This window comes from Streptococcus sp. ELY_90 (assembly GCF_058314475.1).
Genome location: NZ_JBZFUJ010000013.1, coordinates 1 through 57135, shown reverse-complemented (window position 1 = coordinate 57135; position 57135 = coordinate 1). Strand labels below are relative to the sequence as shown.

The 57135-nt window shown below is 36.2% G+C and carries 58 protein-coding genes and 5 pseudogenes; 47 read left to right on the top strand and 16 right to left on the bottom strand.

The genetic code is table 11. The features are described from left to right. Nucleotides 1-540: 540 nt before the first annotated feature. The gene (locus tag AC4HAF_RS08495; RefSeq protein ID WP_491097406.1) at nt 541-882 is read right to left on the bottom strand and encodes a helix-turn-helix domain-containing protein; all 342 of its coding nucleotides are present in this window, start codon (nt 880-882) and stop codon (nt 541-543) included. 159 nt (nt 883-1041) lie between these two features. Here AC4HAF_RS08495 and AC4HAF_RS08490 point away from each other — a divergent pair, with 159 nt between their 5' ends. The 3 genes from AC4HAF_RS08490 to AC4HAF_RS08480 are packed head-to-tail and all read left to right on the top strand — an operon-like array spanning nt 1042 to nt 2578. Then, nucleotides 1042-1419, top strand: a complete 378-nt coding sequence (locus AC4HAF_RS08490; RefSeq protein WP_018374747.1) for a zinc ribbon domain-containing protein — start codon at nt 1042-1044, stop codon at nt 1417-1419. A gap of 12 nt (nt 1420-1431) precedes the next feature. After that, the gene (locus AC4HAF_RS08485) at nt 1432-1947 is read left to right on the top strand and encodes a zinc ribbon domain-containing protein (RefSeq protein WP_018374746.1); all 516 of its coding nucleotides are present in this window, start codon (nt 1432-1434) and stop codon (nt 1945-1947) included. Between the two features lie 4 nt (nt 1948-1951). Further along, nucleotides 1952-2578, top strand: coding sequence for a hypothetical protein (locus AC4HAF_RS08480; protein ID WP_491097405.1), 627 nt, complete (start codon nt 1952-1954; stop codon nt 2576-2578). Between the two features lie 99 nt (nt 2579-2677). Here AC4HAF_RS08480 and AC4HAF_RS08475 read toward each other — a convergent pair whose 3' ends face one another. From AC4HAF_RS08475 to AC4HAF_RS08450, 6 genes are all read right to left on the bottom strand, one after another. After that, entirely contained in the window at nt 2678-2974 is a 297-nt protein-coding gene (locus AC4HAF_RS08475; RefSeq protein WP_491097404.1) for a DUF5960 family protein, read from the bottom strand. After that, nucleotides 2961-3332: a hypothetical protein gene (locus AC4HAF_RS08470; protein ID WP_491092182.1), complete on the bottom strand. Its 372-nt coding sequence runs from the start codon at nt 3330-3332 to the stop codon at nt 2961-2963. The genes AC4HAF_RS08475 and AC4HAF_RS08470 overlap by 14 nt, the downstream gene beginning before the upstream one ends. Beyond that, nucleotides 3329-4744 (bottom strand): Y-family DNA polymerase, encoded by a 1416-nt coding sequence (locus AC4HAF_RS08465; RefSeq protein ID WP_491097403.1) that lies wholly within the window; start codon nt 4742-4744, stop codon nt 3329-3331. Before AC4HAF_RS08465 ends, AC4HAF_RS08470 begins: the two co-directional genes overlap by 4 nt. A gap of 135 nt (nt 4745-4879) precedes the next feature. Beyond that, nucleotides 4880-5572, bottom strand: coding sequence for an XRE family transcriptional regulator (locus AC4HAF_RS08460; RefSeq protein WP_491097407.1), 693 nt, complete (start codon nt 5570-5572; stop codon nt 4880-4882). Between the two features lie 89 nt (nt 5573-5661). Beyond that, complete coding sequence (locus AC4HAF_RS08455) at nt 5662-6474, bottom strand: plasmid recombination protein (RefSeq protein ID WP_027975859.1); 813 nt, start codon at nt 6472-6474, stop codon at nt 5662-5664. A gap of 399 nt (nt 6475-6873) precedes the next feature. Continuing rightward, a complete protein-coding gene (locus tag AC4HAF_RS08450) occupies nt 6874-7200 on the bottom strand; it encodes a helix-turn-helix domain-containing protein (protein ID WP_491097402.1) in 327 nt (108 codons plus the stop codon). A 125-nt stretch (nt 7201-7325) separates the two neighbouring features. Between AC4HAF_RS08450 and AC4HAF_RS08445 the strand changes: the two genes are divergently transcribed. The 3 genes from AC4HAF_RS08445 to AC4HAF_RS08435 are packed head-to-tail and all read left to right on the top strand — an operon-like array spanning nt 7326 to nt 10008. After that, nucleotides 7326-8450, top strand: a complete 1125-nt coding sequence (locus tag AC4HAF_RS08445; RefSeq protein WP_491097401.1) for a M48 family metalloprotease — start codon at nt 7326-7328, stop codon at nt 8448-8450. Between the two features lie 25 nt (nt 8451-8475). Further along, nucleotides 8476-9114, top strand: coding sequence for a zinc ribbon domain-containing protein (locus tag AC4HAF_RS08440; protein WP_491097400.1), 639 nt, complete (start codon nt 8476-8478; stop codon nt 9112-9114). Then, nucleotides 9115-10008 carry a hypothetical protein gene (locus AC4HAF_RS08435; RefSeq protein ID WP_491097399.1) on the top strand — a complete coding sequence of 298 codons (894 nt, stop codon included), beginning with the start codon at nt 9115-9117 and terminating at the stop codon, nt 10006-10008. Nucleotides 10009-11919: 1911 nt separating this feature from the next. On the opposite strand, the pseudogene AC4HAF_RS08430 reads toward AC4HAF_RS08435, so the two are convergent. Further along, nucleotides 11920-12282 (bottom strand): annotated as a pseudogene (locus tag AC4HAF_RS08430) (Fic family protein); the annotation flags it as partial. Here AC4HAF_RS08430 and AC4HAF_RS08425 point away from each other — a divergent pair. The 8 genes from AC4HAF_RS08425 (at nt 12221) to AC4HAF_RS08390 (ending at nt 24054) form a co-directional block, all read left to right on the top strand. Then, nucleotides 12221-12724, top strand: a complete 504-nt coding sequence (locus AC4HAF_RS08425; protein WP_491097398.1) for a hypothetical protein — start codon at nt 12221-12223, stop codon at nt 12722-12724. The pseudogene AC4HAF_RS08430 and the gene AC4HAF_RS08425 sit on opposite strands and share 62 nt — an antisense overlap. A 135-nt stretch (nt 12725-12859) precedes the next feature. Next, nucleotides 12860-13447: a TetR/AcrR family transcriptional regulator gene (locus tag AC4HAF_RS08420; RefSeq protein WP_491097397.1), complete on the top strand. Its 588-nt coding sequence runs from the start codon at nt 12860-12862 to the stop codon at nt 13445-13447. Then, nucleotides 13437-14123 (top strand): thioesterase domain-containing protein, encoded by a 687-nt coding sequence (locus AC4HAF_RS08415; protein ID WP_491097396.1) that lies wholly within the window; start codon nt 13437-13439, stop codon nt 14121-14123. The genes AC4HAF_RS08420 and AC4HAF_RS08415 overlap by 11 nt, the downstream gene beginning before the upstream one ends. 2 nt (nt 14124-14125) lie before the next feature. Next, nucleotides 14126-17155 (top strand): amino acid adenylation domain-containing protein, encoded by a 3030-nt coding sequence (locus AC4HAF_RS08410; protein WP_491097395.1) that lies wholly within the window; start codon nt 14126-14128, stop codon nt 17153-17155. A 16-nt stretch (nt 17156-17171) separates the two neighbouring features. Next, entirely contained in the window at nt 17172-20438 is a 3267-nt protein-coding gene (locus AC4HAF_RS08405) for a beta-ketoacyl synthase N-terminal-like domain-containing protein (RefSeq protein ID WP_491097394.1), read from the top strand. 14 nt (nt 20439-20452) lie between these two features. Beyond that, on the top strand, nt 20453-21154 hold the full coding sequence (locus tag AC4HAF_RS08400; RefSeq protein ID WP_491097393.1) for an ABC transporter ATP-binding protein: 702 nt from the start codon (nt 20453-20455) through the stop codon (nt 21152-21154). Next, complete coding sequence (locus AC4HAF_RS08395) at nt 21155-23416, top strand: ABC transporter permease (protein ID WP_491097392.1); 2262 nt, start codon at nt 21155-21157, stop codon at nt 23414-23416. A gap of 2 nt (nt 23417-23418) precedes the next feature. Then, entirely contained in the window at nt 23419-24054 is a 636-nt protein-coding gene (locus tag AC4HAF_RS08390) for a 4'-phosphopantetheinyl transferase family protein (RefSeq protein WP_491097391.1), read from the top strand. A gap of 383 nt (nt 24055-24437) precedes the next feature. Here AC4HAF_RS08390 and tnpA read toward each other — a convergent pair whose 3' ends face one another. Together tnpA and AC4HAF_RS08380 are read right to left on the bottom strand one after the other, a co-directional pair. Continuing rightward, nucleotides 24438-24902, bottom strand: coding sequence for an IS200/IS605 family transposase (gene tnpA / locus AC4HAF_RS08385; RefSeq protein ID WP_491097390.1), 465 nt, complete (start codon nt 24900-24902; stop codon nt 24438-24440). A 330-nt stretch (nt 24903-25232) separates the two neighbouring features. Further along, a complete protein-coding gene (locus AC4HAF_RS08380) occupies nt 25233-25775 on the bottom strand; it encodes a TetR/AcrR family transcriptional regulator (RefSeq protein WP_491097389.1) in 543 nt (180 codons plus the stop codon). A gap of 152 nt (nt 25776-25927) precedes the next feature. Here AC4HAF_RS08380 and AC4HAF_RS08375 point away from each other — a divergent pair, with 152 nt between their 5' ends. Together AC4HAF_RS08375 and AC4HAF_RS08370 are read left to right on the top strand one after the other, a co-directional pair. Next, nucleotides 25928-27727 carry a DHA2 family efflux MFS transporter permease subunit gene (locus AC4HAF_RS08375; RefSeq protein ID WP_491097388.1) on the top strand — a complete coding sequence of 600 codons (1800 nt, stop codon included), beginning with the start codon at nt 25928-25930 and terminating at the stop codon, nt 27725-27727. Between the two features lie 94 nt (nt 27728-27821). After that, a pseudogene (locus AC4HAF_RS08370) lies at nt 27822-28040 on the top strand (transposase); the annotation flags it as partial. Nucleotides 28041-28164: 124 nt separating this feature from the next. On the opposite strand, the gene AC4HAF_RS08365 reads toward AC4HAF_RS08370, so the two are convergent. The 4 genes from AC4HAF_RS08365 to AC4HAF_RS08350 all read right to left on the bottom strand — a co-directional run bounded on the left by AC4HAF_RS08365 (nt 28165) and on the right by AC4HAF_RS08350 (nt 31239). Then, nucleotides 28165-28776: a Fic/DOC family protein gene (locus tag AC4HAF_RS08365; RefSeq protein ID WP_491097387.1), complete on the bottom strand. Its 612-nt coding sequence runs from the start codon at nt 28774-28776 to the stop codon at nt 28165-28167. Continuing rightward, the gene (locus AC4HAF_RS08360; protein WP_099390891.1) at nt 28769-28957 is read right to left on the bottom strand and encodes a hypothetical protein; all 189 of its coding nucleotides are present in this window, start codon (nt 28955-28957) and stop codon (nt 28769-28771) included. Before AC4HAF_RS08360 ends, AC4HAF_RS08365 begins: the two co-directional genes overlap by 8 nt. 506 nt (nt 28958-29463) lie before the next feature. Continuing rightward, nucleotides 29464-30609 carry a tyrosine-type recombinase/integrase gene (locus tag AC4HAF_RS08355; protein WP_491097386.1) on the bottom strand — a complete coding sequence of 382 codons (1146 nt, stop codon included), beginning with the start codon at nt 30607-30609 and terminating at the stop codon, nt 29464-29466. Nucleotides 30610-30675: 66 nt separating this feature from the next. Then, nucleotides 30676-31239 carry a helix-turn-helix domain-containing protein gene (locus AC4HAF_RS08350; RefSeq protein ID WP_491097385.1) on the bottom strand — a complete coding sequence of 188 codons (564 nt, stop codon included), beginning with the start codon at nt 31237-31239 and terminating at the stop codon, nt 30676-30678. Between the two features lie 160 nt (nt 31240-31399). Here AC4HAF_RS08350 and AC4HAF_RS08345 point away from each other — a divergent pair, with 160 nt between their 5' ends. The 15 genes and pseudogenes from AC4HAF_RS08345 to msrA all read left to right on the top strand — a co-directional run. After that, entirely contained in the window at nt 31400-31678 is a 279-nt protein-coding gene (locus AC4HAF_RS08345) for a hypothetical protein (protein WP_002282923.1), read from the top strand. A 13-nt stretch (nt 31679-31691) separates the two neighbouring features. Continuing rightward, on the top strand, nt 31692-32015 hold the full coding sequence (locus AC4HAF_RS08340) for a replication initiator protein A (protein ID WP_002282922.1): 324 nt from the start codon (nt 31692-31694) through the stop codon (nt 32013-32015). Continuing rightward, complete coding sequence (locus AC4HAF_RS08335) at nt 32005-32670, top strand: thioredoxin domain-containing protein (protein WP_491092171.1); 666 nt, start codon at nt 32005-32007, stop codon at nt 32668-32670. The genes AC4HAF_RS08340 and AC4HAF_RS08335 overlap by 11 nt, the downstream gene beginning before the upstream one ends. Nucleotides 32671-32984: 314 nt before the next feature. Continuing rightward, a complete protein-coding gene (locus AC4HAF_RS08330) occupies nt 32985-33842 on the top strand; it encodes a replication initiation protein (protein WP_491097384.1) in 858 nt (285 codons plus the stop codon). Between the two features lie 305 nt (nt 33843-34147). Continuing rightward, nucleotides 34148-35328 (top strand): annotated as a pseudogene (gene mobV, locus AC4HAF_RS08325) (MobV family relaxase). Between the two features lie 165 nt (nt 35329-35493). After that, nucleotides 35494-35955, top strand: coding sequence for a hypothetical protein (locus AC4HAF_RS08320; protein WP_491092168.1), 462 nt, complete (start codon nt 35494-35496; stop codon nt 35953-35955). A 165-nt stretch (nt 35956-36120) separates the two neighbouring features. Continuing rightward, entirely contained in the window at nt 36121-36219 is a 99-nt protein-coding gene (locus AC4HAF_RS08315; protein ID WP_002282917.1) for a type I toxin-antitoxin system Fst family toxin, read from the top strand. 1086 nt (nt 36220-37305) lie between these two features. Next, nucleotides 37306-37968 carry a hypothetical protein gene (locus AC4HAF_RS08310; protein WP_491097383.1) on the top strand — a complete coding sequence of 221 codons (663 nt, stop codon included), beginning with the start codon at nt 37306-37308 and terminating at the stop codon, nt 37966-37968. A 123-nt stretch (nt 37969-38091) separates the two neighbouring features. After that, the gene (locus tag AC4HAF_RS08305; RefSeq protein WP_491097382.1) at nt 38092-39081 is read left to right on the top strand and encodes a zinc-binding dehydrogenase; all 990 of its coding nucleotides are present in this window, start codon (nt 38092-38094) and stop codon (nt 39079-39081) included. A gap of 237 nt (nt 39082-39318) precedes the next feature. Beyond that, nucleotides 39319-39828: a MarR family winged helix-turn-helix transcriptional regulator gene (locus tag AC4HAF_RS08300; protein ID WP_491097381.1), complete on the top strand. Its 510-nt coding sequence runs from the start codon at nt 39319-39321 to the stop codon at nt 39826-39828. Between the two features lie 6 nt (nt 39829-39834). Continuing rightward, nucleotides 39835-40194, top strand: coding sequence for a class Ib ribonucleoside-diphosphate reductase assembly flavoprotein NrdI (locus AC4HAF_RS08295; RefSeq protein WP_491097380.1), 360 nt, complete (start codon nt 39835-39837; stop codon nt 40192-40194). A 39-nt stretch (nt 40195-40233) separates the two neighbouring features. Continuing rightward, nucleotides 40234-40542: an antibiotic biosynthesis monooxygenase family protein gene (locus AC4HAF_RS08290; protein WP_491097379.1), complete on the top strand. Its 309-nt coding sequence runs from the start codon at nt 40234-40236 to the stop codon at nt 40540-40542. 27 nt (nt 40543-40569) lie between these two features. Further along, the gene (locus tag AC4HAF_RS08285; protein WP_491097378.1) at nt 40570-41919 is read left to right on the top strand and encodes a dihydrolipoyl dehydrogenase family protein; all 1350 of its coding nucleotides are present in this window, start codon (nt 40570-40572) and stop codon (nt 41917-41919) included. A 51-nt stretch (nt 41920-41970) separates the two neighbouring features. Beyond that, the gene (msrB, locus tag AC4HAF_RS08280; protein ID WP_491097377.1) at nt 41971-42408 is read left to right on the top strand and encodes a peptide-methionine (R)-S-oxide reductase MsrB; all 438 of its coding nucleotides are present in this window, start codon (nt 41971-41973) and stop codon (nt 42406-42408) included. 30 nt (nt 42409-42438) lie between these two features. Further along, nucleotides 42439-42933 (top strand): annotated as a pseudogene (msrA, locus tag AC4HAF_RS08275) (peptide-methionine (S)-S-oxide reductase MsrA); the annotation flags it as partial. A gap of 185 nt (nt 42934-43118) precedes the next feature. Here msrA and AC4HAF_RS08270 read toward each other — a convergent pair. Next, nucleotides 43119-43429: pseudogene (locus AC4HAF_RS08270) on the bottom strand (tyrosine-type recombinase/integrase); the annotation flags it as partial. Nucleotides 43430-43836: 407 nt separating this feature from the next. Here AC4HAF_RS08270 and AC4HAF_RS08265 point away from each other — a divergent pair. The 8 genes from AC4HAF_RS08265 to AC4HAF_RS08230 all read left to right on the top strand — a co-directional run bounded on the left by AC4HAF_RS08265 (nt 43837) and on the right by AC4HAF_RS08230 (nt 47898). Then, the gene (locus tag AC4HAF_RS08265) at nt 43837-44505 is read left to right on the top strand and encodes an ArsR/SmtB family transcription factor (RefSeq protein WP_491092160.1); all 669 of its coding nucleotides are present in this window, start codon (nt 43837-43839) and stop codon (nt 44503-44505) included. 305 nt (nt 44506-44810) lie between these two features. Continuing rightward, nucleotides 44811-45125 carry a thioredoxin gene (trxA, locus tag AC4HAF_RS08260; RefSeq protein ID WP_491092159.1) on the top strand — a complete coding sequence of 105 codons (315 nt, stop codon included), beginning with the start codon at nt 44811-44813 and terminating at the stop codon, nt 45123-45125. 8 nt (nt 45126-45133) lie between these two features. Continuing rightward, nucleotides 45134-46054, top strand: a complete 921-nt coding sequence (trxB, locus tag AC4HAF_RS08255) for a thioredoxin-disulfide reductase (RefSeq protein ID WP_491097376.1) — start codon at nt 45134-45136, stop codon at nt 46052-46054. Further along, nucleotides 46051-46320 carry a hypothetical protein gene (locus tag AC4HAF_RS08250; RefSeq protein WP_491097375.1) on the top strand — a complete coding sequence of 90 codons (270 nt, stop codon included), beginning with the start codon at nt 46051-46053 and terminating at the stop codon, nt 46318-46320. The genes trxB and AC4HAF_RS08250 overlap by 4 nt, the downstream gene beginning before the upstream one ends. After that, on the top strand, nt 46321-46500 hold the full coding sequence (locus AC4HAF_RS08245; protein ID WP_491097374.1) for a type Z 30S ribosomal protein S14: 180 nt from the start codon (nt 46321-46323) through the stop codon (nt 46498-46500). Between the two features lie 23 nt (nt 46501-46523). Further along, nucleotides 46524-47174 (top strand): DsbA family oxidoreductase, encoded by a 651-nt coding sequence (locus tag AC4HAF_RS08240; protein WP_491097373.1) that lies wholly within the window; start codon nt 46524-46526, stop codon nt 47172-47174. A 1-nt stretch (nt 47175) separates the two neighbouring features. Beyond that, the gene (locus tag AC4HAF_RS08235; protein WP_491097372.1) at nt 47176-47325 is read left to right on the top strand and encodes a hypothetical protein; all 150 of its coding nucleotides are present in this window, start codon (nt 47176-47178) and stop codon (nt 47323-47325) included. Between the two features lie 9 nt (nt 47326-47334). Beyond that, nucleotides 47335-47898: a TMEM175 family protein gene (locus tag AC4HAF_RS08230; protein WP_491097371.1), complete on the top strand. Its 564-nt coding sequence runs from the start codon at nt 47335-47337 to the stop codon at nt 47896-47898. A 483-nt stretch (nt 47899-48381) separates the two neighbouring features. Here the strand turns inward: AC4HAF_RS08230 and AC4HAF_RS08225 are convergent, their stop codons facing one another. After that, complete coding sequence (locus AC4HAF_RS08225) at nt 48382-49494, bottom strand: oxidoreductase (protein ID WP_491097370.1); 1113 nt, start codon at nt 49492-49494, stop codon at nt 48382-48384. Between the two features lie 122 nt (nt 49495-49616). On the opposite strand from AC4HAF_RS08225, the gene AC4HAF_RS08220 reads away from it, so the two are divergent. The 8 genes from AC4HAF_RS08220 to AC4HAF_RS08185 all read left to right on the top strand — a co-directional run bounded on the left by AC4HAF_RS08220 (nt 49617) and on the right by AC4HAF_RS08185 (nt 56837). Continuing rightward, nucleotides 49617-50147 carry a TetR/AcrR family transcriptional regulator C-terminal domain-containing protein gene (locus AC4HAF_RS08220; RefSeq protein ID WP_491097369.1) on the top strand — a complete coding sequence of 177 codons (531 nt, stop codon included), beginning with the start codon at nt 49617-49619 and terminating at the stop codon, nt 50145-50147. 348 nt (nt 50148-50495) lie between these two features. Continuing rightward, entirely contained in the window at nt 50496-51377 is an 882-nt protein-coding gene (locus AC4HAF_RS08215) for a substrate-binding domain-containing protein (protein WP_491092146.1), read from the top strand. A gap of 10 nt (nt 51378-51387) precedes the next feature. Beyond that, a complete protein-coding gene (gene pstC, locus AC4HAF_RS08210) occupies nt 51388-52233 on the top strand; it encodes a phosphate ABC transporter permease subunit PstC (RefSeq protein ID WP_491097368.1) in 846 nt (281 codons plus the stop codon). A 2-nt stretch (nt 52234-52235) separates the two neighbouring features. Beyond that, the gene (gene pstA, locus AC4HAF_RS08205; RefSeq protein WP_491097367.1) at nt 52236-53120 is read left to right on the top strand and encodes a phosphate ABC transporter permease PstA; all 885 of its coding nucleotides are present in this window, start codon (nt 52236-52238) and stop codon (nt 53118-53120) included. Then, nucleotides 53113-53862, top strand: coding sequence for a phosphate ABC transporter ATP-binding protein PstB (pstB, locus tag AC4HAF_RS08200; protein WP_491097366.1), 750 nt, complete (start codon nt 53113-53115; stop codon nt 53860-53862). Before pstA ends, pstB begins: the two co-directional genes overlap by 8 nt. Beyond that, a complete protein-coding gene (gene phoU, locus AC4HAF_RS08195; protein ID WP_491097365.1) occupies nt 53859-54515 on the top strand; it encodes a phosphate signaling complex protein PhoU in 657 nt (218 codons plus the stop codon). The genes pstB and phoU overlap by 4 nt, the downstream gene beginning before the upstream one ends. Beyond that, complete coding sequence (locus AC4HAF_RS08190) at nt 54512-55189, top strand: winged helix-turn-helix domain-containing protein (protein ID WP_491097364.1); 678 nt, start codon at nt 54512-54514, stop codon at nt 55187-55189. The genes phoU and AC4HAF_RS08190 overlap by 4 nt, the downstream gene beginning before the upstream one ends. Further along, complete coding sequence (locus AC4HAF_RS08185; RefSeq protein WP_491097363.1) at nt 55182-56837, top strand: sensor histidine kinase; 1656 nt, start codon at nt 55182-55184, stop codon at nt 56835-56837. Before AC4HAF_RS08190 ends, AC4HAF_RS08185 begins: the two co-directional genes overlap by 8 nt. Nucleotides 56838-57135 lie beyond the last annotated feature (298 nt).

Genomic DNA, 57135 nt, shown 5'->3' with positions numbered 1-57135 from the left:
ACTTATCCTAACCTTTGAAAAAATGAGGCGTTTCAGAGGCTTTTTAGTGTACTCTCAAACTCATAATGGGAACAAAATATAAATTCATCTAAAACTATTGACTTTTCTTATAGTTTGTCTTTTTAAAATTTTTAATTAATTGAAAATAATGTTCTTGATTGACTTCTTTGAGTTTATAGAGTCAGTCGAGAGGGGGTATATTACTCTCCTCTATGTATTTGTGAATGCTTGAAAATTAATCATTATAAAAATGTTGGTATTTTAGAGCTCTAAGTAAATCATTTTGATACAATTTATGTTAGATTTATTTCCTCGCATAGATAGTATGCCACAAAAAATCTTCAGTCTCGTTCAAAAATTCATTTTTTTTAGAGATAAATAATTTTTCAAGGATTTATCTACTGATATTTGTAAATGTTAAAGATACTTTATAGAACATTTTTCAATATTATCTGAGGATATATTAAAAGGAGTAAGCATTGTTACTTACTCCTTTTATTTTTATTATGAAATGAATATTTGCTAAAATATTTTGAACTGTTATAGATTCTCAATAGAAATAATCTTTTCAAACACTTCTAAGTATTTTTTACGTTTTTCTGGGCTAACTGTCATCATATATTTTTGAAATCTTTCGAACGATGGATCATTAACTTCCTTGTCATCGTCTTTATAGCCTTGGAAGAAGCTTTGCATAGACAGTCCAAACCCATCTATAATTTTTTCTAACGTATTCACTGTTATATTAGAGCGTTCTCCACGTTCAATTTTTGCAATTGAGGAGATATCTAACTGAGCTACCTCAGCTAATTGTTCTTGTGTTAATCCAAATTCTTTCCTTAAGGTTTGAATCCTTTTAGCGACAAATTGATCCAGAGTCATAATCTGCCCTCCCTGTATTTAAGGATATAGATTTTTTGGAACAGTTTACAGATACTAAAAGGTTTAAATAACTATCCTTAAAAGGATAGTTTATGGTATAATATCTATAGTATATTACATAAAGTATACTTAAAATAACATAAGGGTGAGGTAAAGATAATGTTTTGCTCAAAATGCGGTGCTAAAAATAATGCGAATAGTAAATTTTGTATGTCATGTGGGAACACACTTCAAAAAGCCAATACTACAAATAATAGTCAACCAGTAATGAATAACAATGTGCAGCCTACTAACAAACTAGGTCAATCTCCTGATTTTTACACTTATTTGTCAGCTGCTCTGATTGCTTTAACACTATTATTATGGGCAATAAAACCTGGTATCGGAGTTATTTCTGGGTTATTCTCTGTGATTGCAGCATTAATGGGAAGAAAACATACTACAAATCGTTCATTACATACAATGATATTGATTATTGCTTTGGTTCTGACCTTTGCAGTGTTTTTAGGCATGGTAAATAGTTATAATAGTCTCTAGTGGAGGGTTAGAATGTCATTTTTAGACGAACTTACATCAAAACTTACTGATGCTAAAACGATAGCTAGTCAGAAAACTCAAGCATTGACTCAGAATGTAAAAATTCAAAATATAGTTCTAAAAGAAAAACGGAAACGGGATGATTTACTCAAGTCACTAGGTTCCGTATATTATGAGAAATATCGAGATGATATTGATATTGAATTTCAAGAGCTAGTTTCGCAAATTAAACTTTGTGATGAGACGATTCAATCTTATACAGTTGAAAATTCATTAAAAACTGACCAGTGTGCTTCCTGTGGTAAATTTATTGAGAAAGGGTTATCTTTTTGTCCTCATTGTGGACAAAAGCTGAATCAATCAGAAGAAGTAGTACAAGTTTCTAATCAAGAAATGACCTCATCTGCAATTGATACTTTTGAAAGCATCGAAGTAGCTGAAGAAGTAAATCAAGCATTCTGTACCAATTGTGGGGCAACGTTAGCTGATGGTGCTCTATTCTGTGTTGAGTGTGGTAGTAAGGTTTAAAATAATGAAGAAGATATTAGTAATAGGTGCCCTACTATTAGGGTTGCTATTTTTAGTAAAAGTATTTCTATTTGATTCAAACAAAGGACCTGTTGTTGTTCAAGGGATTGTTCAAGATAATTACGATCTTGAGATGACTATTGACCTTATCAATGCGGATACAGGTGATGTTGTAAAAACCTTTAAAATCAATGAGGACAATCATTGGGTTCAAAAAGCTAATGTCCCGGTTGGAAATTATAAAATTGAAGCATCTATTGATGGTCTCTCTCCACGTTCTCTTACTAAAGTTAAAGGAACTTTGATGACAAAAGAAGTTGTGGTAAATCCTGAAGTAAAAGGAAATATCGATAAAACACCTCGTTTTGTTGCTATGGAGGGAAGCAAGGATTATCTTTCAGATTTCTATGGAATGGTAGATTTCCAGCGTTCAGATGGTAGTATGCTAAAAGGTGAAATTTCACGTGAAAAGATGGAACAGCACTATCAAGAATCAATTGCTATGCAAGGCTTTAGCCAAGAACAGGCGCAACAATCTGGGCATCACTCTAAACCTATTTTCTTTTTACTTATTCTCCTAATTTTAGGGGGCGGATGCGGCTATTACTCCTTTAATCGAAAACAGTCGTAATTATTTGTTATTCAATTAATTGTTTAATAATGCGAAATGGGCTAGTACAAAGCGAACTAGCCCATTTCCTATTATTAATCTAAATTGCTGTTAGGTATTTCAGGGGAAGAGATGAAGAGTTGTTTTTAAATAGACAAACTTCCGAATTAGCTTTTCTTCCTCTACAGGTTTAATATCAAAGATGAAGTAGTGGTCCCTATTATCCTTAGCATTCTCTTTATTGAGCTTAAAGTAGTTATGTTGGGATTTGGACATGGCCAAGAGAATATCATCTGTTAAGAACGTTAAGGGGATATCTAAGGCAGAGTAGCGGTAGAAGTCTGTTTCAAAACGACGATAGTTATCGCTAAAATAATCCATTTGTAACTCATTGTGATGAAAGTCAAGCTGATTCATGCAGGGGCACCTCCTCCAAAAGTTCAATAGCAAGCATATCTTCAAGCGCGATAGTGACATGCCCATCAGTTGATTTCACTAAAACATGGTCACTTGTGAGCGTTAAGACGTTACCAATGACATAGTTTAAATTGTTCTTTTCTTCTATTGTGATTCGTGCAGTCAATTGATTCACATACAACTGGCTTAGCAGCAGATGTTTCATCTCCATAGTTAATTCAGACTGATAAGTCCTTCTACTCGCATCATCAAAGAGAGCAGCAGTGTGCTCTGACAAGAAAAATCCCATCCATTTTTGCATCCCAACATCTTGATATTCCCTTGCTGATTGAAAAGGTAAATAAGAACGATTTATCATTTTAGTCCCTCTAACCCTCCAGCGGAGTGTCCGCCGATGAGTTTACTTCTTTCAATATTTCTGGAACCTTCTGTAAGGACGGTTCCTTTTTGTATAGCCAAAAAACCAAATTGTTCCCTAACAGTATCAATGGCTGCTTGGAGTCTTTCTTCCTTTTCTATCGTTTCAACATCATCGAAAAGTGATAGGAGCCCAATGCTCTCATCGACAAAGCCACTGTAGAATACGCCGATGTTTCTCACGGCCCCAGAGTTATATTTACTGCGGAATAACTCCAGCACATGATTTACCATTGTTTTTGTCAAGTTGGCAGGCTCTATTTTCTTTTGCGCCATAATAGGTTGTTTCCTCTCTATTTTTGAGTAACCGACTTGGATAGATATTACCGTGGCCTTTTTATGGGCCATTCTTAATCTATTCGCTACCTGTTCTGCCATTTCCGATAAAACGGTCTCAATCTCCCGTTTTGAGTGGTAGTCACGAGGTAAAACCTGAGAATTACCTAGACCATGAGACTTAGGTTTGTAAGGCTTGTGGACGTTACTTTCATCCACACCGTTGGCATGGAACCACAATTGAACGCCGACTTTTCCAAATTCTTTTTGAAGTATATCTGGATTAACATTAGCCAGTTCTTTGATAGAGGTGATGCCCAATTTATGGAGTCGTTTCTCTGTACGTCTGCCAATACCCCAGAAGTCAGTTAGGTGTGGAAGAGACCAAAGTTTTGATTCGACATCTTCATAAGACCAATTGGCTCGCATGGTCGGTGTCTTTTTCGCTTCATTATCAAGAGCTAATTTAGCTAATAATGGGTTAGCGTTGCTCATACCAACAGTTGAATAGATCCCTGTCTTTTTCCAAATGTCATGTTGTAATTTGGAAGATAGTACATCCAGTTTCTGCTTTCGATTCAATGAATTGTCTCTAACGAAGTAATTGAGAGAAGAGGTTAGATCAATAAAGCCTTCATCAATAGAGTAGGGGAGAATGTCATCAGGTGCAGCATAGTCTTGAAAGATGTGCTGAATTTCGATATTTTTCTCAATATAGCGATCCATCCGGGGAGGGACAATCAGTGTTCTTTTAGCCCAGTTTTCAATATAAGAGATGTACTTAGGTGTGATGTCAAGTCCTTGGCGTTTAGCATTATAGTAATTGAACTTTCTTGTCTGAATATCAAAGGGTAAATCGTAAGCACGTCCGACATTGTTTTTTCCAAAGACTTTTTTAAACATGGGAGACGATGCTAAAATTAACCCCGCAGCGTTTTCAGCTCTACTCATAACGCACAGAGAAGTGTGCAAGGGATTTAATCCACGGTCAACACATTCTACACTGGCATAGAAAGACTTCATATCAACGAAAGCTATATCAGATTGAGGTTCTTTGGAATAATCAATATAGCCCATGGTTTTAGTTCCTCCTTATCTCCTTCTAACTTTCCAGTTCATCAATATGATCTGTTATCTCATATTCAATATGCTGTGGTGCAATGTAAATATGCTCTTTACTACAAATGATAGTTTTAGCAGGTGGTATCACAATCAGCTTCTTATAGTGGGCATGAAGTGACTAACGACTAATCCAACAATACGAGGCTCATCCTCATAGGGGATAAATCGATCAGGATAAGCATCATTTAGAGATACCATCCGAAACCCATTTTCTTCTCGATAGAGTTTCTTGATATAGACGGACTCATTCCATGACAGTGCATAGACGGCTCCGTCGTAATCAAAACCACTGGCACGGATAAGAGCGACTTCACCATCCAGATATATAGGTTCCATAGAGTCTCCTTTAATCCAAGCAGCAACATCGTAGCCATATTGTTCTTCGTCTGAATAAACGGTTTCTGTCTCATATTCATCAAAGAGAGATTCACCAAGACCAGCAGAAAGAGCCACATCAGATAGGACTTCCACAGAAAACAGTGGAACAATGTTATCATGTGATTGTTGTGCTTGAAGCAATTCTTCAGCATAGCTATCAACCTTTTTTTGATTATCCGAAGAGAGCTGGAGGTAAGTACTAACAATCTTGTATTCAGATTCAAAGTAAGTCTCTGGAACTTTTAAGATGGTGGCCAGTTGTTGGAGATTCTTTTGATTTGGCTTTGTTTTTCCATTTTCCCAATTGAAGTAGGAGGAACGGTTGATACGAAGTTTATCCGCCATAGCAGATTGCGAATAACCTAGAGACATCCGCCTTTCTTTTAAACGATTTCCCGAAAACATAAAACCTCCCGAATCATCTGTTGTTTTATAAACCAACAAAAGTATACCAGATTTTTTGAGTAAGAGCAATGGGGAAAAGTTTATTTTCTTTACCGATCCTGTTGATTGAATTTCTGATTCTGTTCAATTTGTTTAAGCACCTTATTTTCATACTCCCGACTGGTAATGTAACGGATATATGCCTCTTTTGACATGTGCGGACGTTTGCTGTGTTCAACGTCAATGTTAAAGCCCATTTCAATAGCCAGGCGTTCCCCTTCTTCACGAATAAGACGAGTATAGGTCATTAAGCGGTTGTTATACTGGCCTTCAGGTTTTTCAGGATTTGGAAGTGGCAATCCCAATTCTATCATAGCTTTTCTTTTCCCAATCTTGAGGAGCTCTTTTCCATCCTCATTTTTATCATGATATACCCAAACTTGTCGGATATGTGCATGAGGGGTTGCTTCATCGTTGTGAATAGCACCATCAAGGATAAATAAGTTTTCTTTGGTTAATTTCGACTGATATTTTATCAGTTCATTATTCCATATACGAAATTCAGTTGAAGTAGGAGCTATATCTTTGTTTCCAATTTGATAAATAACTTCTTGTGGCTTAGTATTCCGTCCTTTTCTTAAATCTTCACTCGTCTTTTTGCGTTCTGGATGGTATTGTTTGATTGCTTTTGCATTAATATCTTTAAGCCAATCCGAAAAATTAACTCGATAAAATCGTTTTTCCGTTTCAACGAAATTATATTTTAAATCGGGATAGGTAGAAATGTAATGATTTAGGTGAGACCGACTTTCATCAATATGAGAAGCAGATATTATATTAAAATTTCTTGAGTTATGAGAAGGACTTCCTGTATTTCCAATTTGAACAGTAACCTTCATAGGCTTGTTTGCTTTATTTGTCATGTCAGACTCCTTAAAATGTATTCATTAATATCATGCCATATAATTAAAAAAATAAAAACTTGATAATGAAATGTCGTTGAATCTAGGGTTGGAGATATTAATTTTTCCTGATGAAAATAAAGAAAGAATAGGCACAGGCTGTTCATTTTCCTTTGAGTAACAGCGCTGTATGCACGCTAAGATTGTGGAGTAATCAAGAATGAAAAAGACATCCGAAATGGATGTCTAGATGAATACTTTGAGCAGATGGATAGCTATTTCATATGGTTTATCTTTGCCAGTTGTAACTTTATGCGCGTGGAGGCATACAGGATGATGAACAAGCTAGGAGTACTCTCATCCGTTGATGTTGTAACATTATTCTTAGCTTCACAATGGCTTGAAGATAAATTTATTTCTCTATTTTAGAGACTTAATCAGAATTGATAGAGCTTTCGTGAATTCACGACGTTTTTGTTTGGGAAGTTCGGCCAAGAGTAGTAATAGATCTTCGGTTTCCTCATCAATATCTTGCTTCATATCGAAAAAAGTAGGTATATCTACTTCAAGGGCTTCTATAATTTTGTAAAGCGTACTGATAGTAATGTTGCTGGGCTTATTTTCCAGTTTGTAAATATAATTAAAACCTAAGCCAGCTTTTTCTTCGAGCTCCATTTGCGTCATACCAGCTTGTTTCCGTAGAATTCTGATGCGCTGAGCAATAAATTTCTGTAGTTTATTTTCCATAAACCTATCATACAGGTATTGATTTTTCAAAGAACCACTATAAAAGACTGAAAATAAATTTAACAGTCACAAAAGACTGAAAATGTGGTAAAATAGCTTTATATAGAATACATTAGGAGAAGACTATGACAAAAGAAGAATGGTTAGAAGCTTTTGAAGCTATAAATGGAAGAAGAGCTACAGAGGAAGAAATCACTTCCGCGAAATTCAGCGGAGAGTTCATAGAAAATACCACTGCAGCAATAAGTCAATCAAATCTTCAAGAAGGTGCCGAAAATAATCTAAATGAACCAACCAAAGATATGATATTTTGTACTTCTTGTGGCAGTCAAGCTATAGAAGGAACTCAGTTTTGTCAGAACTGTGGTCAGAGATTGAAAGGTGAAAACCACTCAAGTGACATGTCTGCTCAATTTCAGAAAACTTCAATAATAGACTATTTGACGAGTTGCATACAGCATAAAAGATGGATCTTATTAATTTATTTAGCTATAGCCAGTTCTATTCAATGTGGGATACCGATTCTTTTAATGATGTTTGCGATATCAAAAACAGGACAAGGGCTAGTGTGTCGGATTATTGGTGCCAGAAAGATTGAACGTCAAGAACAAATAGAATATTTAAAAGTCCCCATAGATAATATGATAGCCAAAGCTAGGTCTGAAGGTTTGTTATTGCCTGAGACAATTGATGTTCATATTATTAATAGCGATGTACCAGTAGCTTATGCGACTGGAATGAACAAACTTGTTGTATCAGAGTCACTAGCTCAGCACCCAGAAATTTTTGAATCTAAAGTGATGTTTGAATTGCATCGAATTAGCGATATGGCCCCGAATTTATTATTAGTTGTTATTTCTGCCAACATTATCGTCGTATTAGCAGCAATTGCTATTTTAATCTGGAGCGGATTCAATAAAAATTATGGAGATAGAAGAACATCATTTTGGTCTGATACGTCGCAAAGTAAGAACGGAGCTATCATCTTTTACGTTTCTTTAGCAATAATTGCGGCTTGGGTAGGATTAACTTATTTATTTGTTAGAAGCACGATAAAAAAAGATGTTTTAGCTGCTGATCAATATGTGGCTGAGTACAACCTAGGAGAAGTGCACTGTTACTATCTAGACAATATAACATCAGTTGATAATTCTAGAATTAAGAAATTTTTTGAAAGAGGTTTCCCAGCAGTGAGCCAACGTATAGGTTTTATGCAAAATATGGGAGTTGCTTATAATAAAGCTTACTAGACGATTTGAAAAGGAATGAATAGTTATGTTTAAAGATGAATGGATTGAGTCTTTTGAAAAAGAAAAAGGCCGCAAACCAACACCAAAAGAATTTATTGAGGCTAAGAATGCTGGATTGTTTTTAACTGAAAATTCTAAAGGTAGTTCTGATTCTATTGAAAATTCAGAACAAATTCTAAATAGTCCAATCATACCGATGATGGCAGATGGGATAGAACATGGTGAGAAAGTTGAACTGACAACTTCATCTCTATCTAACTCTAATCATTCTCAGAAAGAGCAGTCATTAAAAAAATTCTGCTATAAATGTGGAAATCAGTTACAAATAGATAGTGACTATTGTCCAAAATGTGGAGCGAAGTTTGGCTCAACAGATGGGGAGCATTCCTTTTTGACAGATATTACAGAGAAAATATCAGATGTCAGTTCGTTAGCTTCAAAAAAGACAAAAGAGTTGACAAGTAACGTAAGGACTAATATTGAGGTCAGTTTAGAAAAACGGAAACTTGATGCGCTGTTTAAGCAATTAGGCGAAGCTTATTATAGTAAATTTTCTAACGATTGGGATTCGGAGTTTCAATCATTAGTCAGTCAAATCAAAGAATATGAAGAAAAGATCAATCAATTAAATCCTAGTTATAAGAAATCGAAAGGACGTGTGTAGATGATGAATAAATTAAAATATTTTTTTATCTTGATAATTTGTGGAATGCTATTGGTCGGCTGTGGAAAAGGAAAAAACGGATCAGTAGAAAATAAAAGTTCAGATAAAGCAAGCAGTAAAACAATTTCTGCTGATACTGTGCACAATTTTGAAACTTATGAGTCGCCAGAGGGTAAATTGGACGATGAGGGAATCTACCGTTATAGTTTTTTGAAAAATAATGATTCTGTATATGATGCAATGTCATACCTAGATATTGACCAAATACTACCAGTTCATAATCAAAAGAAGGTAAATGTAACTCTTGGAACAAATTTTGTAATTGACTCTTATCATTTTAATCTGCCTAATACTGTTAGAAAAATTTGGGAAACTGTTGAGGGCGAAGAGATGGAAGGTAACGATGGAGCAATGACTGAAATAGATAATGGAAAGACAGCAACACCATTTGAGTCTATCTCAGCAAAAAATCGAAAAAACTCAACAACCTTCTTTCTCTCCGCAAATGTTATTAACACAAATAGACGTAGTGCCCAGGCTGTTGATTCGGATATTAACATTCTTACTTTCCAATATAAAGGCAGTGTCAATAGTGCAATTAAGCCAAATGAAAATGCAGGAAATAGATTATCGTACGAAGGGATTAATTTAGGAATTACAAGAAATCAATTTTTAGATAATGTCAAAATTAAGAACCCTATATATAAAGATGAGTATTTCAGATATGACAGAGAGTATGATAAGAATGATACACGCTGCTTCATAAGTTACGTATTAGATGGGCGTGAAGAAAACGGTTATCCTTCTTATGTAGAGTTCACTTTTGATAATGAAATTCTTACTCAAATTAATATACATTGTACAAATGAATACCTTGGCATTGAAGTTCAGTAATGATTATATGGTATAGAATTAGAGAGGGTCTGGAGCAGTAGTTCCAGACCCTTTCTAGTGTATATGATTTTTATTTCATAGGAAATGTGGTTACACAAAGACCGATTTTTTACTAACTATGATTTACATATAAAGTTAATACTATCATTCTTTCATGAGCTTATTTAGCGGTTCATGAATCAGCAAAAGATGGGCTAGTATAGAAGAGCGCTTATATAGGGTGGTGTGGACTTCTATACTAGGACGAAAATTTTCAAATAATGGGCAACTATGTAAAACATAAACGGTTAAATCGTCTGCTACTATACAAGCCCATAAAATTATCCATTTGGCTACTCTATACTGACCCATTATTTAGTCATCTGTGGCTAACTATAGTCGACCATGAATTAAAGGAACATGGCACACTATATTAGACCATTATTTATTATTTTTATGAGGTAGTATACTGTACCACGAATATCTCAATAATGGATTACATATAAAGCCCATATTTTTATTAAACATGGGCTTCTATATCACACCATTATTTAAAAAAACATGGTTCACTATAGTTATCTGTATTTTTAAATTTCATGGTCTACTATATAAGGCCATGAATTAAAGAAAAGTGGGCTAATATAGTAGGGTAATATAAGCGATAACATGGACTTCTATAGTTAAACATAATCGTAATTTTAATGGCTCTCTATAGTAGATCACGAATAAGACTCATTATGGACATCTATACTATACAGATATCCACATCACGCGCCATAAGAAAAGAGAGAAAGCTACGCTTGTTATCTTTTAATAATCATGGGCTTCTATACTGTACCGTGTTTTCTAACTGCTATGGGCTTTTATAGTGAGCCGTGATATAAAGGCGAAAGAAAAGCAAAAGGCAGTGCCACATTTTTTATAAGAAAAAGATAATACTAAAATATGTGCTTCTATACTAGGACATTTTCTATATATACATGGACTTCTTAAGCATCGTTTTTATCTTAGATTTTTCTTCGTGGATTGCTGCGCGTGATTTAGCGCTGTTTTGAGTCGTTAACAGGTGGATAAACCTCGATATTATGCGCTTCGTGGGTGTTTTTCCATATTGTGTCACTACCTTAGTTTTGGGAAGAATAGAGAGAAGGCTATGGCATTTTTCTATTACAATTCATGGTCTTATCTTTGTTTTATATGTGCCTTAAACTTTGGTATCAGTTCGTTTATTGGGGTGGGGTTGCAATATCTCTTTTCTTTCTCTCTTCTTATCTCTATCTGAAGTGGCGAGAGAATAGAAAGAAAATAGCATTGCTTTTCTCTTATTTATTATTAGTTGAAGGTTTCTAAACGTTATTTTAATGCGGTTCTTTGTGTGACCTACCATGGATTCATCTTTGAATTTTCAATTCTTTTTCTTAGATTATTGGGTATAAGATTGAAATATCATTTTAGTGATTGATATTTAGTGAGATGAGGCAGATTTTTGTTAGAAAAGAGAGAAAGCTTCGCTGTTTTTTCTTTTGTTTTATCGAATGCTTTACTAGCAAGGGTTTTAGTTTAAATCCGCAACTACATAAACGCAATACGTAGTTGCGGAAAAAATAACTTAACAGATGTTTCATCAAACACTTTGCTATCAAAAGTCATAGTTGTCTTCCGCCAATTGGTAAACGCAGTACCACTTAGCGGAAAATTACTTAACAAATCTGTTTGCGCAACTACATAAACGCAATACGTAGTTGCGCACAAAGTGAGATTTTTGATACAGAAAAACACCCCAATCGTTAGATTTTCTTGTCTAACTTTCAGGATGCAGTTCATACAGTAGGGGACAAAAGTTTTTTATAAAGGGTGTCATTAATAGAAATATTATTGCGTATGTTCAAGTAGAATTGACTAAATATAACAACAGGTAAGAATGCAAACTAATTACAGTTTTTCAAGTATTTTTCCAAGCAGTTCTTCTAACTTTTCTAAGTCTCCATAGACTGTTCCGTCCATATAAAGGTTGTAAATCTTATCATCTTGTTCAACGCGTATTTGTGCAGAGTATCCTTTTGACAGTGCTAAGGAACGAATGACTTCCCGTTGAGTCCGTCCATTGCCTTCTCGAAAAGGGTGGAAATAATTAAGGTTATCAAAAATTTTTGCTAATTGTTTAATAATCTCATCTTTTGAGTTAGCCGTTTGATGATAGGTATGAATAAGGTTGTTCATATAGGTTTCGGCGGTGTTAAAAGATTGTAATGGCATAAAAGGGTTACCACTTTTTGAAATATTAACCCTATCAAAAATATTTTATAGGCATGATTCTTTCCAAACAGTAATGAAAGATTTGTCAGTATCGGCAGAAGCGCTCAAATTTAGACTCTTAGATATTTTTCGATTTTATACGGATGAAAAGTATGATTCTGTTGTTAGAATTATTTCAGCCTATCAGCGAGGAGTAGTAAATGGAATATTTAAACTCTTCGATGAGATCAAAGAAAAAATTATTTCGAAATATGAAGCAATCAAAATCGATGTCACAAAGATGATAATTAAGAAAGTAGAAGAAACTGGATTTGTTACTAGTCTAGATTTTGAAGAGTTGCTAGATTGGAAATTTTGTAGAAAATTAATTAGTGAAAATAATAGAATAGATGCTTGGCAAGAATTTAGCAAAGAGAGAAAAATATCATACATTTGGCTCAAAGAAAAATTTACAAGTAAACAAGCTAGGAATAGAAGCTAAGCAGATAATATTGATAGAAGATATTAATTCAATTTGAATTAGGAATCAAATATCTTAATGGGGGTGACAGATCAGTTAAATCGTGTTAAAATTAAAAATGAATAGATATTTAGTTTTAAGGGAGAATATATCATTTTGCAATTTCAAAAGGAGTCTATTAGAGAAAAGATATTATCAGTTTCACAAACATTGTTTTTGGAGAGGGGATATCGAGAAACAAAAATGGAGGATATTGCAAGTTTAGTTGGCATATCAAAAGGAAATATTTATTCTTATTTTTCTTCAAAAGATAATATCTTTAAAGAATTAACTAGAAGTGCCACTGAATCACTTGAAAATATTACCAAATTTTTATCAACTAATAAGTTTGAGGGTGCAGAAAACCTGGAATCTGCAATTTTAGGTATAGTTTTTGATTTTATACTTCCTGTAAAAAATGGAATTATTTTGTTATATGAAAGGGAGGAGGAAGATGGTAGTCGATCAAATGTAAAAGCCTTGTTAGACATCATTTACCATATGGAAATACCTGAGGAAGTGGAGAGTCGACGAGAAACGGTATTAAAAATAATAGTTACTAATCTAATTAATGGATTTGTGACTATTCTAAAATTTAATAAATCTAATGATGTACTTAAACAAAGCATTATTGATTTTACTAACTATCACGTTGGAGGATTAGCCTACTTAAAAGATACTATCATAGAGAATTATGAAGAATAAAAAAGTTATACTATGTTTATTTTCAGGTGGAAATAAACATTCATATAATAGTCTTACTAGATTATTAGATAAAAATAATATTAGGTGGATTGTAGTAGAAAATCACATAGACGATAGTACAACTTACGAACAATGGGTAAGTAATGCGATTTCTCAAATAAACATAGATGAATCAGATGAAATAATTCTTTTTGGTCACAGTCTAGGTGCCTATCTAGCGTTAGAATTATCTAAAAATGAAAAAATTAGAAATAATTTGAAGAAATTGATTTTGTCTGGTGCAGTTTTGCCTCAAAAAATATCAAATGATATTTTTTTTAAAACTAAAAATGAATTGTCGTTTATTATTGAGAATTTAGGAGGTTTTCATAAAGGATATTCAGATTATTCTAAATATCAAGTTACTAAACTTATATTTGATCAGATGTACTCTGAGCAATTATTTCTTAAAACTTATAAACAGTTATATGTTAATGGAAATAAGGAGGTTCAGACAAATGATAATTTGGTAATTCTTGGTGGAGTGGATGATCCAATCACCAAAAATTACCAATTGGAGGAATGGAAAAATTTTTCATCTAAGAGATTTAAGTTAATTCAGTACTCAGGAAAACATTTTTTCTTTAGAAAACATGCTGAGCAGATAAAACAGATTATGATAAGTGAGGAGATTTAAAAATGAAGAAGATTATTAATAAATTGCAAGAGGCACTATATTATAAACAAATTGAAATAAAAAATAATACTTCATTAAATAATGTTTATTTTTATGAAATCAGAGGAAAACTGGATTTAGAACGACTTAGCTATATAATTGAACTTTTATTGAATCAAGATCCTATTTTCAATAGCTCATTTCATGAGGTTGCTAATGGGGTGGAGATGTCTGAAAACCCAAATTTATCCCATGAAATTGAGATAAATACAATTGATACAGACATTGAGCAGATATTTGTTTCAGAGGTAAAAAAATGTGCTCAAAAATTTAAGAATGAGTATGTAAATTTATATAAAGATAATTTGGTTAAATTCTCTTTATATAAAAGTGCAAATGGAAATTTTAATGCTGTAATTTGTTCAATTCACCATATCATTGAGGATGTATATAGCTTCTATAATTTTATCAATCGAGTCACAAATTATTTTAATAGCACACTCTCACTAGATGAGATTACAAAGCTAGTAAAAACAGAAACCTTACAAACTTATTATGATATTGACAATAACGAAATTTGTTCTTCTAATTCTCCCAATTATCATGTGGATCAAATTGGCATCCCTGAAATTACTTCTAGAAAGAATGAGGGTGGACAAATATATGGGAAGCAAGAGAGGTTTATAATTCAAAATAAATCACAGATCGATGAATTATTGAAAAAATACAAAATCTCACCCTTTGTGTTTTTTATGGGAATTCATACTATGCTTTTACATAAAATTACAAATCAATATTCTTTATCAATAGGAGTTCCGTTAGGTAATAGAACAAAATCAAATAAAAATGTATTTGGATATTTTGTAAATACCCTACCAATGGAGTTAAAATTAGAAGATGATCAAGAGTTTTTATCTTTATTACTAGATATCAAAAAGAAATTATTTACGCTTTTAAGAAATCAAAAATTGGATATCAGACATTTAATTAATAAGAATTATGATGTTTTAAATAATGCATTTACTTTTTATAAAGAGGATTCGTTACCAACTTTTAATGGAACTACCACAGTTCAGCACTATTTTGATTATAATCAAATTCAGTTTGATTTGTCAGTAATGGTTACCGAGCTTAACAATAATCTAAATAGCGGTTACTCTGTTATTTATGAGGTGGGCAACTATTTTGATGGGATAGATTTACAAAGCTTATTTAATGTCATTTTAAAGACGGCATGTAATAATATTGTTCAAAAAATTTCCAGTTTCCCGTCATATGATGAGAAGGAGTTATCCCTAACATTTGATAAACTGAATTATAAATATAATGATAGTTTATCAAATGACACACTAATAAATATTTGGAATAAACAGCTTGCACATTATAGTTCAAAAATAGCATTGAGACATGGAAATAAGTTTATAACGTATGAAGAGTTAGATAAACTGTCTACTAAATATGCAAATTGGTTAAATGCAAATGTTGCATCTGAACATATTATTTTATCATTCAATAAAAATATTGAACTTATAGCTTTAATAATGGGAATTTTAAAAGCAGGTAAAGTATATATTCCCATGCCTACAGATATTCCTACTGAGAGAAAAAATTTAATTATTGATTCATTAGAAAATCACTATTTAATTGATGATAATTGTTTGAAAGAAATAAAAGATAATCTTTCAGAGATTGATAATTTCAATGCTGGAACCATTGATGACTCTAGATATGCTTATTTTATTTTTACATCTGGAACGACTGGGAAACCTAAGACTGTCCAAATTACTAGATCAAATTTAAAAAATATGGTTGAATCAGTGAAAAAAAGATTTAGCATTAATTCAGATGAAATTTGGTGTACGGTGCATTCTATAGGATTTGACGCATCAATTTGGGAAATTATTGTACCACTTTTCTCTGGAGCTGAGTTGGTAATTGTTGATGATCGTATTAAAAGATCTCCTCGAGCATTTAGAAATTTCTTACAAAAAAATAATATATCTACTTTACTACAGACACCTACGGCATTTAAAATGCTTTCTAAAATTGATAATATTTTAGAATCAAAGCTTGCAATAACAAAATTATTTTTAGGTGCTGAATCTCTTCAATTTAATATTTTAAAAGATTGGATAAAGAAGTATCCATTGGGAAAATGTCAAGTGTTTAACTTATATGGCCCAACAGAATCTACTGTCTTAGCAACATCATATGAGGTTACAGAATACGACGTTAACAGTTCTAATGGAAATATAATAGGTACACCGTTAGAAAACACAAGAGCATTTATTGTAGATAATAAAAGATCATTATTGCCGAAAGGCATAATTGGAGAATTAGTTATTTCTGGAACCAGTGTGACACCTGGATATAGAAATAATATTGATTTAAATAGTGAAAAATTTATAAGAATAAATGATGAAATAACTGGTTATTTAACAGGAGATTTAGTTAAACTAAACAGTGATTATCAATTAGAGTATGTAGGGAGAAATGACAATTTAATTAAATTAAATGGGTTTAGAATAGAGATTGGTGAAATAGAAACAACCTTTGAAAAAGTATTTAAGACTTCAAGTTGTATTGTAGATAGTATTGACTATAATGGACAATCTTACCTCGTTGTTTATTATACATATGACGAAGAAATTCCTAAATCTTTTGGAATAAAACAATTAAACGCTTCATTACCTCATTATATGATACCTACTGTTTGGAAAAAAATAGAAGAATTTCCTATGACAACCAATGGAAAATTAGATTTTAATTTATTGAGAGAGGGGGTAATGGAATTAATTCAAAATGAATCTGATTTAGTTAAATTAGCTAATCTTTCAGTTTCTAAAGTAGTTATATCAATTTTGGAGGATGTAATTGGAGTAACAGAAATACAGGCTAATGATAATTTATATAATTTAGGTATTAGCTCAATTCATATACCATTGATATATAATCGTTTGGATAATTTATATCAATTATCAGACTTTGAAATGTCAGATATGTTTGATATGGTAACAGTCGAAGATTTGATTAATAAAGTTAAAGGTGACTAAAAAGGAAAGTAGTATAATGGGAAAATTATCAGAAAAGGTAGCAATTATTGGTTATAGTGGTCAATATGGAGGCGCAAAAGATGCAAATGAATTTTGGAGGAAATTAACTGCTGGAGAAGATTTTTTTACTCGAGGTAGTGGAGATAAAAATTTTGTAAATACATATTCTGAGGTTGAAGATATTAATTATTTCGATAATGAATTCTTTAAAATAAGTCCTAGAGAAGCTAAATATACAGATCCACAGCAAAGATTGTTTTTAGAACAGTGTTATAAACTTTTAGAGAATACTGGATATTCTAATTTGAAAATCAAAAAAAGAATTGGCGTATTTGCTTCTACTTCATTTAATTCATACTTATTAAATAATATCTTATCTGAAAATAGAGAAATTAAAGGTGTAGATTATAGTTTATTAATTGGTAATGATAAAGATTTTTTAGCAACTCGTGTTGCTTATAAATTGAATTTGGTTGGCCCCGCTATTACAGTACAAAATGCTTGTTCTAGTTCATTTGCATCATTAAATTATGCTTGCTTAAGCTTACTAAACAATGAATGTGAATCAGCTATTGTGGGAGGAGTTTCAGTTAAATTTCCACATGAAACAGGATATTACACTCGAGATGAAGACAATTTCTCAAGTACAGGAGAATGTAGACCTTTTGATAATGATGCAGATGGTCTTGTTATGGGGAGTGGATGCTCTGTAATTCTGATAAAAAAATTATCAGATGCAATTAAGGATAATGATAGTATCTATGCTGCAATTGATTCTGTTAGTATTAATAATGATGGGGCTGATAAATTTTCTTTTACAGCTCCAAGTCCTTCGGGTCAAGCTGATGTAATTAGCCAAACGTGGGGGGAAGAAAAAACTCCAATTGATTATATTGAAGCTCACGGGACAGGTACGAAGCTAGGGGATCCAATTGAATTAAACGCTTTAGCTCAAATTTATAAAACATCTAACAAACCAATTCCTATTGGTAGTGTCAAGGCTAACGTAGGTCATTTGGATGTGGTTGCTGGAGTAACCTCAATAATAAAACTGATTTATATGCTCAAAGAAAATACTATTTTAGCCAATAACAACTTAAATACTCTAAATTATCAATTAGAAAAATATACTAATAAATTTGAGTTTGTAACTACTAATCGTAGCGAACATATTAATAGAGTTGCAGTTAGTTCCTTTGGAATAGGAGGGACTAATGTGCATTCTATTCTTGAAAAATATGACAATAAAAGAATAGGTACATTATTACCCGTTTATTTACTTGCTTTCTCTGGAAGAAGTAATGCAGACATTGAAATTATTAATGATTCAATTCAGAATCTTTTGAAAGAGCAAGTCGATATTGGTGATCTTATTTATTCTGTTTCTAATAGATACCAAGATTTTTCAATGAAAACTTTTAAATTAGTTTTTGATGATGGAAGCTTATTTGATATTGATTTTAATATTGATGACAAAGAAGTAATCACATTTACTAATAAAGAGTTTCACTATTTAAATAATCTTTTTGGAACTAAGAATATCAGTAATATTAGTGATCTAATTCAGACTTACATAGTTTCTAATTCGGATATTGAAATTAGTTTGTCAGAGGTAAAACCTGATAAGAATGAAATTAATTGTAAAGAAACGTTAATTAAGTTTTATAGAATAATAGTCAAATTGCTAAATGACAATATTCAATTTGATTTTAAAAAATTATACAGTAGGCTAGGGTGGAAGCAAATTGAAACGTATCATTATCCGTTGAAAAAAGAATATCTTTTTATTGATGTTTCTGAAAAGCAAATAGAAAGTGATACCGAAGTGGAATCGAATAAGAATTCAAAAGAAATTGCAGAAACTGTATTAAGTGTTCTTTCAGAGACACTTTTAATTGATGATATACTTCTAGATGATAATTTTTATGAACTGGGTGGCGATTCATTACTTGCAATTGAGATTATTGATAATTTGCAAAAAGAGGGAATATTTTTAGAATTACAATCTCTCTTGGATAGTGGCTCAATCTTGGAGTTTATTTCATCTGCCAAGAACGAGCACCGAGAATTCAAAAACGAGCAAGACGATGATGATTTGATTACAGATACGGAAGTACCGGACTTTTCACTTAATACATTACCAATGAATGAAAGTAATAATCTTTTTAAGGAGGTATTATTGTTTGGTGCAACAGGTTACGTTGGTGCACATTTATTAGAAAAGTTGTCAAATGATCCTCAAATAGATAAAATTTATTGCTTAATTCGTTCTAATTCAAAAAAAGTTGAAGAGAGATTAAAAGACACATTAAACTATTATTTTGATTTTCCTAAGGTGAAACAAATTTTAGAAAAAGTCATTGTCGTTGAGGGAGATTTATTAGAGCAGAACTTCAATCTTTCTGATAAAGTTTTGGAAAAATTAAAAAATGTAGATGTTATCTTTAATAGTGCTGGTGATGTGTCACATTATAAAAAGTATGATTTACTTCGTAAAATAAATGTAGACGCTGTAGATAGAATTATTGAATTTTGTCTTGAAAATTCAATTCAATATTGTCATTTATCAACATTAGCGATTTCAGGAAATGATGGAATGACTTATTATGATAAGAAAACACTTGAGAAGAAGCAAGAATTTACAGAGCATCAATTGGATATTGGGCAACCACAATCTAATACTTATGTAAGGACAAAATTAGAGGCAGAGAAGTTAGTAATTAATGCTCTTTCTAGAGGACTGAAAGCTAAAATATATAGACTTGGTAATATAACTAATAGAAGTTCGGATGGATTGTTTCAAATTAATTCATCTACAGATGCTTTTGCTCAAAGACTTAAGGTACTTCATTTATTAGGTTGTTATCCAGAAGAGTTAGCTGATTATCAATTAGAGTTCACTCCAGTAGGTGAGACAGTGGAAGCTATTATAAAGTTATCAAAAATGAATTCTGAATTTCAGATTTTTCATATTAATAATCCTTATACTATTTCGATCTCCAGATTATCCTCCATCTATACTTATTTAGATCGAGAAATGAGGGGAGTGAAAAGTGAAGAATTTAAAAATAATCTTGAAAGTTTTATAGAAGAAAATAAATCTGATCCATATATTACTGAAATAATGATTAATGATTTTACAAATAATCAGTTATCTTATGATAGTCCATATTACTATACCAATGAATATACAATTCAAGCCCTTCAAAGTTTAGGTTTTGAGTGGAGTCCAATTGGTATTGATTACATTCAAAAATATATTGCATTTCTAGAAAAAGAATAAAAAGAGGTACATAAATGTCACAAATTTCATTTAAAAATGTCACACGCTATTTCGGTACGGGAGAATCATTAACTAAGGCACTTGATGGTGTATCGTTTGATATACAACAAGGAGAGTTTGCAGTAATTCTTGGGTCATCAGGATCTGGTAAGAGTACAGCATTAAACCTAATTGGTGGGTTAGATACTCCATCATCGGGGAGTCTTACTGTTGATGGGATAGAAATATCAAAGCTATCTGATAATAAACTGATGAAATATCGTCGAAATAAGATAGGTTTTGTTTTTCAGTTCTATAATTTATTGCCCAATCTTACTGTTTTTGAAAATGTGGATATTGCAAGTAAGCTTTCAAATAATCCATTAGACAGTAAGGAGATGTTAACAGCAGTTAAATTATCAAATAGAATCAATCATTTCCCGTCAAAATTATCTGGTGGTGAGATGCAACGTGTTTCTATTGCCCGTGCACTATGTAAAAATCCTAAAATTTTATTATGTGATGAACCGACAGGAGCTCTTGATAGTAACACTGGAAAAGATATTTTAATTTTATTAAAAGATATTGCAAAAAAATATGGAGTTACTATTGTTATGGTGACTCATAATAATGAGATTGCAAAAGTAGCTGATAAAGTAATTACTATGAAAGACGGACATATCACATCATTAGAGGAAAATAGGTTTCCATTACCACCAGAGGAGGTAATTTTATAAATGATATATTTACTAAAAAAAAGTCTGAGAGATTTGTGGCAGTATAAAGGTCAATTTATCTCAGTGTTTGTTATGTCATTCTTATGTATATTTGTATTTGCAGGTTTAGATGGGACATGGCAATCAATGTCAAATAACAGTAAACAGTATTTTGATAAAACTTCTCTAGCTGATAATTGGATTATTACCAAAGGTGTAACACCTGCACAAAAACAAGATATTGAAAAATTATCTTCTATTAATCTTGTGAATTTTGAATCAATCTTATCTGGAGAAGTAATATCAGGTAGTGAGAGTGCAGATTTTAAAATAGTTACAACAGAAAATAATGATGTATCAAAGGTACAAGTAGTTGACGGTGAATCTTATAATTCAGAAGAAGGGGTGTGGATTGATAAATTTTTTGCTGATGCAAAGGATATTAAAGTTGGAGATTCTATTAATGTAAAAGTACAAGATAAGAGTCGTAATGTTAAGGTCTCGGGTATTATTAGAAGTTCAGAGTATATCGGATACACTGGATCTGGTACTGCAACACCTACAGATCATGAAGCTTATGGATATATGTATGTTGGTAAGAAAACATTAGCAACGCTTACTGGACAACCGTTAATATATAATCAAATTGAAATTATTAGGAAAAAGGGAGAAAGCAACGATGATTTGAGAGAGGAAGTTCATAAGATTCTCGGAAATCAAATGGTGTCGTTCTATGACCGTAGCGATAATAATAATTTAACCTACTTTACTAATAAAATTACTTCTATAAGAAGTATATCTATCTTATTTTCAATAATTTTTATCTTGCTTGCTCTATTAACATCTTATTCAACAATTAGTCGATTGGTATCTTCTCAAAGAGTGCAAATTGGTACATTGATGGCTATGGGGTTTTCAAAATATTATTTGTTAGCTCATTATATCAGTTTTGGATTTATAATTAGTAGTGCGGGATCTATTTTAGGGTATACATGTTCTCGTGGACTTAGCAATTTGATGCTGAATAGTCAAAAAGAATTTCATCTGATGCCAAGTTGGGATGTTCCTATTTCATATACATCTATAATTGTTGTTATTATAGTAATCTTGATTTGTTCCCTAGCTTCATTAAGTGCTAGTTATAAATTAGTTACTACAAACCCAGCATTAATAATGAAAAATAATAGTTCATTAACTATTGAACCGCGTTTTAATTTTAATAATAAATTACTAAGTTATGAATGGAATTGGACAATTAGAGATCTTTTCCGTTCTAAATTGAGATTTTTAATTTCGATAATAGCTGTTTTTGGTAGTGTTGTATTAATTTTATCAGCTAATGGCTTAAAAGATTCTGTAGATTATAGCAATAGTAAAGTATATGGTGATGTATTTTCCTATAAAACAAAAATTAATGTTAAATCTGGAACTGATAGAAAAAATATAGAAAAACAAATTACAAAGAATGGTCAATGGATTCAAGAGAGTGCCATTGAGTTAAAAAAAGATTCAGTAGTGAAACCTACAAGTTTAATGGTAATTGATAAAGGACAATTTGTACATATTTCACTACCTAAATCATCTAATAATGTTGTGATTACCAAACATCTATCTTCAAAACTTGGAATAAAAGTTGGAAATACGATTAGTATAAAGAGTCCTGAAACTGGTAAATATATCAAGTTTAGAGTTGGAAAAATCTTAGATATACCTTTCCCACAAGGAATATATGTGTCTGATGAAGTGTGGAGACACGAAAAAAATAAATTTATACCTACATCTTATTTGATTGATAAAAAAGTTTCAGAGAAGAGTAATAATCAAATTGAATCAACTATTACTTTGGATCAACAACTTGAAAGTACTAAAGTTATAATGAGAAGTGTGAATACCATTGTAGTCATTATGATTGTTGCGTCTGTATTATTATCAATTGTTATTTTATATAATACTGGTATGCTTTCTTATATTGAGAAATCTAAAGAGTACTCGACACTAAAAGTGCTAGGATTTTCTAACTTAGAATTGTTTAAATTAATTTTTTACAATAGCTTACCAGCTTTATTAGTTGGTTGTGTAGCAGGGATTATTGCAGGAATTAAATTTATGGGTATCTTCGTTTCGTTAGTAAGTACTGATGTTAGAGCCTATTTACTTTATTTGACATCAATAAATATTTTATTTACTTTAGTTATTGTAATTGGATGTACTCTAGTAGTGAATTTCATTATCTATAGAAAATTAAAGAAAGCAAACCTAGTTGAAGCACTAAAAGAAGAGTAAAGATGATTCAAATTTATGTTTTGAATATTACTAAAGTAGATTATGAAGATATCTTGAAAAAATTTGGTCATTATCTACCTAAATTTAGATTAAATAAACTTACTAGCTATCGTTTTTTAGATGATAAGAAAAGAAGTTTAATGTCTTGGTTGATATTATTGATAGGACTTAAAGTAAAATTCAATTTTGATATTAATCAGCTACAAATTTCATATTCAATATATGGAAAACCATATATTGAAAATAGTGATATAAAATTTAGTATTTCTCACTCAGGTAAATATGTTATATGCGCTTTAAGTAGGTCAGATGTTGGTATTGATATTGAGTTCTACAGAGAGTTAAGTCTTAATATCGCAAATGATTCTCAATCTTACATAAAAGAATGGACAATCAAAGAAAGCTATTTAAAGTTATTAGGTTATGGATTGTACCTTCCACTAGAACGTTTAACAATTATTGAAAATCAAGATAGAATTCTATGCTACGATAAAACTAAAGAAAATGATGAAGCTCTCATAACTAATGTTGATATAGATTCAATGTATTCTTGTTCGTTAGCATGCATGGAGAATAAGGTTATTAATATCAATCATATTGAACCTTATGAAATAGAAAAATACTTGTGTGAGTATTAATCCTAACAAAATGAGTTCTATAATTGTCTCATTTAAATGTTTATATTCTGTTAAAGACATTAGCAATAATGAGATTTTCAATTTGTAGAAAGCTTCTTTGGAATTTTGATATTGTTCATTTCTTGGGATTATTTCCCTCTTGATTGCTAAGTTTTCTTCCTATTAAATAGAGTATATATTTCGTACTTAAAAGTTCCCTGCTTTCTTCAAAGAAATTCCAGCTTTTTGAAATTGAGGCAAAATCATAACCACCCGTCAAACGGGTGGTTTGAAGCAGGGCTATAAGCCCGCATCACCAGCCAGCGCCTAAAGACGCTGGCTTTCACTTTGTTCAAGCCTTATCGCTAGTGACTCGTCACTAGCCTCTTAAAGAGGCGTTGGTATTACTTGCCACCATCCCTAAAGGGATCTTCGTATTCTTTTACGCTCAATTTATCCAGGGCAATGTCATGTTTTTCTTGTTCTTGGATATATTTTTTGATAGTCGATTCATTCAGTCCAACTGTGCTCACATAATAGCCCTCTGCCCAAAAATGGCGGCTTCCAAATTTATATTTGAGATTAGCGTATTTGTCAAACATCATCAGGGCACTCTTACCTTTTAAGTAGACCATAAAACTTGAAACGCTGATTCTTGGGGGAATACTAACTAGCATATGAACATGATCTGGCATTAAATGTCCTTCTATTATTTCGACTCCTTTATAACTACATAAACGTCGAAATATTTCGCCTAGACTGCTTCGATATTGATTATAGATTACTTTTCGTCTATACTTAGGGGTGAACACAATGTGGTATTTACACATCCACTTTGTGTGTGATAAATTATGCGCTTTTTGAGCCATACTTTTCTCCTTTCGCTTTACAATAGGCTTGAACACCTCTATTGTAGCGCGTTTGGAGTTTTTTTGGTATAACCTCTGTTGCGCACCCGCATAGCGGGTGGTTTATTTGTCTCGCACCAAAGGGCGCGAGACGGACTGAAAGTCACATAATAAAAAAACTTATAAGCTTGAAGCGATAGACATTCAAAGTTATTCCAGCTCCTGGTCATAAAACCATGTCTTAAGAAAGCACGTAAAGCTAGTCAGTTCTCAAAACGTTAAGAACGGCTTTATATCAATATTTCAAAGCACCCAAGGGTTTGCCCTATGGGTGTTTTTCTCTATTTTTTATTATTTCCAAAATAGCTGTTCAATTTTAATTATATTATCTACGACTTTTTCGGGACTTTCCGATAAATCGTTATCAATCCAGAACGAAATAATGGTTTCAAAAGATGCAGAGAAGGCTTTTATAATAATTTCATCTGAAATCTTCGTATTTTTTTTAATCTTTTCTCTAATAGTTGTGTTGTTATTTATTAGATCACAAATTAGTTGTTGAACTTTATCTTTAAATTGAACGTGAGGTGCTTTTGATATTGCTTTAAAATGTTTATAATCATTTTGAATTAATAGTAAGGCTTTTAAAAGCATATCCTCTTTATCTAAATTTCCTTGAGCTAAAATCTCCCAAAATCTTTGCATCGTCTCTGTTCCGATAGAATAAGCTAAATCATTCTTATCAAGAAAATGTTGATAAAATGTTCCCCTACTAATGTTTGCTCTCTGAGTTATATTTCCTATGGTTATTTTTGAGTACTCCATTTCAAGTAGGAGATCTATCAAAGCAGCTTTGATGTTAGTAACGCTATTTGTCTTTCTTTTTTTTGTCATTTTTACCTTAATTAAACACATTGTTTGATTTTGTCATGGTCAATATATGTATATTATTATATTCTATTTATGTGAATTATGAAAGTTAAAAATGACTGTTTTATGTTCACGAAGATAATTGATGCATCGTTAATCATTTAACAAAATAATTAATGAAGGGAATAGAATTTAATGACAAAATCAAGAAAAATTTTAGGATTTATAGGGCTGGTTTTATAGGGCTGGTTTTAGCAATGTTTATGGGGGTTTTAGATGCAACGATTGTTAATATTGCCCTACCAGATATTATGGAAGACTTAAATACGGGATTGACTGATACAAGTTGGGTAGCAACAATCTATGTTTTAGCAATGGCTGTATTTATTATTACAGTTTCAAAACTCGCTGATGTCTACGGTAGAAAATTGGTTATGCTAATTGGTGTAGTAATATTTGGTGCTTTCTCATTCGCCTGTATGATGGCTGATTCATTATTACTCTTAATTATTTTTAGGTTATTCCAAGGAATTGGAGGTGCAATATTAACTCCAATTGTTCTACCCATGGGAATTGAACTATTTGGGAAAGAGAATACCAGTCGTATTACTGCTATTATGGGTGCCTTCAGTGCCTTAGCTGCAGCGGGAGGACCAGTAATTGGTGGTTTAATTATCCATTGGACAACATATCATTGGATTTTTGGTATTAATGTTCCAATCGCCATCTTTGCATTTTTGATGATCCTAGTGGGGACAAAAGAATCATATGATTTAACAATTTCAAAGGATATTGACTGGCTAGGTATGATTTTTCTTACTTGTACTTTAGGTGGACTTACATTTGGTTTATTGGAAGGTCGCGAGTATGGTTGGGTATCACAAACCATCATAGCTAGTTTTGTTATTAGTGTTGTAGGCCTATTTTTTCTTATTTTAACCGAAAGAAGAGTAAAATCACCTATTATTGAATTAAAATTATTCAAGGAAAGTACATTCACATCTTCGAGCATTATTTATATGATTTTTGGATTTGCGATTATCGTACCTTCATTGATTTTAAACTATTTCTTGCAAAATGTTCGCAACTATTCTGCTTTACATTCGGCATATCTTATTATTCCTGCCTCTTTAGCTATCGTAGTAGGTATGCCGTTAGCAACTAAGATGTACCAAAAAATTAGTGCAAGATTACTCATTAGTATCGGGTTGGTTATTACAGCAGGCGGATTATTTATGCTTAGTCTTGTTCAGTATAATACTTCACAAAGCATCATTGTTTGTTGTAATGTGATTATTGGTTTAGGACTAGGATTTATGGCAATGGCATTAACATCATCTGTAAAATATTTACCAGTGAATAAGGCTGGAATTGGGTCAGGTATCGTTAATGCTTCCAGATATATTGGGCAAGCCATTGGTGTGGCTCTCTTGGTTACCATTTTAAATAGTAATGTTAATATTGCTAAAACACAAATTAAGGAAACATCGTATAACCAAATTGAAAAACGGGTTTTATCAACAGATGTAAAAAAAGTTGCTAAGAAGGAAATGGCAAAAACTTTCAAGACGACCAAGAACAGCAATAGTATTTCAACCAAACAAAATAGGATGGTTAAGACAATCAAAATAGCTGCTCAAAAGACAGATAATCTTCCAGATCCTAAAAAGGGGAGTAATTATAGAAAGATTTATGATGCAAATCAGTTATTGATTAAGGGAGTTGAAACCATTAGTTCAAGTGTCTCTCAGTTATCAAGTAGTTTGAAAACTATATCTGGAGGACAAGCCAAAGTTGGTACAGCTATTAAATTATTAGCTCAAAAGGATGAATTAAACGCTGCTCTTAAGGCCATTGTCAAAGAAAAAAATGAGCAGTTGGGCAGGGCATTTGATAATGTATTTATTGTAGGAGCAATCATTGTATTGATATGTACTCCGTTGGCTCTGATGACAGAAAAGCGAAAAGATGTATAACTAAATAATTTTATATGTTTCTTAAAATGATTTTTTAATAGGGAAAGCCAGTCTAGATTATAGGCTGGTTTTTTATATAGATGATCACTTTACTAAAACAGTTTTCAGAACCTATCTAAAATACAAAGCTTACATCACCAACGCCCTTGAATATCCTTATTCCAATGCCAAGTTGGAAGCAACCAATAAGGTCATCAAAGATATCAAACGCCAAGCCTCTGGCTTTCGAAATTTCAAGAACTTCAAAACAAAAATTCTCGTCGCTTTAAACATTATAAAAGAGAGAACCCATTTGATTTTCTCTCGTGCTTAGTTATAAGGCCGTTATAAGTCACCCACTACAGTTGACAATAAGCCAATTTTTAGTGCTGATTCTATTTTAGGGAATTATATTTTTTGCGGTATTAGAGAACATAGGAATGTTTTGGTAAATAAATTTATAACTTTTCCAGTATTTTACCAAGTAGTTCTTCTAACTTTTCTAAGTCTCCATAGACTGTTCCGTCCATATAAAGGTTGTAAATCTTATCATCTTGTTCAACGCGTATTTGTGCAGAGTATCCTTTTGACAGTGCTAAGGAACGAATGACTTCCCGTTGAGTCCGTCCATTGCCTTCTCGAAACGGATGGAAATAATTAAGGTTATCAAGAATTTTTGCTAATTGTTTAATAATCTCATCTTTTGAATTAGCCGTTTGATGATAGGTATGAATAAGTTGGTTCATATAGGTTTCAGCAGTATTAAAAGATTGTAATGGCATAAAAGGATTACCACTTTTTGAAATATTAACCCTACGATATTGCCCTGCCCAAGAATAAACATCTTGGAATAAATAGTTATGGATAGCTAAAATATCCCTAATAGAATTGACTTCAATAGCCTTTAATCGCAAATCTGCAAGTCGTCTAGTAACTAGAAGGTGTTCGTTCCGATAGGCTTCTTCAATATTTGTAATGTTTTGTTTGTTGATTAAGACTGTAGAATTTGGATAGGTGTATTGATTATTAGGGTCAATGTACTTATAGCCTTCGTATTGATTTTTAACCAAGGTTCAATTCCTTTCGCTTGTTGATAACATAAGCTTTTAAATCAATCACATCTTGCACAGTGGGTTCATAATTTTCAATCATTGATGAACCAATGGCATACCAAACAGTATCAAAATCTGAAAAGTTATCAAAAGGAATCCCTAAAATTGTTAATTCCTCTTTATTTACATCAAGAGTCATGGTATACCTCCATGTATAACGCTGTCTCTATTATACCATAAAATGGGTATGTTCACATGGAGAGATAGGAGCTATAAAAACCCAAATGCAAACGCCTGAGTTAATAAATGTTGTACAAATTTTATCTGATAAGGAAGTTAAACTATTCTTGTTACTGTTATTAAGTAGTGGTGTGAACTTTTTGGTATTTAATAGCTCAATTCGTATGTTTTTGTAAAAAAATTCACACCATTCAGATGATATTAGTTGAAATTAGATGAAAGAATGCTTTCTGAAAAAGCGAGAAAATGTTGACGTTAAAGCATTTTGAAATTCATTCAAACAGGGATTGTTCAAACCAGGTCTTAAGAAAGCACGTAAAGCTAGTCAGTTCTCAAAACGTTAAGAACAGCTTTACAGCAACGATTACAAGCATTTTGCAAGTCCCTTGCAAGGTGCTTTTTTTGTTAATTTTTGCTCGTGATACCGTTTTTGATACCGAGTTGAAAAACTTTTACACCTATTTTCTAATTGCTTTTGAGATAATCAGCATAATGATTGACTGATTTATCTTCACCTGCTCTTGTAACATGGCTATATGTATCCAAGGTCATTTGACTGCTTGCATGACCTAGTCGCTTGGCTGTATTAACTGGATCAATTCCAATTTCAGTCATTAGGGTTGCATGAGTATGTCTGAAGCCGTGAGGACTAATCTTTTTTAGGTGGTGATGTCTGATGATACGATTTAAAATATTATTGATATAATCGGCGTGTAATGGCTCGACTGCTCCTGCTTGTGTACGATAAGTAAATAGATAATCTTGCTCAATAGAAAGAGGTGTGACTGAAAGTTGAGCCCTTTCTTTTTGGCTTTGCTGTTTCCATTTGTACAAAATGGCCAAAGTTTCAGTATCAAGCTTTATTTTTCTTACGGAAAACTCGTTTTTTGTACCCTTTTCAATTGCTTTACCTTTTACTCTCCCTAGGCTTTTACTTATACTGAGGGTTTCGCTGTCAAAATTTATATCAGCCCATCTTAGGGCGTAAAGTTCGCCTTTTCGCAGTCCACTATAAGCCAGTAGCCTGAAAAGAACATAATGCTTGTACGGCTCTTCTTTTAAGACAATGGACAAGAATTCCTGTAACTCTTGGACAGACCAAAAATTCTCTGCAGACGCATGCTTTCTTCTTGGCAGTATAATTTCAGCCATAGGGTTATGTTTAAGCAATCTCATTTTTATAGCGAAATCAAACACTTTGCTAGTGTATGACTTGATTTGCTTGATATTTCTATAAATCTCTGCTTTTTCTGTAATAAAGTCCTGGCAATCTAAAGGACTTATTTTTTTAATCTGTTTATCTCCAAAGGTTGGTAAGATATGCAGCCTAAAAATATCAAGCGTCCTCGAGGCTGTAGTCGCCTCTACTGTCCCCTGATAGCTTTTAAACCATTTCTCAAAGATTTCTCTGTAGAGCTCCTTAGAAGCTCTCTGAGGGGCTATAAAAGCCTCTGTATTCATTTTATGGTTAATAGCATTCTCATACCGTTTTGCTTCTCTACGTGTCTTAAAACCACGTTTTAGGTGGTCTCGACGTTGACCATCTAAGGTCATATAGATTTTCACAAAATATCGGTTGCCTTTTCTAGTCTTGTATTTATGAATAGACATTGTAATTTCTCCTTTATTTCTAAGATTTCGGAGCTTATAAAATAAAGAAATTACGAGCTGTCCTAATTATTTTTTATTCTTACCAGCTATTAGTCTCTTGTACTCGTCAGAGTTTTTCCAAGCTTCCCATACATAGTGATAAGGAGAATTTTTAGCACTTGATTTGTTGATGAGAAGTGGCAACAATCCTTCTCCTTTGTCTGATATAAATTGTTTGATGGCTTTAACCAAAACAGGATTAAAGTCTTTTTTATTAACCATGAAATCAATATAATCTGCCAGTTGCTCAGATTGGTTAATTTCGGCCAGCAAAACAGCTAATTCATCACCAAAAGGAGTCCATTCGGTAATCTTATTTTCTATGGTGTTTTGCCCTCTTAGTATTTTAGAAAAGCCTTTTAGAATCTCTTTGGTTGACCCAGGGTTTATCAAATTTGGATTATCGTCAAGTCCTAACAAGTAGGGAACTGATACGCCAAAATAATCGGCTAGAATTTTGGCATTTTCTTTTTTAGGGGTTCTAATCCCTTGATTATAACCTGATAAAGTAGGGTAAGCAATACCAGTTTCAGCACTGATTTGTGTAAGTTTCTTCCCGCTTTCTTTTATTAATTTTTCTATATTGGTCATATTTTTCCTTTCTATAATTAGTATTTATCATATTATATCATATATCATTCAAATTGAATAAAATCTCTTGACTAAAATTCAAAAAGAATTTATAATGTATATAAATAATTCGATTTGAATTATTTCGGAGCTTATATAATAAAGAAATAGAGGTGATCATATGGCAGAAAATTTTACTGTTCAACTTCCTAAAGCTACAGAAAAGAAACTGCTAGCTCGATACGACAGCATGGTACAAGAGGCGATCGAAAAAGCATTTGCAGATAAGGACTTAAACAAGCCCATGGTGCGCATGGCCGGCTTGTGTCGTTGGCTAGATGTCTCAACAACAACTGTTATTAAGTGGCAACGTCAAGGTATGCCTCACTTTGTTATTGATGGTGTAACCTTGTACGATAAACGCAAGGTTGCAAAATGGTTAGAACAATATGAAAGATAAGGAGATTGACAAAATGTATGATGAAGAATGCTACCTAATCCCTAAGGTTCTCCTTCAAGATGAATTTTACAGTGCTCTAAGTGTTGATGCTATCTTTGTTTATACTATTTTGAAAGAGAAACAGAAAGAAGCTGTCTTGCGCCACTGGATAGATGAAGAAGGCAATATTTACCTTTCTTACTCTATCGAAGAATTAATGAAACTGTTTGGTTATTCTAGAAGCAAAATGGTTGTTCTTATGCGCTCCCTGGAGGAGCACAATCTTATTGAACGTGACAGAGTTCCTGTATTTTATGGACACTCTTTGCCCTATCGGACATACATCAATGAAATTTAATGGAGCTGGCAATATGATGAAAGTATTCTTTGGCAGTGATGCTGCTATTAAGGCTCAGTTGACCCAACAACTAGACGCCTATCAAATTACCTATCAGGCAATGGACAAAGACGCCTTAACTAAGCAAGAGTTTTTGAAGATGATGGCAATGACAAGTGATTTCTTTGAGTTGCTATCTCCGAGTCTTTATCTTTATAAACTAGATAATCGAACAAGTCTCAATAACTTTATTGATAAGGTTTTATCAGATAAAGAGAAGAATATCCGTTTTCCTCTTGTTATTTTTGAAAATGAAGTTTATCCAGAGATGTCGGTAGAAGAGGTGAGGAGATTTCTACCGAGAGAGTACAGACAAGCAGAACGAGAACAATTATTCAGGAAGCTACAAATTATTGATGAAGGTAGGATGTTCTGGAGTAATTTTGAAATACTCCGTAAGAAGTCTGAGTTACGTTGGTTTGAATTCAATGATTTGATGTTTAGAGACGATTCATCTAACTTAACTCAGGCCAAGAGGAATAAAGATAGATTCTTTTATTACAAACATGAACATAAAACTCCACCTGATAAATACGTAGAAAAGATGGCAGAAATTTTGTTTGTCGATAAAGAGGATTTCTTCAAAAAAACTGTTTTAGATTTGCAGACGATATGATGATTTTTGAAAAAATTTTGGGAAGAAAAATCTGTTGAAAATAGCTCTGAAAATTCTTTGAAAATTGGTTTTTGGAGACAGGATTTTTGAATTTGTGAAATCTTCACAACGCGGGCTCCTCTAACAGCCCGCTGAACGCACATTTCGTGTGCATTTTCTATCCAAGTTTTTTGACAAGTTTGGTTGAGCAAATTGTAAGATGTCCGACGAAGTCGGCTTGGGGTTGCTCCCCCAAGTTCGTCAATTTACGAGATCTTTACGCAGGCAAAAAAGAGGCGCCGATAGGTGACCTCGAAAAAGAAAGGAGGTTAAATTTGAATACCCGAGTAAGCTTAGATAATATCACGCTAACCGCTTATATCCAGTCAAAATGGCTGCAATCCCTGAAAAATTTGGTTGAGAATAACATAGCCATAACTATGAAACTAGCTACAACTGATAGATTTGAGGCATATACTCAGGATGTAGGACGAGTAGTTCTCCTGATGCAGTATGACAAAATAAAAGGACAAGCCTTTAATGCTCGCCCTTTCAGGTTGGAGTTTAACCCAAATAAGCTCCGACCTGTAGATAAAAGTATCCTTGGTACGATTATAGCATATCTTGAAGATGTTTCAATCTCTCGTGCTGACTTAGCGTTTGATTTATTCGAGCTTGATTGTAGTAATTTTATTTTAGAGAAAAAAGGAAGGGGGGTTGCAACAAAAGAATTCCGCTCCAAAGATGATAAGTTGGAAACAAAATATTTAGGAGCTTCCCGCTCCGAGAAACAAATTCGACTTTACAATAAAAAATTGGAGCAATTGAGTAGTGGAACAGAGAGTGAAAAGCAGTTTGCTAGTCAGTTCAAAAATTGGTGGCGTTTAGAATTTCAACTTCGCAATAGGGCAGTTGATGAAATATTTACAGTCATCAATGAAATCATTTTTAAACCTAACAATTTTGAAAATCTCACTTTGGAATCTCAGATTTATCTTTCAGCTATGTTACATGATAAAAGTACATGGAGAAGAGTTCATAGAAATACTCGAAGCAAGTACAAGAAAATGCTAGATACCTATCAGACATCTGAAATTGATTATTTGGCAGAGATGAAAAATCTACTCAAAGAAAGACGAGAGAAACTTGAAACTGAACTAGCCTTTTATGCAGGGAAATTTGTTGGACAATAGCGAAGCTGTCCAACAAGCATTTTGAAAAAATGCTTTGCTCGTATCGGCGAGCAACTCTGAAAAGCAGCTTGTGGCTCGAGCTGCATTTTCAGATCTCCTCACTGAATAAAGTGAGGAGAGAGCCGTCTGCAAGACCCTTCGGAGAACGCACCTTTACCTTGGTAAAGTATAGTGCGTTATACTTTACATGGAAGTTGTGCCGAAAATACAGGCGAAGCACTTAAAAATAGCCGTTAATATTTGGGTGAATAATAGTGGAACGATTCACCCCTTGCTCGCTATTCGAGCAAGAGAAAGGACATAATATGAGTTATGCAGTTGCAAGAATGCAAAAAATGAAATATGGTAATTTACGAGGAGCATACAAGCACAATGAACGAATTTTTAAAGAGCATTCTAATAAGGATATTGACCCTAGCAGGTCACACCTTAACTATGAGTTGACGGAACGTGACCATTCTATATCGTATGAAAAGCAGATTAAAGATTACGTGAACAAAACTAAAATCTCAAATCGGGCAATTCGAAAAGATGCCGTGTTGTGTGACGAGTGGATTATTACTTCGGATAAACAATTTTTTGAAAATCTGAGTGATGAGCAAACACGAGAATTTTTTGAAACAGCTAAGAATTATTTTGCAGAGCACTATGGCGAGGAAAATATCGCTTATGCAAGTGTGCATTTGGATGAGAAGACACCGCATATGCATATGGGTATAGTTCCAATGAGAAATGGCACATTATCATCAAAAGCTATGTTTAACCGTGATGAGTTGAAAAAGATACAAGCTGATTTTCCTAAATATCTAAGTGACAATGGCTTTGACCTAGAAAGAGGGAAGGTCAATAGTGAGACTAAACATCTTAGCGTTAAGGATTACAAAGAGAAACAGCAAATGCTTGAGAACATGGACGCAAAAATTGATTTAAGGCAAGCTAAAATGCAGCAGCTTACGAAAGACTTAGCTGATAAGAAAGAAGCGTTATCCACGGTTGATAAAATTTATGAAGATCTAAATGGATTAGGTTTATCCGACTTGCAGGAAGGGAGGCTTGGTAAGAAAACGTTAGGAGGAAAGGTAAAGATTGAGCAAGAACAGCTGAATAGGCTGGTAAAAACAGCTGTTGATAATATCAGCAAAAATCATCAGTTAAGAACTAATCAAGAAAGGATGACCAATCGTATAAAGATACTTGAAACCCAAGTATCCAATAAGGTCGGCTGCTGAATGAGCTTAATAGCACAAAAGAGGAGGTGACCAAACTAAAAATCGAAAATAGCAATCTTAGGGATAAACTTAATACGTTAATGGAAAGGCTAAACGTGGCAACTAAGAGGCTAGGTTTGTGGCGTACCCAAGCAAAAAACTATATGCCAACAAAGGACTTTAAGAAGATTATGAAGAGTATAAATGCAATAAAGCCAGAACCCCTTGTTATTAAAACAGTTCAGATAGTTAAAAAAGTAATTGATAAGTCAATGTAGAATTTTTATGCCGAGAAAACTTTTGTCAGTAAGCTAAGCGATTTAGACTAGACGTGTCTGAGTCGCAAGGCTGAAGACTTGCGAGCAGAGCACGTTAGTTAAAAATCAGCGAAGGTTACTTGCTGACAAAAGGAAATTGGAATAAATTAGAAAAAGGAGAGCAAAATGAGTTTTGAAACAAAAGTGATGAAATTTAAATTGGATAAGATGACTGGAGAACGGTTTATAAACCTCTTAAAGTATTGTCAGACACAAGTTAGTGAGGTATCAGAACTAGAAGATTGGTTACGATTAAATCAGATTAAGGACAAGCCTAACTTTCAGGATTTTTTAAAAGGTAATATAAGCTTTCTGGCCATGGTGAACTATTTGAAAGAAAAAGGGATAAAATGTGCTATGGATGGGTCGCGTTCTCTTCGTGATATTTATGTACGTATTGACGACTTAGAAGCTTTTGAAATTAGTGTTAAACAGATTATTGATGACTTACTATCTTTAGAGATAGAGGACTGGTTAAGCTCTAAATTGCTAAAACCAACAGCGAAAATGGATTTTTATGATAGCTTAGAGTGGGCCAAGCAAGAAACTCAAAAGCTCATAGATGCTAAAAAGGGTAAAAAGAAATGAGAAAAAAGCTATTTGTTTTCAGCCTTTGTTTACTTGTCGCAAAAATGCTGTGCAGGTCTGTGGCAGAGACCTTGACTTCAATAAGTATGATTTTCAAGAAATAGCTTGTATGTTATAATAGGGCTTGGCACAAATGACACCGCCTCGAAAGGGGGTGAGTTGCCCATGTGGGATTTTGTACTTCTAAATATCATCGCACCAATTTCGGTTGGGGTAGTGCTTGCACTATTTTCTAAATGGCTAGATAGGAAAGACGATGATTAAGTGCCACTAGCTCGGACGTAGTTTCGCACCTACGCAAAAAAAGCCTCAGGTCTGGACACCTGGGGCTTTTCCGTTGCCTCATGTTGAGGGAAGATGTACTTCTTCGCACAACTATTATCACACAGTAACCAAAAAAAGTCAATAAAAAAAGCTAAGAGCGAATCGAGGATTTACCTGATGATCATCAGGAGGCAGCACCCCTACCTGAAGCGATAGTACCGCTTCCTTTGAATGAGTCGTCACCGATTAAAACTCAGCCTCAGCTTTTCTCCATTATATCTCAGCAGAAGACCAAAGTCAATAAAAAGGTCTTCACCAATGCGAGACAAATTTCTTTATTGTATAAGCCCCGAAATCTGATTTTTGATACCTTTTTGATACCGTTTAGGTTCAAATATTTGTGTATATGTAACAATTTTTAGAATATCTGATAAAAGAAATGTTGATTTATAGCTTATTTGACTGTATGCAGTGTTTTTGACAAACAACCAGGTCTTAAGAAAGCACGTAAAGCTAGTCAGTTCTCAAAACGTTAATCAAAGCGATTATATCAACGTTTCAAAGCACTTCATGGTTCACACCATGGGGTGTTTTTTGATGATTTTTAGCAGAATTCACACCACTTTTCACACTATTATTACTTTTTATAGGGAAAGGGACAAATCAGCAAGCTAAGCTTCATTTTTAAGTCCGTGCTTTTAGACTATAACTAATCCTAAAACTTTTCTTTTTCGTAATCTTCTTGGAGAAGAGATTGGGACAAAAGTCCTGCTTCCGATTAACTAGTTTGGATAGAGCAGTTTGAACCACTGCTGATTGGAAGTCCTTATCCTTTGCTAAGGCGGATAGTCTTATCCAGTGAATGATTTCTAGCTGAGCCTTAAAATAAGAGAGCGAGGAAAATCGAAATCGCCATTTCATGTCATGACGATTTAATTTTTCTTCCACGCTCTGTTTTTTATTAAAATATAATCGTAAGTGGTATACTAGAGATATAGTGTGTCTAAAGTCATTGAGATTTTTTAAAATAGCATTTGCAGAATTGATGAATTAGCTATTTAACAAAAGAAGGGGAGTGGTCAGACGATGAAGCTGACAGATGAATTATTTGCAAAATATACATTAATAGAAGATACTCTATTGCCCTACGGATTTCAAAAAAGAGGGGATTCGTATTTCTATAGCAAGCTGATTCACAATAATGAGTTTGACCTTCATATTCTAGTTGAAAATCAAAAAATAGATGCGAAACTGACAGAAGTGGAGTTTGGTGAAGAATACACCTTGATCAATACTGATGCTACTGGCAGTTTTGTGGCTGCCTTGAAAGAAGAGTGCCAAAAGGTGCTTCTTGATATTAGAGACAAGTGCTTTAAAAAAGACGATTTCTTTTTTGCTCAAACAAATAGAATTGCTGATTTGATTAAAAAGAAATACGGAGTAGAACCAGAAAGAAGTAAGAATGGCAATGAAAGCAATGGGATATTCCGTAACCCTGCAACAAAGAAGTGGTTTGGCCTTGTTATGTTCGGGAAAAAGAGCAATCTGATAGGTGATTCAAAAGAAAGGGTCGAATATCTGAACTTAAACTTTAAGCAGGCTGCTGAAACATATCATCAAAAAGGAATCTACCATCCTTACAAGAAAAAGAACAAACATTGGGTTGCAATCATCATGGATGATACACTTACTGATGAGGAGATCATGGCTTTAGTCGATATCAGTTATGAAAAGTCAAACCAGAAATAAAGCTGTCAGCTTTAAGTAAATAGGGGAAATGCGATCTATTGGCGGCTTTCTTAAACGGTGTAATTATGATACAATGAAAGCGCTTAAACAAATGGTTTTAAGAAAGAAAAATGAGGTGACATTATGAAAGCTTGGGTTTTATCCAGCCAAACAGAATTAGGTGTACCAAATTTAGAATTGGTCGAAATGCCGAAACCACAGCCAGAATCAGAAGAAGTTTTAATCGCTGTTCGTGCAGTAGGTTTAAATCCTGCTGATTACAAGCTGGCACAGCAAGGGGTGGCTTCTTGGGAATACCCGCATATTTTAGGTTTGGATATGGCCGGTGAAGTTGTTGCTGTTGGCGATAGTGTTGAAAACTTCAGTATTGGAGAGCGAGTAGCTGCTCATATTGATTTAGCTCAACAAGGTTGTTTTGCAGAATTTGCGACAGCTCCAACCTATACGGTGGCCAGAGTTCCTGAAAATGTTTCCTTTGAAGAGGCCGCAGGTCTCTTGTCTACAGGTATTACTGCCTATCAGGCATTACACCGTAAGGCTAACTTATCAAACAGAAAATCCATACTTGTTCATGCCGGTTCGGGCGGTGTCGGCTCCATGGCTATACAGCTGGCGAAAATTGCAGGGCTGACAGTCTTTACGACAGTCCCCGGTAATAGGAAAGATTTCGTGTATGGATTGGGTGCAGATGTGGCTGTTGATTATGAAAAAGAAAATATTGCTGATGTCATCAAAGAACGGACTGCTGGTTTAGGTGTAGACCTGATCATTAACACTTTGGGGCAAAGTTACGCGGACAAAGATCTTGATATGCTCGCATTCAATGGGGACTTAGTCTGTATTGTTGCTCCGCCAAGTGCCGGTGCCATGGATAAATTATTTTCTCGCGGTTTGGGGGTTCATCTGACTTTTGTAGGGGCTGCCCATCAAAGCGGCAATATGCAGCAAAAGCAGGATTTAGGACAAATGGCGCAAGCCGTGTTGTCATTGGCTGCCGAAGGAAAACTGCAAGTTCCAATCGCCCGTTCGTTTACCTTTGCTGATTTACCGTTAGCACTGGCGACCTTAGAAAAAGAGCCGCCTGCTGGAAAGTTTGTTGTCCAAGTTGATTGATAAGATAAACTTCGGTGTGAAGAGACAAAAACACCTAAAAGGGCCAAACTGGCCCTTTTAGTTTGTCTAAAATAACAGCTAAATTTCTTAAGATTATCCCAATGTAGTTTGTGTCTAGACAGCAATGATATTTTGATTGCCTCTTCACTTTGACAATCAAGACAATAAAAATCAAGGCTGTAAGCAAAATTTTTGCAATGCCGATTTGATTTTGTTAAACTGGTTGCAATCAATCGATTGAATAAAATTGATTTTAAGGGGGTTGAAGTGACACAGACACAAAAAATAGGGGATAAGCTTCAAGAGCAACAATCATCTCTGCTTTTAGAACATCATCTCTGCTTTTCTTTGTATGCAGCGTCTAGAGAATTTATCAACCGCTACACGCCTTTGTTAGCTGAGATCGGACTGACCTACACACAGTATGTGGTCATGATGGTTCTCTGGGAAGAGCACAGCACTATTACACGTGAACTGCGAGATAGAGTGTTCCTGGACAGTGGCACTCTGACACCGGTACTAAAGAAATTAGAGGAAAAAGGATTCGTCATTAAGGAGCGCTCACAAGCGGATGCGCGTGACTTGATTGTTACCCTCACTCAAGAAGGTGCAGATCTAAAGCAAGCTGCTTTGGCTGTCCAAGCCGAAATTGCCAAAAACTTTAAGGGCAGCTCGGATAATGGCAAGCTTTTGTATCTGCTTCAGGAAATGATGGAGACCTTCCGACAAGAACGAAAGGGAAAGTAAACAGTTATGACCAAAATCGTTTATGCAAGCCGTACAGGCCATGTTGAAAAAATTGTGAATCAGCTGGGCATGACAGATGTCTTAAAAATCGAAACAGGTACCGAGACAGTTAATGGAGATTATGTGATTTTCACTTATTCTACAGGAAAAGGCAAAACGCCGAAAGTCGTTGAGCAGTTTTTAGCGCACAATCCAGGCGTCAAGGCCGTTGTTGGGAGTGGTTCCATGGCAAAACATGCCGAAACGTTTAATTTTGGCGCAGAAAACATTGCCCAGACCTACAAGGTACCTATCTTAGCCAAGTTAGACGGCACAGGAACGCCTCAAGAGATTGAAGACTTAGCTAAGAGCTTAGAAAACATGTAACCAAAGCAGAAATTTACCAGATAAAAAGGAGACCGCATAATGACAATCGTACAGACAGCCGTATTTACCGTAGACAAACATTACCAAGATGAATTTCTTGAAAAAATCAAGCGTGATGTTGCTTCCCTCAAAGAGTGGCCGGGCAATCTAGCAGCTGAAGGCTGGCAAGGCGAAGACAAAGGGGATAGTATCGAATTTATCCTCCTATCAAAATGGAATTATAAAACAGACTTTGAGGCTTGGCTGAATCGTCCGGGCCACAAAGAAGGACATGCAGATCCAAAAACACAGGAGATTCGCAAACACGTGTCACGCAAGGTGAATACCTACAGAGTATTAGCTGACTAGCACTCAAAGAAAAGTGAGGAAAAACCAATGAATTATGATGTAATCTTTATCGGAAGCGGCCATGCCAATAACCATGGTGCGCGTCTGCTGGCCGCAGCAGGGAAAAAGGTCGCTATGATTGAAGCAGACAAATTTGGCGGTGTCTGTACTAACTATGGCTGCGATGCTAAAATTCTCTTAGATGGCCCATTTGAATATTTAGACGGCTTGAACAACTATCAGGATTTGGGCTTGACAGCTGATGTTCAGATTGATTGGGCAGCTATGATGGCTCATAAACGCAAGACCTTGGCTGGTTTTCAAGAGGTATTTCCGCCCATGTTCAAAAACTTAGGGATTGACATTATCAATGGACGGGGAACAATCGTCGATGCCCACACTGTCACTGTAGATAATCAGCACTACACGGCTGACTACATCGTTATTGGGACTGGCGCCCGCAATGCTAAACTTAATATTCCAGGTAAAGAGTTTACGCAAGGCAGCACCGAATTTTTAGATTTGGATGCTTTGCCTGAACACATGATTGTAATCGGTGCAGGTATTATTGGGATGGAATTTGCGTCAATGGCCTTACTAGCAGGCAAGAAAGTGACCTTCTTTGAATATGCGGACCGCCCTTTGCTGGCTTATCCAGAAAAATATGTCCAAAAAATCGTGGCTAAATTTGAAGCCCAAGGCGCTGTCTTCCACTTTGGCCAAGCCGTTGCCAAAGTCGAAAAAGCTGGCAAGGGCTTCCGCGTAGCGACACAAACAGGTCAAGAAGCTACTGGCGACTTTGTGCTGGATGCGACAGGACGTGTCGCTAACGTTGAAAACTTAGGGTTAGAAAATCTGGGTGTCGAAGCAAGCCCGCGTGGCATCAAGGTAGACGGACATATGCGCACTGCTGTGCCGAATATCTATGCCTCAGGTGACGTCGTTGACAAAACCATTCCCAAATTAACACCAACAGCCGAGTTTGAGTCCAACTATATCGCACGTGACATCCTAAATCCTGAAGGAGAGGCCATCACTTATCCTGTTATCCCTAACCTTGTCTTTACTTTGCCTCGCATTGGGCAAGTAGGAGTTACTGTTGATGAGGCTAAAGCTCACCCTGAAGAATACAAATTGGTTGAAATCCCATGGGGAGAGCAGCACGACTGGGTCAACAATCACGAACGGGATGCTGAACTGGCTTTGATTTTTGACAAGGAAGACTACTTGGTGGGTGCTGCTGCCATTTCCAGCCAAGCTGGCACTTGGCTGGACTGGCTGACACCAATCATCGAGAAAAAGATGACCGCACAGGACCTTAGCAGCATGATCGTGTCCTTTCCAACTCAAACCTATATGCTCTGGTCAACATTGACATCACTTTTAAAAGCGCAATAGTTGGAAAAATGTTAACACCTATCTTTATATCAATAAAAAGGAGGACCACACATGACAGAAGAAACAAAAGAAGCATTACGCAAGCGTATCGGCGATTTGGCCTATGAGGTGACACAAAACGCTGCAACTGAGCGTGCTTTCACAGGAAAATACGACGAGTTTTTTGAAAAAGGGATTTACGTTGATATCGTAAGTGGCGAGCCCTTGTTTTCCTCAACAGATAAGTATGACTCAGGCTGTGGTTGGCCAGCCTTTACCAAACCTATTGACAGCCATCGGGTGACCGATCACGAAGACCGTTCTTTCGGTATGCGCCGTATCGAAGTTCGCAGTCAAGAAGCTAACTCACACTTAGGACATGTCTTTAACGACGGCCCCATTGACCGCGGCGGTCTGCGCTACTGCATCAACTCTGCTGCGCTCAAGTTTATTCCTTATGAAGAAATGGAAAAAGAAGGCTACGCAGATTATATGTCTATCGTTGAGTAAAGGCTTATTTCAGAAAATGGAGGCAAGTATATGAAAACAATTTATCTGGCAGGGGGCTGCTTTTGGGGTGTTGAAGGCTACTTTGACTTGATTGACGGTGTTGTGGGCACCCGTGTGGGCTATGCCAATGGTCAATCTGAGGTGACGTCTTATGCCTTGATTGATGCAACAGATCATGCAGAAACTGTCGCTGTCACTTACGACCCGGAACGCATCACCCTGCGTGAACTGCTCCAGCACTATTTCCGCATTATCAATCCTTTCTCTATCAATCGTCAAGGCAACGATATGGGCCGTCAGTACCGCACAGGTATTTATTACACGGATGAGAGTGACAAGGCGGTTGCGCAAGAAATGATGCAAGCCGTCAGTCAAAAACACGATGGCCGTCCTCTGGCTGTTGAGCTGGAACCTTTACGTCACTTTATAGATGCTGAGGATTATCACCAAGATTACCTCAAAAAAAATCCCAACGGCTACTGCCATATTGATTTATCTTTAGCTAAGGTACCAATAAAAGAGATTGATTGAAATTAGCTTAAGGATTTAAAAATATTGACATTTAATCCTGACAAATCAAGTCTTACGAAGGTTCGTAAAGCTTCACAATTCTCAAAACGTCAATCAAAGCGATTATATCAACGTTTCAAACACTTCATGGTTCACACCATGGGGTGTTTTTTTGATACTTTTTAGCAAAATTCACACCATTAGTTTTTAAGATTGCGATAGGCGACTTCTCCAACAGCCATAGAAACAACATTTGAAGTATTAATATAAGTTTTGGTAGTAAGGATATCGCTATGTGTTAGAGCTTCTGAAATAGCTTCTAATGAAATTCCTGTTTGTTTAGCAAGTGTTGTGCCAGTATGACGTAATTTGTGCGGTGTAGCATGACAAGCTCTTTATAGCGACGTTTAACTGATTTCATCTTGTTATGGAGATAGTCAGCATGTAAAGGCTTATTGATATTTCCTTTAGTGTCTATATAAGTAAAGACATACTGCTCATCAGGTAGTATGTCTTGATGCTGTTTACTTTTTGTCTCTTGATTTAGGCTTTGAGATAGTAGCGACAACAGAAGTAGTTGTGGACTATTTTTGTGAATGTCCGAAATTAATCATTAGAAAATTGTTGGCAGTTGAGAGCTATAAGTAAATCATTTTGATACAATTTATGGTCGCATATAGATAGTATGTCACAAAAGAAACTGCGGCTCGTTAAAAATTTCATTTTTTCAGAGATAGGTCTCTTTTTACATGATTTACCTATTAATATTAGTAAATGTTAAGGATAAGTATTCTTTTTATTTTTTGGCGAATGCCTATCTTTTTGCCACAAATGAGTATCAACATCTTTCGAATGGAATAGTTGACAACTATTTTTAAGAATTATACTATTGAATTGAATAGATAAGGAGTTGATTTGATGCAAGAGACAATGACTGATTACAAACAAAATATTTACCAAGAGCTATCTCGCTTAACAAAGGGGCTAGGAAGTGAGAAGCGTCTTGATATTTTAAATATATTATCACAGGGACCAAAGACAGTTGAGGGAATTGCGCGTGCGACGGGTCTCTCTGTTGCCAATACTTCGCGCCACCTTCAGGTTTTAAAAGAAAGTCACTTGGTGGTGACGAGTCGAAATGGTAATTTTATCCGTTATAGCTTAGCTTCTGAAAAAGTTGTCCAGCTAGTTCTTCTGTTATTTGCTGTCGGTGAAGAACAGTTAGCAGAAGTCAGAGCGATTGAGTCAGACTATGATGAGGCAGCTGGTGTTCCTCAGATTGAGCTTGATAATGCAATTGAATTAGCAGCTAAGACAGATACTCTCCTACTTGATTTAAGGCCTGCTGAAGAGTATGAAGCAGGGCACTTGCCAAAAGCTCTTAATTTACCAATCGATGAGTTTGATCAAAAAAAAGCTCAGCTTCCCAAAGAGAAGACCATCATTGTTTATTGTCGCGGGCGCCAATGTGGCTATGCCAACCTAGCAGCACAAGATTTACAGAGTTTGGGCTACAGTATCTATAGTCTCAATCGCAGTTTTGCTGATTGGAAGTGGGGTGCATCCTCTCGTTCAGAACTTGACTAAGGTGTATTCCTTAGTCTTTTCTTATAACCGGAGACTCGTGAGCAAAATCATTGCAAAATAGATTTGGTGTGCTATAATTCAATTATTCAATAAAAAAGTTGAATTTCTTTTTTACACAACCTATTCAATGATTTTATTGAATTGAATCTTTGAAATACTTCTTATTTAGTACTCAAGGAAACTAAGTGATACAAATTGGATTTTTAGAAGGGCTACGTTAACCTTTTTGAAATTCATTCTTTTATTCTTATGCTATTCAATTATATGATTGAATAGAAGTGGTTTATTTTAGATAGGAGTTTTTTATGACGACACAACTAACAACTGAAACATTTGCGAAATCTATCCAAAATGGGGTAAGCTTTGTCGATTTTGGGGCGCAGTGGTGCCCGCCTTGTCGGATGATGGAACCGGTAGTGGAAGAACTTTCACAGGACTTTGACGGAAAAGCAACGATTGCTCAGGTGGATGTGGACCAATCACAAGATCTGGCCAATCTCTTTGGCATTCGTTCTATTCCAACAATGGTGATTTTTAAAGATGGCAAACCCGTTGATGCTCTTGTTGGCGTTCATCCTAAACAAACATTGACGGAAAAAATCCAAGCACAGTTATCATGAGGTGATTTATGTATGATGCAATTATTGTAGGTTCAGGATCTGCAGGGTACACAGCTGGCATTTATTTAAGTAGAGCTGGTTTGAAAAATCGATTGATCACAGGCTATTCTGAGGGTGGTCAATTAACCACCACAACCCTCGTAGAAAATTACCCAGGTTTTGAAAACGGGATTGATGGCAATAAATTGGTCCAAACGATGCGCCGCCAAGCAGAACAGTTTGGCACCGAAATGACCTTTGGATTTGTTCAAAAAATTGAAGGCGAATCGTCTCCTTTCAAGGTACATCTGGATAATGGTGAAATCATTGATACCAAGGCCGTTATTATCGCAACAGGCTCTAGCGCTAAATACCTGGGGATTGAAGGCGAAGAAGAGGCCATTGGGAAGGGTGTCAGCGCTTGTGCGACCTGTGATGCTTTCTTCTATAAAGAGCGTGAAGTCCTTGTAGTTGGCGGGGGTGATGTCGCTATGGAAGAAGCCCTCTATTTGACACGCTTTGCATCGAAAGTGACTGTTGTCCACCGCCGCAATGAGTTACGCGCATCTGATATTATGGCCAAACGGGCTCAGGCAAATGATAAAATTCATTGGATGTTAAATTACACGCCTGTCAAAGTTGCATCTAATCTGATGGGAATGACTGGTTTGGATGTTCGTAATAATGAAACAGGTGATATTGAGCACATTCAGGCTGACGGTCTCTTTGTGGCCATTGGTCATCAGCCAAACACCGATTTTCTTGATGGGAAATTAGCATTGGATGATAAAGGCTATATTCAAACACAGGCAGGAACAGCAAAGACCTCTGTTGCAGGTATTTTTGCAGCTGGTGATGTGCAAGATCCAAAATACCAACAAGCCATTACAGCAGCAGGCAGCGGTGCCATTGCTGCCCTAGATACATTGGCCTATATTGATAACCTATGATAAAATCAGTCACGTCTAGTATCGAATTAGAAGAACTGTTAGCCCAACATCAAAATCTAGCTCTTCTTGTTTCAGGAAATCAATGCAGTCTATCGTCTCTTGGGCAAAAAGAACTCATAGACACGGCTGAACGAGAGCATTTGGTGCTTTACCAAGCAGATATTTTTCAAGTGCCCCGTCTCATTTCTTTATTTGGCATTCAGCCTACCCTGACGAGTTTATTAGTCTTTAAAAAGGGTCAATTAGTTGGGAAAAAAGAGGTTTAAATGGCAAGAAAAGCTTTGATACAAAGAAAAAAGAAGGCCTACTCGGTTCAAGAATATTCACGCTGTTTGGCATGTGGCCGTCCGCATTCGGTCTACCGCAAGTTTAAACTTTGTCGGATTTGTTTACGCCAGCAAGCTTACCAAGGTGTCATTCCTGGGTTGAAAAAAGCTTCTTGGTAATGGAAAGAAAGGAAGGAAGAAATATGGAAATTAGTTACTGGTCAGATGTTGCCTGTCCATTTTGTTACATTGGTGCTAGTCGGATGAAGCGTGCTATGGCAGCTGTTGGTTTAAACCCGGAAGATTTGACAATGAAAGCTTACCAGCTAAATCCCAATGCGCCTTTAGAAACAAGCGAAACCATGCTCACAGAGTTTGCTGCTAGTCACGGTATGACCACTGAGCAAGCTAAAGCTCAGTTTGCGCACATGGAAAGCATGGGAAATGAAGAAGGGCTGCGTATTGATATGGCGGGGATTATTCCAACCAACACCTTTTCAGCTCACCGTCTTATTAAATGGTCGCAGAAGTATTTAGATAAAAAAGATCATCAAAATTTCATTATGGCCTTGTACCGTCTTTACTTTGAAAAACATGCCAATATTGCGGATCATTCTGTGTTACTGGCTGCGATCAGTGAATTTCGTTTACCACAAGAAGAGGCAGCGCAGGTTCTTGCTGGAGATGCGTTTGCTGACGAGGTCAAACGCGATATCTTAGAAGCCCATCAATCAGGCGTTCAAGGTGCACCTTTCTTTGTTCTGAACAATAAGTATGGCATTTCAGGTGCTCAGCCTTATGAATACATGTTAGCGGCATTAAAACAAATTCAAGCAGAGGAAGGAGCACAATAAAATGATAGATACCCCTTTTCAACTACTAGACAGTGATTCAGAAGAGACAGGTTTAGTTTGTGGGATTGATGGCTGCAGCATAGAGCCTTCAACACAGCCGTTAGAAACTCCCTCTCAGCCATTAGAAAAAAAGCAAAAAAGCAGTCATTAGGAGGGCAGAGTGGAAAAACCAAGGGTAGAAGCCTTGTCAGATGCTATATTGGCCATTATTGTCACAATTATGGCCTTGGAGTTACAGTTACCTAAGGAGTTGACCGTAGCAGGATTTAGAAGTATGCTGCCCATGCTTTTTATCTACATTACTAGTTTTTTGCAAATCATGGCAGTCTGGCTATATTATCATGAACTCTACAAATTAGTAGATCATGTCAGCTTTCATTTATTTGGAGCCAATAGTTTTTGGCTCTTAACGGCTAGTTTTGTTCCCTTAGCGACTCGAGCGATCGGACAGCATTCCGCTAATTTTGCCTTTCTCCTGTTTTACCTCATCGTTCTTGCCCTTTGGGATGCAGCTTGGATAATCATGACAGCAATGGTGATCAAGACGAGTCAAAGACCGTTATCAGCTGAAGAAAAAAAGATACCTTATCGGTGGGCACTATTATATGGATTGCAGCTAGTGATCATATTATTAGTTGGCTATCTTTTTCCAAATCTCATTCCTTTTGCCCCGCTACTGATGATTGTTAATGTTATTTATGGTTTTTTAAGCAACAAATCTTGAAAAGGACTAAAAATAATGGGTAACTAGCATCGGTTATAAAATCAATTATTAACCTTCAGAACCCCATTTCTCAGTAAGAGAATGGGGTTTTAAGTACGACTTATCCCGTGAGCCTCTTGGATGAACAGCGAATCATGAGACCTCAGCAGATTATTTTAAAAAGAGAGAAAGCTTGAACTGCTATTCTTTTCTTTTATCTAACGCATGCCTGAGTTGATTAATAATTTAAAAGAACTTATGTTGTAGAATCTAATTCTAATATTGGCGGGAAATAGTATTATGCAGTTTTAGAAAATAATATAAAAAATTACTATTGTTCCGTGAATTGCTAAATGTTATTCCGCAAATAGATCTATTGTTCGATATGAGTCTTTCTAATGTGAGTTTGGTCGCTTTTCTAAGTCATATGGGACTTTTTTGATACACAAAAAATCCCCCAGAAGTTACATGCTATCTGGGGTCTTTTGATGTTAGTGATGGCCTTTAAATGCCTTCGACTGGAGGAAGCGGAGTGTCTTCAGCACGGAGCCACTCTACTAAATCATCCGGCCAGTTCAGCTCTTCTAAATTTTCGACTCTTGTCCGAATGGTATCTGCCTTGCCGTCTTTGATTTTTTGCATAAATGCCGGTTCAACCAATGCTGCTCGGCCTATTGCAACCAAATCAGCCTGATTTAGGGCATCTAAAGCGTCATCGGCAGTGAATACACCGCTGACAATGATTAACTTGGCGCGCTCTTTGATAGCTTTATTGGCCAGAGCTGCGTAACTTTCTTCGTGTCCGTCCGGTTTAGCATCATAGTGAGTAAACAGCGAAATATGGATATAATCCAATTTATTGTGTTCCAGCAGTGCATCAACTAATTGCATGCTGTCATCCACGGTATATCCGACGGTTTCTCCATGGATTTCGTCTGGAGAGATGCGGTAGCCTACGATAAAGCCTTCTGGCGCATACTCATCAACAACACGGCAGACTTCCTTGGCGACAGCCAGAGGAAAATTCATTCGATTGGTTAATGAGCCGCCCCATTTGTCGGTGCGATGATTTGAATAAGAAGAGAAGAATTGCTGAAGGAGATAGTGATTTGCTCCGTGAATTTCAACGCCGTCAAAACCTGCATCGATTGCACGCTTGACAGCTCTGCCAAAGTCCTTAATGGTCTCTTCGATTTCACTGGCAGACAATTCCCGAGGATGATGATTTAAAAATGGGAAATCCATCTCAGTTGGCACAGCAGCAACGCCGCCATTCTGTGTAATATCTGCCTCACGGCCTGCATGGTAGAGCTGTGCAATGGCTTTACTGCCATCTTTTTTGATGGTTTGTGCCAGTTTTTTAAGACCTGGAATGAATTCATCATCAAAAATGCCGATCTGTCCTTTAAAACCGCGTCCGATCATGTTAACATTCATGGCCCCGGTGATAATCAAGCCGGCAACTTTGGTACGAATACTGAAGTAATCTAAATCGGCCTGGCTGACGCTGCCATCAAGATTGGCGCCTTTTGCTTCCATCGGAGCCATAACAATAGCTGATGGAGATTTTCCGCCATTTGGGAAGTTAACTTCCTCAAGAAGTTTTTGATAAGTCATGTTTAGACCCCCTTTTATATCCTCATTGTGATATAATTATCATAGCACAATGAAACCGTTTTCAAAGCGACAGAATTTTAGTTTTGTTGTGACAAAACAGAGAAAGTGTAAGAGCACCTGTAATGACAGTACCAACTAAAAAGATCATTTCTAATTCCATTATCCACTTACTTGAAAAAACCAATTATGAAAGTCTCACTGTCTCAATGATTATGAAAGAAGCCGGCATGTCCAGGCAAACGTTTTATCATTATTTTCAGGATATTCCTTCGGCCATGTTTTCAATTTTTTCCGAGGATTTAGAAAAAAGTTTTGTCTTATTTAAGCAGAAGAAAAGCTATCGGGACAGCACGGAGTATCTGCTAAATAATTTAAAAGAAAAAAAGAATTTTTTGCGTGTGCTGGTTACTGAATTCGATAATAAGTTTTTTGTTGAAAATTATTATGATTTATTAATGGATGTCTCGTATGATTATATTGGTCTAGCACAAATTGATGATGAAATTGAATTCTTATTGAGTTTGTACTGGTTTGGTGTGATCTATAAGATGATTGGCTGGATTAAGTCAGGCATGTCAATGGAAGTTGAGAGATTAGTTAAACTATTGTATGCGGGGATGCCAAACAGGCTGCAGGCTTATATGTCATTTTAGTTCAGCCAATAATTGTTTTTGATTATAGTTCAATTTTATTAGACTAGGACGAAAAGCAAAGGATTGAAGGCACTTGATTTACCATCCGGTACAATTAAAATATTAAGAACCGGCAGCAACAGGGCAGAACAGCACTCCATGCGTCATAACACGGGGTGTTTTTTGTGTGCTTGAACTTTAGGAGTTCTGGCTGAGAAAAGTTCCATAAAGTGGGCAGTCAGAGGGAAAGATTATGGAAATACCGGGACATTTTACAAAAACTTTACATAATCAGGGTAAAAGATTTGATGTTTGGTGCGTATAATAAAAGCTGTAAGATTAATATGTCTTTTAGATTAGGAGTCTATCATGAAAAAATTGAAATTCTTATCGGCGCTTGCAGTGACAGGTTTGGCTGGCTTAGCTTTATTGAGTGCCTGCGGCAGTTCCAGTGAAAAATCGTCTTCGCAGACGATCAATGTTGTTTCCCGTGAAGACGGATCGGGAACACGGGGAGCTTTTGTTGAGCTGTTCGGAATTGAAGAAGAAAAAAGCAACGGTGAAAAGGTTGATTTGACAACCGATAAAGCAGCTGTGACCAACTCAACAGCCGTGATGCTGACAACAGTTGCCGGAGATGAGAATGCCATTGGTTATGTTTCCATGGGCTCTTTAGATGATAAGGTCAAGGTTTTGTCAATTGACGGCGCCAAGGCATCGGTAGAGAATGTCAAAAACGGCAGCTATAAAATTTCCCGTCCATTCAACATTGTGACGCAAGATAAGATTAGCGACGTAGCTCAGGACTTCATCAGCTACATTATGAGCAGCGACGGTCAAAAAGTTGTTGAAAGCAACGGCTATATTGCAATTGATGGGAAAGAAAAATACGAATCCAGTGTGGATTCCGGAAAATTGGTTATCTCAGGTTCAAGTTCAGTAACACCTGTTATGGAAAAGCTTAAGGAAGCTTACCTGAAAGTCAATCCTAAGGTGACGATTGAAATTCAGCAGAGTGATTCTTCAACCGGAATTACCAACGCTATTGATAAGACCTGTGATATTGGAATGGCTTCAAGAGAACTTGAAAAATCTGAAACCTCAAAGGGTGTTAAATCACAGGAAATTGCTCTGGACGGAATCGCTGTTATTGTCAACAAAGGCAATGATATCAAGGAATTGAGCAGTAAACAAGTTAAAGCAATCTTCAAAGGCGATACAACAAAATGGGATGATATTCTCTCAAAATAAGGAGCTGTGAATGAATCATTCTAAAGAAAAAGTAATGCAAGCGGTATTCTTTCTTACCGCCTGTATTTCTATTATATCGGTTATTTTAATCTGTGTTTTCCTTTTTTCAAGCGGTATTCCTGCCATTCAAAAAATAGGTCTTAAGAATTTTCTTCTGGGAACTGTTTGGCAGCCTGCCAATAATGTCTATGGCATCTTTCCTATGATTGTGGGATCCGTCTATGTAACTCTGGGAGCCCTTATAATAGGGGTTCCTATTGGTGTGCTGACAGCGGTTTTTATGGCCAGATTTTGTCCGGAAAAAATTTACAAACCCTTGCGCAGCGCCATCAATCTGATGGCCGGTATTCCGTCTGTTGTTTACGGTTTCTTTGGTCTCGTGGTTTTAGTGCCCTTTGTCAGAGAACATATTGGCGGATTTGGTATGGGTGTGCTGACAGCATCGGTTTTGCTGGGATTGATGATTTTACCAACCATTATCAGCGTTTCTGAATCGGCTATCCGAGCAGTGCCCAACAGTTATTATGAAGGCGGGCTTGCCTTGGGAGCCTCGCATGAGCGCAGTGTCTTTTTTGCCGTCCTGCCGGCAGCCAAACGGGGGATTCTGGCGGCTGTTATTTTAGGTATCGGCCGTGCGATTGGTGAAACGATGGCGGTTATCATGGTTGCAGGCAACCAGGCTGTTTTGCCTGATTCTCTGACCTCTGGTATCAGGACTCTGACCACCAATATTGTTATGGAAATGGGTTACTCAAGCGGCCTGCACAGAGAAGCTTTAATCGGGACAGCGGTTATTCTGTTTATTTTTGTCCTTATTATCAATATCAGCTTCTCCCTGCTTCATAAAGAGGATTAGTCATGGAAAAGGAAAACATCAATCAACGAAATTTTCAGCAGCAATTAAAATCCTACAAGCAGGATCCGGTCTCTCTGATTCTGTTCCTGTTGGTATATGGTGCAGCGGTTGTTACTTTTGTCTCCATTGTCTTTATTGTGGGCTATATCCTAATCAAGGGGATTCCCAATCTCAGTCCTAAACTTTTTGAGTTTAAGTACACCAGTGAGAATGTCTCCTTGCTCCCTGCCCTTGTTAATACTGTCTTTATCACCGTTTTGTCCTTGGTCTTGGCGGTTCCCATCGGTATCGGGGCATCTATTTATCTGACGGAATATGCCAAGCGGGAAAATCCTTTTGTTTCTGTTATCCGTATTGCAACAGAAACTCTTTCGGGCATTCCGTCCATTATTTACGGTCTCTTTGGGGCACTTTTCTTTGTGAAATATGCGCATTTTGGCCTGTCGCTCCTGTCCGGATCAGTAACTCTGAGTATCATGATTTTACCTTTGATTATGCGGACGACAGAAGAAGCCCTCTTATCCGTGCCTGACAGCTATCGCGAAGGCAGTTTTGCTCTTGGTGCCGGCAAGCTCCGCACGATTTTTCACATCGTGCTGCCGAGTGCTATGCCGGGTATTTTTTCGGGTGTCATTCTGGCTATCGGGAGAATTGTCGGTGAATCAGCTGCCCTTATCTTTACGGCAGGAACAGTGGCAGAGGTTGCCAAGAGTGTCTTTCGGTCTTCCAGGACTTTGGCCGTGCACATGTATGCTATTTCAGGAGAAGGACTGTATATTAACCAGACCTATGCGACAGCAGTTGTCTTGCTGGTGCTGGTGATTATCATTAACCTCCTTTCGGAGACTATTGCAAGAAAATTAGGAAGTGAGACAGGCGATGAGTAAATTAGCCATCAATCATTTGGATTTGTATTACGGGGATTTTCATGCCTTAAAAGATGTCAATCTGGCTATTGAAGAGCACAAAATAACGGCCTTTATCGGACCGTCAGGCTGCGGGAAATCAACCCTTTTAAAAAGCCTTAACCGCATGAATGATCTCGTTAAAAACTGCAGAATCACCGGCGATGTGCTGCTTGATAAGCAAGATGTTTACCGCGATATTGACATCAATGTTTTACGCAAAAAAGTCGGCATGGTTTTTCAAAAACCCAATCCTTTCCCCATGAGCATCTATGATAATATTGCTTTTGGCCCGCGGACGCATGGTATTCATGCTAAAGCTCAGCTGGATGAAATCGTTGAGCACTCTTTGAAAAATGCTGCCATCTGGGACGAGGTCAAGGATCGTTTGACGAAATCTGCTCTTGGTCTGTCAGGCGGCCAGCAGCAGCGCTTATGCATTGCCAGAGCCTTGGCTATTGAGCCAGATGTACTGTTAATGGATGAGCCAACCAGTGCCCTAGACCCTATTTCCACTGCTAAAATCGAAGATCTGGTAACAGAACTTAAGAAAAAATATACCATTGTGATGGTTACTCACAACATGCAACAGGCGGTTCGTATTTCTGACAAAACAGCCTTTTTCCTCCTGGGAGAAGTGGTTGAATACAATAAGACCAGTCAGCTCTTTTCACTGCCGCAGGATAAACGGACGGAAGAATATATTACAGGGAGGTTTGGTTGATGCGTTCAAAATTCGAAAATCAGCTTAATGAGTTAAATAAGGATTTAATCTTAATGGGGGCTCTTTGCGAAGAAGCCATTTCCAAATCTCTTGATATTTTAGAAGATGATGAATTTTATCTGGTTAATAATGTCAGTGAAATTGCCGCTCAAACCGATCAGCTGGAAAGAGATATCGAGTCACAGTGTCTGAAACTCCTGCTTCGGCAGCAGCCGGTGGCCAAGGATTTGCGGCGGATATCAGCTGCTCTTAAAATGATCTATGACATGAAGCGTATCGGTTCTCAGTCTGCAGAGATTGCCAGTATTATCGCCTTAAAACACATTAAATCAGGGCAAAAAGAAGTTCAGATTCTCCAAGAAATGGCGCGCTTTGTCGTTCAGATGGTGACAGACAGCATTGATGCTTTCGTCCGTGACGATGAAGCCCTGGCGCAAGAAGTTATTGTTAAAGACAGCCATGTTGACCAACAATTTGATACAATAAAAGAAGGACTGATTACATACTTCACCGAGCCGGATGCCGATGGAGAATATGCCATTGATGTCTTGATGGTTTCAAAATATATCGAGCGAATCGGAGACCATGCAGTTAACATTGCCAAGTGGGTGCTTTTTTCAATCACTGGGCAGTTAGATGGAGAAGCAACATGATATTTTGCATTGAAGATGACGATGATATTCGTGAGCTGATGTTATATACCTTGCGCACTGCGGGTTTTGAAGCTCAGGGGTTTCCCGACAGCCAGTCTTTCTGGCAGACTCTGAATCAAGAGCAGCCCGAACTCATTCTTTTAGATATTATGCTGCCGGAGGAAGATGGGATCAGTATTTTGAAAAAGCTGCGCGCAGACAGCAGGAGCTCCCATATTCCTGTCATCATGGCAACGGCTAAGGGGACCGAGTACGATAAAGTCAAAGGTTTGGATCTGGGAGCGGATGATTATCTGGTCAAGCCTTTTGGAATGATGGAGATGGTATCCCGTATTAAGGCCGTGCTGCGCCGCAGCGGGAGCATTCAAAAAGATGAAGAGCTTACTTTTGGTCAGCTGAGGCTCAATCCGCGCAATTACACAGTGACACGAAACGGGGCAAGGATTGATCTGACACTTAAGGAATTTGAACTGCTGGCAACACTCATGCGCCATCCCAGCCGTGTTTTTACCCGTCAGGAACTTTTGGACAAGGTATGGAGCGATAATTTCCTGATTGAAACGCGGACGGTGGATGTCCATATCGGTACCCTGCGGACAAAGCTGGGTCCTTGCGGAGAATACATCCGTACCGTGCGCGGAGTTGGCTATCGAATGGAGGAGCCGCATGACTAAAAAACTATTTCGGTCGATTTTATTAGCCAATATTGGTGTCTTTTTGTCCTCTTTGATTTTAATAATGGGGGTACTCTACCGCTATTTTACAGATGTAGAAATGGAGCAGCTGCAGACGCAGACAGCCTTGGCAGCTCAAGGGATTTCTCTGGACGGAGAAGATTATTTTGAGAGTCTGAAGACCTCCAATGTTCGTATCACTTGGGTGGATAATACCGGCAAGGTTCTCCATGATACCAAGTCCAATCCGGCTAAGATGAGCAACCACGGCAATCGTGAAGAAATCAAAGAAGCCTTGAAAGACGGTTACGGAGAAAGCACACGCTATTCGTCAACGCTGACCCAGCGCTCGCTCTATGTGGCCCAAAGGCTGGATAATGGAACAATTGTTCGCCTGTCGGTCACACAGCGCAGCATTCTTCTCTTGCTGCTGGGCATGCTGCAGCCCTTGATTCTGATTATCATTCTTGCAGTTGTGCTATCAATCTTTGTGGCCAGGTACACATCCAGAAAGCTTGTCCTGCCTCTCAATCGCCTGAATCTGGAAAAACCGCTGGCTAATGATGTTTATGAAGAATTATCGCCTCTTCTGAGACGAATTGACCGGCATCAAAGAGAGCTGCGCAGGCAAGATGCCCTGCTGACAAGACGGAAAAAAGAGTTTGATACTATTATTTCCAAAATCAGAGAAGGCATGATTTTGCTGGATGAAAAACGTTCTATTATCAGTATTAATGCCGCGGCTATGCAGCTTTTTCAGACAGATAACAGCTGTATGGGCAAAGATATTTTAGAAATAACACGCGATATCACACTCAACCAGCTTTTAGAAGAAGGCCTGAAAGGCAAGAAAAAAGAAGGCTTGGTCACCTTTGGCAAGGAGAATTACCGTGTGCTGATACGGCCGATTAGCTCAGACAGCAAGGTAACCGGTGTCATGATTTTGCTGTTTGATGTAACAGATCAGCTGCAGGCAGAAAAGATGCGGCGTGAATTTACAGCGAACGTTTCTCACGAGCTAAAAACGCCTTTGCACTTGATTGCAGGCTACTCTGAAATGATGACCAATGATTTGGTTTCTGATCAAGATGTACAGCAGTTCTCAGAAAAAATCTACATTGAATCCCAGCGCATGATTCAGCTGGTGGAAGATATTATCAATTTATCTCATTTAGACGAGTCTTCTCAAGTAGCGATGGAATCTGTTGATCTGTATCAGGTGGCAAAAAATGTGATGGATACTCTTTCTTCAAAGGCGACTCAAAAGAAAGTCTCCCTGCATTTGTCAGGAGAATCAGCCTCGGTAACAGGCAATCCGGCCCTGCTTCACTCGGTCATTTATAATCTGTGCGACAATGCGATTAAGTACAATCGCGAGCACGGAGACGTTTATGTCAGTGTGAAACCTCAGCAGGATACCGTTGTCTTAGAAGTCAAAGATAATGGTATCGGAATTGATGAGAGTGAACAAGAGCGCATCTTTGAGCGTTTTTACAGAGTGGATAAGAGCCGCTCGAAAAAAGTCGGCGGCACAGGCTTAGGACTCTCCATCATCAAACATGCCCTGCAAATCCACGATGCCGCAATCACCGTCCAAAGCATCCGAGGTCAGGGAACAACCATGACGGTGACTTTTAAGGCAGGGTAGAAAAACTTTAGAATGAGGCACAGCGCTTTTACTGCTGCCAACAGTCTATTAAAGAGTAGGGATATTTTAACAAGCCAGCTACTGCTTCATTCAGCATTTTAATGTATCGCTTGATAGAAACAGCTGCCGCATTGCGGCAGCTGTCAGGCTGAAGACAAAGCTCTTAGAATTGCATTTCTAAGAGCTTTTTGCTCTGTTTAGGAGTATACTAAAAGAAAACGGTTTGTGAGGTAAGGCCATGTTTCACAAAGAAAAACCAGATTATAACCGTCATCAGTACGGGTTCTATACGCTTGAT

Excerpts from the sequence above, each read along its gene's own strand:
- AC4HAF_RS08355 (WP_491097386.1), bottom strand. The coding sequence starts at position 30,609 with ATGTCTATTCATAAATACAAGACTAGAAAAGGCAACCGATATTTTGTG.
- AC4HAF_RS08360 (WP_099390891.1), bottom strand. The coding sequence starts at position 28,957 with ATGACTCTTGATGTAAATAAAGAGGAATTAACAATTTTAGGGATTCCT.
- AC4HAF_RS08345 (WP_002282923.1), top strand. The coding sequence starts at position 31,400 with ATGGCAGAAAATTTTACTGTTCAACTTCCTAAAGCTACAGAAAAGAAA.
- AC4HAF_RS08485 (WP_018374746.1), top strand. The coding sequence starts at position 1,432 with ATGTCATTTTTAGACGAACTTACATCAAAACTTACTGATGCTAAAACG.
- AC4HAF_RS08215 (WP_491092146.1), top strand. The coding sequence starts at position 50,496 with ATGAAAAAATTGAAATTCTTATCGGCGCTTGCAGTGACAGGTTTGGCT.
- AC4HAF_RS08285 (WP_491097378.1), top strand. The coding sequence starts at position 40,570 with ATGAATTATGATGTAATCTTTATCGGAAGCGGCCATGCCAATAACCAT.
- AC4HAF_RS08400 (WP_491097393.1), top strand. The coding sequence starts at position 20,453 with ATGTCACAAATTTCATTTAAAAATGTCACACGCTATTTCGGTACGGGA.
- AC4HAF_RS08495 (WP_491097406.1), bottom strand. The coding sequence starts at position 882 with ATGACTCTGGATCAATTTGTCGCTAAAAGGATTCAAACCTTAAGGAAA.
- AC4HAF_RS08410 (WP_491097395.1), top strand. The coding sequence starts at position 14,126 with ATGAAGAAGATTATTAATAAATTGCAAGAGGCACTATATTATAAACAA.
- AC4HAF_RS08460 (WP_491097407.1), bottom strand. The coding sequence starts at position 5,572 with ATGTTTTCGGGAAATCGTTTAAAAGAAAGGCGGATGTCTCTAGGTTAT.
- pstC (WP_491097368.1), top strand. The coding sequence starts at position 51,388 with ATGAATCATTCTAAAGAAAAAGTAATGCAAGCGGTATTCTTTCTTACC.
- AC4HAF_RS08480 (WP_491097405.1), top strand. The coding sequence starts at position 1,952 with ATGAAGAAGATATTAGTAATAGGTGCCCTACTATTAGGGTTGCTATTT.
- AC4HAF_RS08310 (WP_491097383.1), top strand. The coding sequence starts at position 37,306 with ATGAAGCTGACAGATGAATTATTTGCAAAATATACATTAATAGAAGAT.
- tnpA (WP_491097390.1), bottom strand. The coding sequence starts at position 24,902 with ATGGCTCAAAAAGCGCATAATTTATCACACACAAAGTGGATGTGTAAA.
- AC4HAF_RS08375 (WP_491097388.1), top strand. The coding sequence starts at position 25,928 with ATGAAGGGAATAGAATTTAATGACAAAATCAAGAAAAATTTTAGGATT.
- AC4HAF_RS08440 (WP_491097400.1), top strand. The coding sequence starts at position 8,476 with ATGTTTAAAGATGAATGGATTGAGTCTTTTGAAAAAGAAAAAGGCCGC.
- AC4HAF_RS08470 (WP_491092182.1), bottom strand. The coding sequence starts at position 3,332 with ATGATAAATCGTTCTTATTTACCTTTTCAATCAGCAAGGGAATATCAA.
- AC4HAF_RS08235 (WP_491097372.1), top strand. The coding sequence starts at position 47,176 with ATGATAGATACCCCTTTTCAACTACTAGACAGTGATTCAGAAGAGACA.
- AC4HAF_RS08320 (WP_491092168.1), top strand. The coding sequence starts at position 35,494 with ATGAGTTTTGAAACAAAAGTGATGAAATTTAAATTGGATAAGATGACT.
- AC4HAF_RS08340 (WP_002282922.1), top strand. The coding sequence starts at position 31,692 with ATGTATGATGAAGAATGCTACCTAATCCCTAAGGTTCTCCTTCAAGAT.
- AC4HAF_RS08450 (WP_491097402.1), bottom strand. The coding sequence starts at position 7,200 with ATGGAAAATAAACTACAGAAATTTATTGCTCAGCGCATCAGAATTCTA.
- AC4HAF_RS08185 (WP_491097363.1), top strand. The coding sequence starts at position 55,182 with ATGACTAAAAAACTATTTCGGTCGATTTTATTAGCCAATATTGGTGTC.
- AC4HAF_RS08265 (WP_491092160.1), top strand. The coding sequence starts at position 43,837 with ATGCAAGAGACAATGACTGATTACAAACAAAATATTTACCAAGAGCTA.
- AC4HAF_RS08305 (WP_491097382.1), top strand. The coding sequence starts at position 38,092 with ATGAAAGCTTGGGTTTTATCCAGCCAAACAGAATTAGGTGTACCAAAT.
- AC4HAF_RS08455 (WP_027975859.1), bottom strand. The coding sequence starts at position 6,474 with ATGACAAATAAAGCAAACAAGCCTATGAAGGTTACTGTTCAAATTGGA.
- AC4HAF_RS08295 (WP_491097380.1), top strand. The coding sequence starts at position 39,835 with ATGACCAAAATCGTTTATGCAAGCCGTACAGGCCATGTTGAAAAAATT.
- AC4HAF_RS08405 (WP_491097394.1), top strand. The coding sequence starts at position 17,172 with ATGGGAAAATTATCAGAAAAGGTAGCAATTATTGGTTATAGTGGTCAA.
- AC4HAF_RS08490 (WP_018374747.1), top strand. The coding sequence starts at position 1,042 with ATGTTTTGCTCAAAATGCGGTGCTAAAAATAATGCGAATAGTAAATTT.
- msrB (WP_491097377.1), top strand. The coding sequence starts at position 41,971 with ATGACAGAAGAAACAAAAGAAGCATTACGCAAGCGTATCGGCGATTTG.
- AC4HAF_RS08220 (WP_491097369.1), top strand. The coding sequence starts at position 49,617 with ATGACAGTACCAACTAAAAAGATCATTTCTAATTCCATTATCCACTTA.
- pstB (WP_491097366.1), top strand. The coding sequence starts at position 53,113 with ATGAGTAAATTAGCCATCAATCATTTGGATTTGTATTACGGGGATTTT.
- AC4HAF_RS08240 (WP_491097373.1), top strand. The coding sequence starts at position 46,524 with ATGGAAATTAGTTACTGGTCAGATGTTGCCTGTCCATTTTGTTACATT.
- AC4HAF_RS08290 (WP_491097379.1), top strand. The coding sequence starts at position 40,234 with ATGACAATCGTACAGACAGCCGTATTTACCGTAGACAAACATTACCAA.
- AC4HAF_RS08350 (WP_491097385.1), bottom strand. The coding sequence starts at position 31,239 with ATGACCAATATAGAAAAATTAATAAAAGAAAGCGGGAAGAAACTTACA.
- AC4HAF_RS08465 (WP_491097403.1), bottom strand. The coding sequence starts at position 4,744 with ATGGGCTATATTGATTATTCCAAAGAACCTCAATCTGATATAGCTTTC.
- AC4HAF_RS08315 (WP_002282917.1), top strand. The coding sequence starts at position 36,121 with ATGTGGGATTTTGTACTTCTAAATATCATCGCACCAATTTCGGTTGGG.
- AC4HAF_RS08475 (WP_491097404.1), bottom strand. The coding sequence starts at position 2,974 with ATGAATCAGCTTGACTTTCATCACAATGAGTTACAAATGGATTATTTT.
- AC4HAF_RS08415 (WP_491097396.1), top strand. The coding sequence starts at position 13,437 with ATGAAGAATAAAAAAGTTATACTATGTTTATTTTCAGGTGGAAATAAA.
- AC4HAF_RS08390 (WP_491097391.1), top strand. The coding sequence starts at position 23,419 with ATGATTCAAATTTATGTTTTGAATATTACTAAAGTAGATTATGAAGAT.
- pstA (WP_491097367.1), top strand. The coding sequence starts at position 52,236 with ATGGAAAAGGAAAACATCAATCAACGAAATTTTCAGCAGCAATTAAAA.
- AC4HAF_RS08335 (WP_491092171.1), top strand. The coding sequence starts at position 32,005 with ATGAAATTTAATGGAGCTGGCAATATGATGAAAGTATTCTTTGGCAGT.
- AC4HAF_RS08225 (WP_491097370.1), bottom strand. The coding sequence starts at position 49,494 with ATGACTTATCAAAAACTTCTTGAGGAAGTTAACTTCCCAAATGGCGGA.
- AC4HAF_RS08445 (WP_491097401.1), top strand. The coding sequence starts at position 7,326 with ATGACAAAAGAAGAATGGTTAGAAGCTTTTGAAGCTATAAATGGAAGA.
- AC4HAF_RS08395 (WP_491097392.1), top strand. The coding sequence starts at position 21,155 with ATGATATATTTACTAAAAAAAAGTCTGAGAGATTTGTGGCAGTATAAA.
- AC4HAF_RS08250 (WP_491097375.1), top strand. The coding sequence starts at position 46,051 with ATGATAAAATCAGTCACGTCTAGTATCGAATTAGAAGAACTGTTAGCC.
- AC4HAF_RS08380 (WP_491097389.1), bottom strand. The coding sequence starts at position 25,775 with ATGACAAAAAAAAGAAAGACAAATAGCGTTACTAACATCAAAGCTGCT.
- AC4HAF_RS08435 (WP_491097399.1), top strand. The coding sequence starts at position 9,115 with ATGATGAATAAATTAAAATATTTTTTTATCTTGATAATTTGTGGAATG.
- trxA (WP_491092159.1), top strand. The coding sequence starts at position 44,811 with ATGACGACACAACTAACAACTGAAACATTTGCGAAATCTATCCAAAAT.
- trxB (WP_491097376.1), top strand. The coding sequence starts at position 45,134 with ATGTATGATGCAATTATTGTAGGTTCAGGATCTGCAGGGTACACAGCT.
- AC4HAF_RS08245 (WP_491097374.1), top strand. The coding sequence starts at position 46,321 with ATGGCAAGAAAAGCTTTGATACAAAGAAAAAAGAAGGCCTACTCGGTT.
- AC4HAF_RS08190 (WP_491097364.1), top strand. The coding sequence starts at position 54,512 with ATGATATTTTGCATTGAAGATGACGATGATATTCGTGAGCTGATGTTA.